44 protein-coding genes, 4 tRNA genes and 1 pseudogene are annotated in these 57671 nt (G+C 61.3%); 31 read left to right on the top strand and 18 right to left on the bottom strand.

The features are described 5' to 3' along the window. Positions 1-86: 86 nt before the first annotated feature. A complete protein-coding gene (locus tag DOM58_RS17035) occupies positions 87-896 on the top strand; it encodes a DUF3298 and DUF4163 domain-containing protein (protein ID WP_110693868.1) in 810 nt (269 codons plus the stop codon). A 127-nt stretch (positions 897-1023) separates the two neighbouring features. On the opposite strand, the gene hisF is transcribed toward DOM58_RS17035, so the two are convergent. The 4 genes from hisF to hisB form a co-directional block, all read right to left on the bottom strand. Then, positions 1024-1797 carry an imidazole glycerol phosphate synthase subunit HisF gene (gene hisF, locus DOM58_RS17030; protein ID WP_075563480.1) on the bottom strand — a complete coding sequence of 258 codons (774 nt, stop codon included), beginning with the start codon at positions 1795-1797 and terminating at the stop codon, positions 1024-1026. Next, on the bottom strand, positions 1794-2579 hold the full coding sequence (gene hisA, locus DOM58_RS17025; RefSeq protein WP_110693867.1) for a 1-(5-phosphoribosyl)-5-[(5-phosphoribosylamino)methylideneamino]imidazole-4-carboxamide isomerase: 786 nt from the start codon (positions 2577-2579) through the stop codon (positions 1794-1796). The genes hisF and hisA overlap by 4 nt, the downstream gene beginning before the upstream one ends. A gap of 71 nt (positions 2580-2650) precedes the next feature. Further along, the gene (gene hisH / locus DOM58_RS17020) at positions 2651-3292 is read right to left on the bottom strand and encodes an imidazole glycerol phosphate synthase subunit HisH (RefSeq protein ID WP_075563478.1); all 642 of its coding nucleotides are present in this window, start codon (positions 3290-3292) and stop codon (positions 2651-2653) included. Between the two features lie 40 nt (positions 3293-3332). Beyond that, positions 3333-3926 carry an imidazoleglycerol-phosphate dehydratase HisB gene (hisB, locus tag DOM58_RS17015; protein WP_110693866.1) on the bottom strand — a complete coding sequence of 198 codons (594 nt, stop codon included), beginning with the start codon at positions 3924-3926 and terminating at the stop codon, positions 3333-3335. A gap of 203 nt (positions 3927-4129) precedes the next feature. On the opposite strand from hisB, the gene DOM58_RS17010 reads away from it, so the two are divergent. The 6 genes from DOM58_RS17010 to DOM58_RS16985 all read left to right on the top strand — a co-directional run bounded on the left by DOM58_RS17010 (position 4130) and on the right by DOM58_RS16985 (position 8393). Further along, a complete protein-coding gene (locus tag DOM58_RS17010; RefSeq protein WP_110693865.1) occupies positions 4130-6565 on the top strand; it encodes an AsmA family protein in 2436 nt (811 codons plus the stop codon). A gap of 111 nt (positions 6566-6676) precedes the next feature. Beyond that, positions 6677-7762, top strand: coding sequence for an A/G-specific adenine glycosylase (mutY, locus tag DOM58_RS17005; RefSeq protein WP_110693864.1), 1086 nt, complete (start codon positions 6677-6679; stop codon positions 7760-7762). A gap of 12 nt (positions 7763-7774) precedes the next feature. Continuing rightward, a complete protein-coding gene (locus DOM58_RS17000; RefSeq protein WP_110693863.1) occupies positions 7775-8047 on the top strand; it encodes an oxidative damage protection protein in 273 nt (90 codons plus the stop codon). Between the two features lie 92 nt (positions 8048-8139). After that, a tRNA-Phe gene (locus DOM58_RS16995) sits at positions 8140-8215 on the top strand. Between the two features lie 7 nt (positions 8216-8222). Next, a tRNA-Gln gene (locus DOM58_RS16990) sits at positions 8223-8297 on the top strand. Between the two features lie 20 nt (positions 8298-8317). Beyond that, positions 8318-8393 (top strand) — tRNA-Thr (locus DOM58_RS16985). Positions 8394-8595: 202 nt separating this feature from the next. On the opposite strand, the gene DOM58_RS16980 is transcribed toward DOM58_RS16985, so the two are convergent. Further along, positions 8596-9522 carry a LysR family transcriptional regulator gene (locus DOM58_RS16980; protein ID WP_075563378.1) on the bottom strand — a complete coding sequence of 309 codons (927 nt, stop codon included), beginning with the start codon at positions 9520-9522 and terminating at the stop codon, positions 8596-8598. A 252-nt stretch (positions 9523-9774) separates the two neighbouring features. On the opposite strand from DOM58_RS16980, the gene DOM58_RS16975 reads away from it, so the two are divergent. The 7 genes from DOM58_RS16975 to DOM58_RS16945 all read left to right on the top strand — a co-directional run bounded on the left by DOM58_RS16975 (position 9775) and on the right by DOM58_RS16945 (position 17247). After that, positions 9775-10854 carry a 4-oxalomesaconate tautomerase gene (locus DOM58_RS16975; RefSeq protein WP_110693862.1) on the top strand — a complete coding sequence of 360 codons (1080 nt, stop codon included), beginning with the start codon at positions 9775-9777 and terminating at the stop codon, positions 10852-10854. Positions 10855-10902: 48 nt separating this feature from the next. After that, entirely contained in the window at positions 10903-12012 is a 1110-nt protein-coding gene (locus DOM58_RS16970; protein ID WP_245392320.1) for a Bug family tripartite tricarboxylate transporter substrate binding protein, read from the top strand. Positions 12013-12051: 39 nt separating this feature from the next. Beyond that, positions 12052-14007, top strand: a complete 1956-nt coding sequence (locus DOM58_RS16965; protein WP_110693861.1) for a tripartite tricarboxylate transporter permease — start codon at positions 12052-12054, stop codon at positions 14005-14007. Between the two features lie 286 nt (positions 14008-14293). Then, positions 14294-14671, top strand: coding sequence for an ArsR/SmtB family transcription factor (locus tag DOM58_RS16960; RefSeq protein ID WP_110693860.1), 378 nt, complete (start codon positions 14294-14296; stop codon positions 14669-14671). Between the two features lie 7 nt (positions 14672-14678). Next, on the top strand, positions 14679-15095 hold the full coding sequence (arsC, locus tag DOM58_RS16955; RefSeq protein WP_110693859.1) for an arsenate reductase (glutaredoxin): 417 nt from the start codon (positions 14679-14681) through the stop codon (positions 15093-15095). A 7-nt stretch (positions 15096-15102) separates the two neighbouring features. Beyond that, entirely contained in the window at positions 15103-15855 is a 753-nt protein-coding gene (gene arsH, locus DOM58_RS16950; RefSeq protein ID WP_245392319.1) for an arsenical resistance protein ArsH, read from the top strand. A gap of 81 nt (positions 15856-15936) precedes the next feature. Beyond that, on the top strand, positions 15937-17247 hold the full coding sequence (locus tag DOM58_RS16945) for an arsenic transporter (protein ID WP_110693857.1): 1311 nt from the start codon (positions 15937-15939) through the stop codon (positions 17245-17247). A 9-nt stretch (positions 17248-17256) separates the two neighbouring features. Here DOM58_RS16945 and DOM58_RS16940 read toward each other — a convergent pair whose 3' ends face one another. The 3 genes from DOM58_RS16940 to DOM58_RS16930 form a co-directional block, all read right to left on the bottom strand. After that, positions 17257-18075: an MBL fold metallo-hydrolase gene (locus tag DOM58_RS16940; protein WP_110693856.1), complete on the bottom strand. Its 819-nt coding sequence runs from the start codon at positions 18073-18075 to the stop codon at positions 17257-17259. A 141-nt stretch (positions 18076-18216) separates the two neighbouring features. After that, a complete protein-coding gene (locus DOM58_RS16935; protein ID WP_110693855.1) occupies positions 18217-18540 on the bottom strand; it encodes a hypothetical protein in 324 nt (107 codons plus the stop codon). 147 nt (positions 18541-18687) lie between these two features. Next, a complete protein-coding gene (locus DOM58_RS16930; protein ID WP_157957578.1) occupies positions 18688-19524 on the bottom strand; it encodes a Crp/Fnr family transcriptional regulator in 837 nt (278 codons plus the stop codon). 988 nt (positions 19525-20512) lie between these two features. Here DOM58_RS16930 and DOM58_RS16925 point away from each other — a divergent pair. The 3 genes from DOM58_RS16925 to DOM58_RS16915 all read left to right on the top strand — a co-directional run bounded on the left by DOM58_RS16925 (position 20513) and on the right by DOM58_RS16915 (position 22428). Next, entirely contained in the window at positions 20513-20779 is a 267-nt protein-coding gene (locus DOM58_RS16925) for a hypothetical protein (RefSeq protein WP_110693853.1), read from the top strand. A 423-nt stretch (positions 20780-21202) separates the two neighbouring features. Next, positions 21203-21682: a DUF2243 domain-containing protein gene (locus DOM58_RS16920; RefSeq protein ID WP_110693852.1), complete on the top strand. Its 480-nt coding sequence runs from the start codon at positions 21203-21205 to the stop codon at positions 21680-21682. Next, complete coding sequence (locus DOM58_RS16915; protein WP_157957577.1) at positions 21679-22428, top strand: cytochrome c oxidase assembly protein; 750 nt, start codon at positions 21679-21681, stop codon at positions 22426-22428. The genes DOM58_RS16920 and DOM58_RS16915 overlap by 4 nt, the downstream gene beginning before the upstream one ends. A 16-nt stretch (positions 22429-22444) precedes the next feature. Here the strand turns inward: DOM58_RS16915 and DOM58_RS16910 are convergent, their stop codons facing one another. The 3 genes from DOM58_RS16910 to DOM58_RS16900 all read right to left on the bottom strand — a co-directional run bounded on the left by DOM58_RS16910 (position 22445) and on the right by DOM58_RS16900 (position 27215). Further along, positions 22445-24868: a phosphoketolase family protein gene (locus DOM58_RS16910; RefSeq protein WP_110693850.1), complete on the bottom strand. Its 2424-nt coding sequence runs from the start codon at positions 24866-24868 to the stop codon at positions 22445-22447. Positions 24869-24964: 96 nt separating this feature from the next. Continuing rightward, complete coding sequence (locus tag DOM58_RS16905) at positions 24965-26197, bottom strand: acetate/propionate family kinase (protein WP_110693849.1); 1233 nt, start codon at positions 26195-26197, stop codon at positions 24965-24967. Positions 26198-26390: 193 nt separating this feature from the next. Beyond that, on the bottom strand, positions 26391-27215 hold the full coding sequence (locus tag DOM58_RS16900; protein WP_110693848.1) for a manganese catalase family protein: 825 nt from the start codon (positions 27213-27215) through the stop codon (positions 26391-26393). A 610-nt stretch (positions 27216-27825) separates the two neighbouring features. Between DOM58_RS16900 and DOM58_RS17545 the strand changes: the two genes are divergently transcribed. From DOM58_RS17545 to DOM58_RS16875, 5 genes are all read left to right on the top strand, one after another. Beyond that, entirely contained in the window at positions 27826-28122 is a 297-nt protein-coding gene (locus DOM58_RS17545) for a hypothetical protein (protein WP_157957576.1), read from the top strand. 76 nt (positions 28123-28198) lie between these two features. After that, a complete protein-coding gene (ligD, locus tag DOM58_RS16890; protein WP_157957575.1) occupies positions 28199-30934 on the top strand; it encodes a DNA ligase D in 2736 nt (911 codons plus the stop codon). A gap of 62 nt (positions 30935-30996) precedes the next feature. Further along, positions 30997-31770, top strand: a complete 774-nt coding sequence (gene ku / locus DOM58_RS16885; protein ID WP_110693845.1) for a non-homologous end joining protein Ku — start codon at positions 30997-30999, stop codon at positions 31768-31770. Beyond that, entirely contained in the window at positions 31763-32932 is a 1170-nt protein-coding gene (gene ku / locus DOM58_RS16880) for a non-homologous end joining protein Ku (RefSeq protein ID WP_110693844.1), read from the top strand. Before ku (DOM58_RS16885) ends, ku (DOM58_RS16880) begins: the two co-directional genes overlap by 8 nt. 457 nt (positions 32933-33389) lie before the next feature. Further along, positions 33390-35084, top strand: a complete 1695-nt coding sequence (locus DOM58_RS16875) for a methyl-accepting chemotaxis protein (protein ID WP_110693843.1) — start codon at positions 33390-33392, stop codon at positions 35082-35084. A 92-nt stretch (positions 35085-35176) separates the two neighbouring features. Here DOM58_RS16875 and DOM58_RS16870 read toward each other — a convergent pair whose 3' ends face one another. From DOM58_RS16870 to DOM58_RS16855, 3 genes are all read right to left on the bottom strand, one after another. Next, a complete protein-coding gene (locus tag DOM58_RS16870) occupies positions 35177-44155 on the bottom strand; it encodes a GH36-type glycosyl hydrolase domain-containing protein (RefSeq protein WP_245392318.1) in 8979 nt (2992 codons plus the stop codon). 620 nt (positions 44156-44775) lie between these two features. Continuing rightward, positions 44776-45252: a hypothetical protein gene (locus tag DOM58_RS16860; RefSeq protein ID WP_110693841.1), complete on the bottom strand. Its 477-nt coding sequence runs from the start codon at positions 45250-45252 to the stop codon at positions 44776-44778. A 345-nt stretch (positions 45253-45597) separates the two neighbouring features. Then, entirely contained in the window at positions 45598-45849 is a 252-nt protein-coding gene (locus tag DOM58_RS16855; RefSeq protein WP_075563238.1) for a hypothetical protein, read from the bottom strand. Positions 45850-46286: 437 nt separating this feature from the next. Here DOM58_RS16855 and DOM58_RS16850 point away from each other — a divergent pair, with 437 nt between their 5' ends. The 3 genes from DOM58_RS16850 (at position 46287) to DOM58_RS16840 (ending at position 49222) form a co-directional block, all read left to right on the top strand. Further along, positions 46287-47405, top strand: a complete 1119-nt coding sequence (locus DOM58_RS16850; protein ID WP_110693840.1) for an AI-2E family transporter — start codon at positions 46287-46289, stop codon at positions 47403-47405. A 66-nt stretch (positions 47406-47471) separates the two neighbouring features. Beyond that, positions 47472-49037, top strand: a complete 1566-nt coding sequence (locus tag DOM58_RS16845; RefSeq protein ID WP_110693839.1) for an efflux transporter outer membrane subunit — start codon at positions 47472-47474, stop codon at positions 49035-49037. 109 nt (positions 49038-49146) lie between these two features. Then, positions 49147-49222, top strand: a tRNA-Thr gene (locus DOM58_RS16840). Positions 49223-49253: 31 nt separating this feature from the next. Here the strand turns inward: DOM58_RS16840 and DOM58_RS17905 are convergent. The 3 genes and pseudogenes from DOM58_RS17905 to DOM58_RS16830 form a co-directional block, all read right to left on the bottom strand. Next, positions 49254-49352: pseudogene (locus DOM58_RS17905) on the bottom strand (transposase); the annotation flags it as partial. Beyond that, entirely contained in the window at positions 49306-49767 is a 462-nt protein-coding gene (locus DOM58_RS16835; RefSeq protein ID WP_223162215.1) for a helix-turn-helix domain-containing protein, read from the bottom strand. The pseudogene DOM58_RS17905 and the gene DOM58_RS16835, both read right to left, overlap by 47 nt. Beyond that, positions 49764-50057, bottom strand: coding sequence for a type II toxin-antitoxin system HigB family toxin (locus DOM58_RS16830; protein WP_110693838.1), 294 nt, complete (start codon positions 50055-50057; stop codon positions 49764-49766). Before DOM58_RS16830 ends, DOM58_RS16835 begins: the two co-directional genes overlap by 4 nt. A 273-nt stretch (positions 50058-50330) precedes the next feature. On the opposite strand from DOM58_RS16830, the gene DOM58_RS16825 reads away from it, so the two are divergent. The 4 genes from DOM58_RS16825 (at position 50331) to DOM58_RS16805 (ending at position 55239) form a co-directional block, all read left to right on the top strand. After that, complete coding sequence (locus DOM58_RS16825) at positions 50331-50894, top strand: DUF4145 domain-containing protein (RefSeq protein ID WP_110693837.1); 564 nt, start codon at positions 50331-50333, stop codon at positions 50892-50894. A gap of 1898 nt (positions 50895-52792) precedes the next feature. Beyond that, positions 52793-54085: an ergothioneine biosynthesis protein EgtB gene (gene egtB, locus DOM58_RS16815; RefSeq protein WP_223162214.1), complete on the top strand. Its 1293-nt coding sequence runs from the start codon at positions 52793-52795 to the stop codon at positions 54083-54085. A gap of 121 nt (positions 54086-54206) precedes the next feature. Continuing rightward, the gene (locus tag DOM58_RS16810; RefSeq protein ID WP_075563244.1) at positions 54207-54743 is read left to right on the top strand and encodes an HPP family protein; all 537 of its coding nucleotides are present in this window, start codon (positions 54207-54209) and stop codon (positions 54741-54743) included. 178 nt (positions 54744-54921) lie between these two features. Beyond that, positions 54922-55239 (top strand): hypothetical protein, encoded by a 318-nt coding sequence (locus DOM58_RS16805; protein ID WP_110693834.1) that lies wholly within the window; start codon positions 54922-54924, stop codon positions 55237-55239. A gap of 78 nt (positions 55240-55317) precedes the next feature. Here the strand turns inward: DOM58_RS16805 and DOM58_RS16800 are convergent, their stop codons facing one another. Next, positions 55318-55524 (bottom strand): hypothetical protein, encoded by a 207-nt coding sequence (locus DOM58_RS16800; RefSeq protein WP_075563246.1) that lies wholly within the window; start codon positions 55522-55524, stop codon positions 55318-55320. Positions 55525-55911: 387 nt separating this feature from the next. Here DOM58_RS16800 and thpD point away from each other — a divergent pair, with 387 nt between their 5' ends. Together thpD and DOM58_RS16790 are read left to right on the top strand one after the other, a co-directional pair. Further along, the gene (thpD, locus tag DOM58_RS16795) at positions 55912-56862 is read left to right on the top strand and encodes an ectoine hydroxylase (RefSeq protein WP_110693833.1); all 951 of its coding nucleotides are present in this window, start codon (positions 55912-55914) and stop codon (positions 56860-56862) included. 170 nt (positions 56863-57032) lie between these two features. Then, the coding region (locus DOM58_RS16790; protein ID WP_110693832.1) for a fumarylacetoacetate hydrolase family protein at positions 57033-57671 on the top strand (639 nt) is incomplete at its 3' end.

Here is a 57671-nt window from a genome sequence, read left to right as displayed (position 1 = left end):
GTGGATAAATTGGCTACGCTGAGGGACGAGAAAGGTCGACTGCGGCACGGAGCGGTGCGCAGGAATAACGTTCAAGGAGGAGCAACATGCAAAGACGCTGGTCGGTGAGTAGCACGATGCGGGGAACCCTGGCGCTGGGAACCCTAGCACTGGGAACTGCAGTGCTGTTGGCGGGTTGTCAGAGCCTGCCGGGCTGGGGGAATGATCCATTGCGCGCCGAGCCGGTAGTGAAAAGCGTGCACGAGCCCGACTGCGAAGGTGCCAACTGCGCCAACGTCAATGCCGCTTATCTGCGTTTCCCCGATTCGCCGCAACTTTCCGCCGAACTCGAGCGACGCCTGTTCGGGCTGGCCAGCGGGCTGAGCGATAGTCCCGATGGCAACGCCATAGGGCAGGCGACTTCGTTCGATGTGTTTGCCGATCAGGTGTTCGCGGCCTCGCGCAGTGCTCGCCGGAGTGTCCCGGAGATGCCCGGCTTCGAAGCCGACCTCAAGGCCGAGGTGGTGGCGGATCACGATGATCTGCTGGTCATCGAGCTCGATGGCTACCTGTATAGCGGTGGCGCTCACGGCATGCCGTTGACCTCCTACATGGTAATCGAGCGCAATACACAGCGAGTCGTGGACCTTGACGACATGCTGTTGCCGGGACAGCGTCCGGCCTATGAGGCCGCTCTCGAGCGCGCCCACCGGCGCTGGCTCCAGACCGATCAGGCATCCGGATTGTCCCAGCTGCAGTGGCCGTTTACGACATCCGATAACGCGGCACCGCTGAACGAAGGTCTGGCGATCAAGTATCAGGTCTATGATCTGGCGCCATACGCCGTGGGCCAGCCGACGTTGATGATTCCCTACGCGGAACTCGAAGGGGTCGTGAAGCCGCAATACTTGCCCTAATGCCCACCTGGCGTGACGTATGACCATCCCCAGGGGGCCAGCACTTTCGGCATTGCCGACTCGTAAACGAGACCGCCGCGCCTTGAACAGGGCGCGGCGGTCTGGTTACGGGCATCCGGATTCGGCTTTATAGCCGCATCTCGATGCCATGTTCGGCCATGTAACGCTTGGCGTCGGGAATCGTGTATTCACCGAAGTGGAAGATGCTGGCGGCGAGGACCGCATCGGCACCGCCTTCCTTGACCCCGGCCACCAGATGATCGAGATTGCCGACGCCGCCGGAAGCGATCACCGGCACCTCGACCGCATCGCTGATCGCGCGGGTCACGCCGAGATCGAACCCCACCTTGGTGCCGTCGCGGTCCATGCTGGTCAGCAGCAGCTCGCCGGCGCCGTACTCGACCATCTTGCGCGCCCAGTCCACCGCATCCAGCCCGGTGGGACGTCGCCCGCCGTGGGTGAAGATCTCCCAGCGCGGCGGTTCGCCCTCGGCGCTGACCTTCTTGGCGTCGATGGCAACGACGATGCACTGGCTGCCGAAGCGCTCGGCGGCTTCGCGCACGAAGTCCGGATTGGTGACGGCGGCGGTATTGATCGAGACCTTGTCCGCCCCGGCATTGAGCATGGTGCGGATATCCTCGCAGCGACGAATGCCGCCGCCCACGGTCAGCGGGATGAACACCTCGCCGGCGATGCGCTCGACCATCTCGACCGTGGTATCGCGGTCTTCGTGGCTGGCGGTAATGTCGAGAAAGGTGATCTCGTCGGCGCCCTGCTGGTTGTAGCGCTTGGCGATCTCGACCGGGTCGCCGGCGTCGCGGATTCCGACGAAATTGACGCCCTTGACCACGCGGCCGGCGTCGACGTCGAGACACGGGATGATGCGTTTGGCCAGTGTCATGAGACATCTCCCTTGGCGGCGCCAATCCGGTCGGCCCGGATCGAATCGCCCCGAATCGAATCGCTTAGCGCCTGAGCCTCGGCCACATCGAGCGAGCCTTCGTAGATGGCACGGCCGGTGATGGCACCGATGATGCCGCTGTCGGCAACTTGGGCCAGCGCGCGGATATCCTCCAGGTCGGTCACGCCGCCGGAGGCGATCACCGGCAGACCGCCGTCACGGGCGAGCTGTGCGGTGGCCTCGACGTTGACGCCCTGCATCATGCCGTCGCGGGCAATGTCGGTGTAGACGATCGAGGAGACGCCATCGTCGGCAAAGCGCCTGGCCAGATCCACGGCCTTGACCGTCGAGACCTCGGCCCAGCCATCGGTAGCGACGAAGCCGTCGCGGGCATCCAGGCCGACGATCACGTGACCGGGAAACCGGCGACACATCTCTCCAACGAAATCCGGCTCCTTGACCGCCTTGGTGCCGATGATCACGTAGCTGACGCCGGCGGCGAGATAGTGCTCGATGGTCTCCGCGCTACGGATACCGCCGCCGATTTGGATCGGCAGATCCGGGAAGGCGCGGGCGATGGCGGTAACGGCTTCGCCATTGACCGGCTTGCCCTCGAAGGCGCCATTGAGATCGACCAGATGCAGCCGACGCGCGCCGGCCTCGACCCAGCGTGCGGCCATCGCCACCGGGTCGTCGCCGTAGGACGTGGCGTCGTCCATGCGGCCCTGCTTGAGGCGCACGCACTGGCCGTCCTTGAGATCGATGGCGGGAATTACCAGCATGGTTTCGAGTCCTTTGAGTCAGTCAGGTGCCGTCTGAAAAGCCGGCGCGGCAGCCACTTTTCGGATGATGCCTAGGGCGCCCAGTTGACGAAATTTTCCAGCAATTGCAGGCCGTCCTTGGCGCTCTTCTCCGGATGGAACTGGACGGCGAAGACGGTACCGCGACCGGTGACCACATGGGCGTCGATGCCGGCGTATTCGGTCGACCCGAAGACATCCTGGTCATTGTCGGCTTCGACGTAGTAGCTGTGCACGAAGTAGAACCGCGCGCCGTCCTCGATACCATTCCAGAGCGGATGTTGGTGATGCTGCGTCACTCGATTCCAGCCCATGTGCGGCACCTTGAGGCGCTCGCCCTCGGGCGTGGTCAGCTTATGCCCGAAACGACGTACCTTGCCGGGGAGAAAGCTCAGGCAGTCGACACCGCCGTTCTCCTCGCTGCGATCGAACAGCATCTGCTGACCGACGCAGATACCCAGCAGCGGCTTGGCCTGCTCTTCGAGCAAATCCTTGACCAGGCCTTCGAGTTCGGTGCGCTGCAATTCGCCCATGCAGTCGCGAATCGCGCCCTGTCCGGGCAGTACCAGGCGCGAGGCACCGCGAATCGAACGCGGATCGCGGGTCACCATGACGTTTTCATGGGTGACGTGCTCGAGCGCCTTGGCCACGGAGTGCAGGTTGCCCATTCCGTAATCGATCACGGCGATCGTCATTGCGGTTCCCTCGCTGATTCGGTGGTATCGATGGACGGTATCACAGACTGCCTTTGGTCGACGGCATCTGGCCGGCCATGCGCGGGTCTTCCTCGACCGCGGCGCGCAGTGCGCGACCGAATGCCTTGAAGATGGTTTCCGCCTGATGGTGAGCGTTGAAGCCCTTGAGGTTGTCGATATGCAGCGTGACCTGGGCGTGGTTGACGAAGCCCTGGAAGAACTCCCAGAACAACTGGGTATCCAGTCGACCGATCGTCGCCCGGGTGAATTCGACATCCATGAACAGGCCGGACCGGCCGGAGAAATCGATCACCACGCGGGACAGCGCTTCGTCGAGCGGCACATAGGCATGGCCGTAACGACGGATACCACGCTTGTCGCCGATCGCCTGGGCGAATGCCTGGCCGAGCGTGATGCCGAGATCCTCGACGGTATGGTGCTCGTCGATCTCGAGATCGCCCTTGGCGTCGATCGTCAGATCGAGCATGCCGTGGCGAGCCACCTGATCCAGCATGTGATCGAGGAAGGGAACGCCGGTCTGGCAATCCAGGCGGCCGCTGCCGTCCAGGTTTACCGTGACCGTGATCTGGGTCTCGTTGGTGTTGCGTGACACCGTGGCAATGCGCTCGGACATGCGGGGGGAGTCTCCCGATACGGTTGGCGAGAATCCGCCATTATAGTGAATCGGGCCCGGCATCCGCTACAATGGCAGCGTTTATCGAGCGGCCATCATCGTATCGCCATCGGGTCCGGTCTAAATGGTCGCTTCAAGATGCTGGCGTGCACCACTTGCCGTCCGCAGGTGGCTGTCGATGGCCGCGCACAGGGAGGATTCGAATGAAGGGGCTGTTCAGAGCGTTGCTGGCGGCAGTCGGGGTGCTGGGGATTCTTGTCGTGGTGGCGGTGGTTTATATCACCACGTTCTTCGACCCGAATGACCTCAAGCCGCGCCTGATCGAGGCGGTTCGCAATCAAAGCGGCCTCGAGCTGCGCCTCGACGGGCCGCTGTCGTGGTCTTTCTATCCGCGCATCGGCGTCAGCGTCAAGGATGCCGAGGCCTGGCTCCCCGCCCAGTCCCCGGACGACGACGCGCCTTTTGTCGGCTTCGACAACGCTGAAGTCAGCGTGGCTTTTACGCCGTTGCTGACTGGAGACGTCTCCATCGACGGCCTGATTCTCGACGGCATGCGTCTCAATCTGGCCCGCGATGCAAAGGGCCAGGGCAACTGGCAAGCGCTGCTGGATCGGCTGGCCGAGAACGACAACGCTGACGGCTCGACCGCCGAAGCGCCGACGGAACAGCCAGCCCAGACGGAAAAGCCGGCGCTGGCGGAGAAATCCGCGCCAGCGAAATCGGAGAAAAAGGGCCCGGGCCTGAAACAGGGCGACGATCAGGCGGTGGCGTTCGACATCGCCAGTATCCAGGTCTCCAACAGCCAGGTGAATTACGTCGACCGCCAGAAGTCGCTGGATATCACCCTGTCCAACCTCGGCCTGCAGAGCCGCAACGTCAGCCCGCAATCGTCGTTCCCGGTGCAGCTCTCGTTCGATGTCGACGGGCGCCAGCCGGACCTCAACGGCAATGTGCAGTTCAAGAGCCAGATGCGCATGGATCTCGGCGCCAAGCGTTACTCCTTCGAGAACGTGACGCTCGATGGCAAGGCTCAGATGCCGGCGCTGGCCGAGCAGGCGCAGACGCTCAACCTGAAGGTCGCCACGCTCGTCGCCGATACCCAGGCGAAGCAGTACCGCGCCGACGGGATCAAGCTCGGTGCTTCGCTCTACCACTCCGCCATGCAGGAAACGCCGCTTTCGCTGGATCTGCAGGGCAATGCCGTGGCCGATCTCGAGGCCCAGACCGCCACGCTCAACGACGTTTCCCTGAGCGGAGACGATGGCCTGGATCTCGACGGCAGCGTGAATATTACGCAGCTGGACGACGCGCCTCGCTATCAGGGACGAATGGAGCTGGCGCCGCTGTCGATTCGAGACTGGCTGACCCGATTCGGCGTCGCCGTGAAAAGCGCCGACGACAAGGTGCTTACCGCATTCTCGATGAGCGGGCCGTTTTCCGGCGACGCGCAGCACATCGATTTCGACGATCTGCAGATGACGCTGGACGACACGCAGCTGCGTGGCTCGCTGGGCGCCGCGTTCGACGGTCAGGCGCTGAATTTCGACCTTGCCGGAGACAAGCTCGATCTGGACCGTTATCTGGCGCCGCGGGCGCAGGATGCCGGCGAGAGTGTGCAGAGTGACGACGCCAAGAACACCGCCTGGCTCTCGACGCTCGGCATCGCGCCGGCACTGGCGGCAGCGGAGGGAGCCGAGCTGCTGCCCGTCGATTGGCTGGCGGGGCTCAAGCAGGAGGGGCACCTGACGCTCGACTCTCTCAAGGTCAAGGGCATCGACCTGAGCGGTGTCGAACTGGCCACCAGCGGCAGCGGCGGGCGCCAGCGCATCGATTCCCTCAGCGCCAGCCTCTACGACGGCTCGCTGCAGGCTTCCAGCGCCCTGGACCTGCGTCAGCCGCCGATCAAGCTCTCCTTCACCGAACGCATGAACAGTGTCGATATCGCGCCACTGTATCAGGGCTTCAGCGGCAAGACGTCGCCGCTGCGCGGCAAGCTCAACCTGCAGGGCGACTTCGATTCCCGCACCAACACTGTCGAAGGGCTCAAACAGAACCTCGACGGTCAGGCCGCGCTGCGGATCGATGACGGCGCGATGCTCGACGTCAATGTGTCGCGTCAGCTGTGCACGGCCGTGGCGACCCTGGAAGGCCGTGAATCGACCCGCGAATGGAGCGAGGACACCGCCTTCGACCGCCTGCAGGCCAGCGTGACGATCGACAACGGCGTGGTACACAACGACGATCTCGACATCGCCATTCCGGGCATCGACGTGACCGGCAAGGGCGACGTCAATCTGGTGACCAATCGTCTCGACTACCGTGCCGCGGCGCGCTTTACCGATACCGCCGACGAGGCGGCCTGCGGGGTCAACCCGCGGCTGGCCAAGGTCGACTTCCCGATCCGCTGTCAGGGCAGTCTGAACGATGCACCGGGCCAGTGGTGCGGATTCGACCGCGAGGCGTTCCAGAGTTCGCTCGGCGAGCTCGCCAAGGATGAGGCCAAGCGCAAGGCCGGTGAACGCGTCGACGAGGAGCTCGACAAGCAGCTCGACGACGAGACCCGCCAGAAGATCGACGACAAGCTGGGAGAGGGCGCTTCCGAAAAGATCGGTAACAAGATTCGCGATCTATTCCAGTAAACCCGGGCAAAGGCCAGTCTCGGCGCCGACGCAATGTCGGCGCCGTTTTATTCGATTCGGTTTCCTCACCCAGATTTTTCGCTGAGTCCCATCATTCACAAGAGGTGTCGTTTGGCAGAAATAGCGCTCTCGGCCGAGGCCTTTCGTCAGCGCGTGTTCGACTGGTTCGACGCTCACGGGCGCAAGTCGTTGCCATGGCAGTACGACAAGACGGCTTATCGGGTCTGGGTGTCGGAGATCATGCTGCAGCAGACCCAGGTCACTACCGTCATCCCCTATTTCGAACGTTTCATGACGCGATTCCCGGATGTTCAAACGCTGGCGGATGCGCCCCAGGATGATGTGCTGCACCTGTGGACCGGGCTCGGTTACTACGCCCGGGCGCGTAACCTGCACAAGGCCGCCAAGGTCGTCGTGGACGAGCACGATGGCGAGTTCCCGACCCACGATCTCGAGGCGATGACCGCCTTGCCGGGGATCGGGCGCTCCACGGCCGGCGCGATCGTCAGCATCAGTACCGGCCAGCGGGCCGCGATTCTCGATGGCAACGTCAAGCGCGTGCTGGCTCGCCTGCATGCGGTGGACGGCTGGCCGGGCAGGAGCGACGTCCTGGCAAGGCTGTGGGAGTTGGCGGAGCGCTATACCCCGGAAGAGCGGCTGCCCGATTACACCCAGGCGATGATGGATCTCGGCGCCATGATCTGCACGCGCGGCAAGCCGAGCTGCCTGCTGTGCCCGTTCGAGGATGTCTGCGTGGCGCACGCCCAGGGCGAGGAGCGCCGCTACCCCGGCTCCAAGCCCAAGCGCGAGTTGCCGACGCGCCAGACTCAGATGTTACTGTTGCGGGACGACGCTGGACGGGTGCTGCTCGAAAGACGCCCGCCCAGCGGCCTGTGGGGCGGCCTGTGGGGCTTTCCGCAGTTCGATGGCGACGATGAGCTGCACGAGTGGCTGGAACGGCACTGTCGGGGCGTCCACCTCGAATCCGCCTGGCGACCGTTCACCCACACATTCACCCATTTCCGGCTGGAGATCACGCCCCGGCCTGCGCGGCTTCCGGATCAGAACGCCGTTACCGCCGTGGCGGAATCGAATCGCCAATGGGTCGACCCCGCCGAGCCCGCCAACGTCGGCCTGGCCGCGCCGGTCAAAACCCTGTTGGCGACACTGGCCCAGACCCACGCACTCAACGCATGACAGGAGGTTTACATGGTGCAGACCGTATTCTGCCGTAAATACCAGCAGGAGCTCGAAGCTCTGGCGTTCCCGCCGCTGCCCGGCCCCAAGGGCCAGGAAATCCAGCAGACCGTCTCCAGGCGCGCCTGGGAGGAGTGGCAGGCCCAACAGACACGGCTGATCAACGAGAAGCATCTCAACATGCTGGACCCGGAATCACGGGCGTATCTGATGGCCCAGATGAACCGTTTTTTCGACAATGAAGAAACCGATCACGCCGAGGGCTACGTACCGCCCAGCCAGTGATTTTTCGATGTCGCGAAAGGAACTCATCTTTTTGAAATAAAAAGGCTTGACCCCCAAACGGCTTGCTGGTTAAATGCGTCCCCGTTGGCGAAGGCCAGATAGCTCAGTCGGTAGAGCAGGGGATTGAAAATCCCCGTGTCGGCGGTTCGATTCCGTCTCTGGCCACCATCAATGCTGGGGCATCGCCAAGTGGTAAGGCACCGCTTTTTGGTAGCGGTATGCGCAGGTTCGAATCCTGCTGCCCCAGCCATCGCTAACGTCTCTATGCTCGCCGACATAGCTCAGTTGGTAGAGCAACTGACTTGTAATCAGTAGGTCCCGGGTTCGACTCCTGGTGTCGGCACCAGAGCTTAGAGATTGATTTGAAAGGCTTTTTTGGCCTTACAAGAGACCGCCAACTTGGCGGTTTTTTTGTGCGTGTCCATTAAGTGTCCATATTGGCCCATGCCCAAGATTTTCTGCCCCGCCTAATAGACGCCGTCGCCATATTATCGCTTGGCGGCGGTCACAGCTTCCAAGCGGACCAGGTCGTGCCGATGCCTGGATCGCTACAAATTGATTGGTCCGGCGCCGCCTTCAGCGCCGCTCTTGTCCCAATGTTTCAGCAGCGTTTCGACGAAGCGTTCCGCGGCCGGTGAGAGGGCGCTATCGCGGCGTCTCACCATGCCCAGAGTTCGTTTTACCAGCGGCTCGACTAGGGGGCGCTGAACCAGCAGCGGGTGTTCCTGATCGGGCATCGATAATCTGGGGACCGCCGCAACGCCCAGTCCGGCTTCGACCATCCCCAGCGAGGTCGACAGATGCTGAACCTCGTAGAACCAGGTCGGTCGCTGGGTCAGCGACGAGAGTTCATGGTCCAGCAGCATCCGGTTGCCGCTCATCTTTCCCACCCCGATCAGCTTATGCGTGCTGAGCTCGCTCCAGGTGACGCTGTCATGCGCCGCCAGCGGATGGTCGTGCCGGCACACCAGCACAAAGGGTTCCACCACCAACGGTGTGAAGATGATATCGGGATGGTGCCCGCTGAGCATGTTGATGCCGAATTCGGCCTCGCCACTGAGCACGGCACCGAGCCCATCGTTCGCGCTCAGGTCGAGAAGGCGAATGCGGATATTGGGATAGCGGGCGTTGTACTCCCGGATGACAGCCGGCAGGAAATAGAACGCGGCGGTGGGGATGCAGGCTAGCGTAATTTGGCCAATCCGGTTTTCGGCCAGCGCGCGGATGTTGAAAAGCGCGTGGTCGAATTCATCCACCAGGCGTTTGGCTTGAGGGAAGAAGTCGCGTCCGACGGTGGTGAGCGAAACGCTGCGGGTCGTGCGTGCCAGCAGCGGCGTTCCCAGAATGGATTCCAGCTTCTTGATGCGGCGACTCAGGGCCGGCTGGGAGAGATTCAGCGACTGCGCTGCCGCCTGAAAACTCTCCAGTTCCGCCACCTTGAGGAACGCCTGAATCTGCTGCAGCTCATAGTTCATGACTTAAAACTCATGGTTCATAGCTCAAAACTTATAGTTCATTGGTCTAATGCCGCCGTGATCGACGCCTCGAGAAAGCTCATCGGCTGACTCCGTTTTTTCATGACTATCAATGGCTTGACTATCTTGAGTCTATTGATGTGTTTGGTGCATTAATCGTCACGATAATTGCATTGGATCGCTCGATACAAGCATGCGAGTTTGCCCTCCACCAGTGGCCGCGGGTTGGCCGAAACATGGAAGGAACGATCTATGCAAGCCATCCCCTGTGTATTGATGCGCGGCGGTACTTCGAAGGGTCCGGTATTTTTGGGTAGCGACCTGCCCCGGGATCCGGCGCAGCGCGACGAGATGTTGCTGGCGCTGATGGGATCGGGCAATGAGCTGGAGGTGGACGGCATTGGCGGCGGTTATCCGCAAACCAGTAAGGTCGCCATCGTATCGCCCTCGTCAGAACCCGGTATCGACGTGGATTATCTGTTCGTCCAGGTCATGGTCGAAGAGCGGCGCGTGGATACCTCTCCTAATTGCGGCAACATGCTGAGCGCTGTCGGCCCCTTCGCCATCGAGCAGGGGCTGGTAGCAGCGCAGGGTAACGTCACGCGGGTCACGATCCATAACGTCAACACCCAGAGCATCATCGACGCCGATATCCAGACGCCGGACGGGCGGGTCACTTACGTCGGCGAGACGCGTATTGACGGCGTCCCCGGCATGGCTGCGCCGGTGTTGCTGGAATTTCGCAACGCCGTGGGAGCGAAGACCGGCGAACTCTATCCCACCGGTCATCCACGAGACGTCATCGACGGCGTCGAGGTGACCTGTATCGACGCCGCCATGCCCATGGTTCTGATGCGGGCAACGGATCTCGGCAAACGGGGTGATGAGTCGCCGGCCGAACTCGATGGAGATCGCGAGCTGATGGCCAGGCTGGAGTCGATCCGGCGACAGGCCGGAGCCGCCATGGGTCTGGGCGATGTCGCCGACAAGGTGATTCCCAAACCTGTCCTGATCAGTGCACCGCAAGCAGGCGGTATTCTGCAGGTGCGCTATTTCATGCCGCATCGTTGTCATCGCGCGCTCGCCATCACCGGCGCCGTGGGTCTCGCCGTGGCATGCGCCGACGCTCGCGGGATTACCGACGGTCTCGCTGGCGTGTCGGACGACAGCGGGCTGCTGGAGCTCGAGCATCCGAGCGGCCGGTTGGGCGTCGTCAGCCATTGGCCCGCTGGGCAGCAATGGCCGCGCTGCTCGTTGGTGCGCACCGCCCGTCGACTGTTCAGTGGTTCGGTGTTCGTCCCGGAAACGCTCGAGCTGGACGCCGCCGGCTGAAGGCGTCAGAAACGCCCATCCAACATAAAACCAAGAGAAGGAGAGGATATGCACGCCAAGCCGAAACTCTCGCGAATGCCTTGCCGGCGCTGGTGGATCGCCTGTGCGCTGGCGCTGTTACCGTTATTTGCCGAAGCCGACGATAGCCAGCCCATGCCCGACACGCTGACCTGGACCGTGCCGTTCGGCGTCGGCGGGGGCACCGATGTCTGGGCACGCTTCATGTCGCACTGGATGGCGCAGTCTCTGCCCCAGCATCCTGCCATCGTCATCGACAACGTTCCCGGGGGCGGTTCGATCACCGGTACCAATCTTTTCTATACCCGCGCTCAGCCCAGTGGCGAGGAGATGCTGGTCACTTCGGCCTCCACGCAGTTCCCGGCCATGCTGCAGGATCCGCGAGTCCGCTTCGACTACGACAAGTGGACGCCGATCATTGCCGCCCCCACCGGCGGCGTGGTCTACGTCCAGCCGCGTTTCGGCAAGGAGACCGGCGAGATCCTCGACAATCTGCGCGAGGAGCCGACGAAGTTCGCGATGCAGACGCCGACCGGGCTCGAGATGCCGGTGATGCTGGCATTCGACATGTTGGGCCTGGCGGTCGAGCCGGTCTTCGGCATGCGCAGTCGTGGCGAAGGGCGCCTGGCGTTCGAGCGCGGAGAGGCCGGGGTCGATTTCCAGACTACCTCGGCCTACTTCAGCAGCGTCACTCCTTTGGTCGAAGCCGGACAAGCCGTGCCGCTTTTTTCGCTGGGCGTGATGAACGAAGAGGGCGCGATCGTGCGTGACCCCGCCTTCCCCGATCTGCCCACGTTCTCGGAACTCTATCTGGCACGGCCCGGCGCCAGCCGAGACGACGTTGCCTACGAGGTCTTCCACAAGTTCTTCGCCTCCGGCTACGCCCTGCAAAAGTTGCTGCTGGCTCCCAAGCAGGTTGATGCCGAGCTGCTGGCGCGCTATCGCGCCAGTGCCAAGGCCCTTACGACGAACGAGGACTTTCTTGCCGCAGCGCGTCAGCAGGTCGGACCGTATGAACCGGTCGTGGGAGAGGTCGCCGCCAAGCAGCTGGCGTCTGCGATGGAACTCAGCGATGCCCGCCGTCAATGGGTCGTCGATTGGCTCAAGGATCGTTACGGCGTGCGGGTCGTGACGCGTTAACTGGATCGTCGTCGCCGAGACGGTAGAGGAGAGAACACAATGATAGATGCCTTGGTCGCAAGTCTGGGCGGGGTCTTCAGTGCCTCGCATCTGATATACATGGGTCTGGGGGTGATGATCGGCTTGCTGGTCGGCATCATTCCCGGATTGGGCGGAATTGCCGGCATGGCGCTGCTGTTGCCGTTTCTCTACGGCATGGAGCCGGGGTTGGCGCTGGGCATGCTGATGGGCATGGTCGCGGTAATCCCCACGGGGGACACGTTCACGTCGGTACTCATGGGGATTCCAGGTTCGAGCGCCTCCCAGGCCACTGTGATGGATGGCTTCCCTTTGGCCAAGAAAGGTCAGGCGGCGCGGGCGCTGGCCAGCGCCTTCCTGTCATCGCTGTGTGGCGGCGTCATCGGCGCCATCGTGCTGACCGGATTCATTCTGGTCGCGCGGCCGCTGGTGCTGGCGTTCTCATCGGCGGAGCTGTTCGTGCTGACTCTGTTGGGTCTCGCCATGGTCGCTGTGCTCTCCGGCGATAGCCTGTTCAAGGGCATGGCCGCCTGCGGTCTGGGGTTGCTGGCCGGGGCGATCGGTACGGCGCCGGCGACCGGCGAGTTTCGTCTGAACCTGGGTGTCGAGTATCTGTTCGACGGTATCCCGCTGATCGTCGTAGGCCTGGCGATCTTCGCGTTGCCGGAGATCGTCGATCTGCTTATTCGACGCGGCAGCATTGCCCGGGAGCAGACTTCGCTGGGACACGGATGGCGTCAGGGCATTCGCGACGTCGTCGACAATCGCGGCCTGGTCGTCAAGTGTGCCGGCATGGGGAGCCTTATCGGCACCATCCCCGGGCTCGCCGGCTCGGTCGTCGACTGGCTCACCTATGCGTTCGCATCGAAGACGACCAAGGGCGAGAAACATTTCGGTCAGGGCGACATTCGCGGCGTCATCGCCCCGGAGTCGGCCAACAATGCCTGTGCCTGCGGGGCCATGGTGCCGACGCTGCTGTTCGGCGTGCCGGGGTCGGGCACGGCGGCGATTTTTCTGGGCGGGCTGCTGCTGCTGGGACTCGAGCCCGGGGTGAGCATGATCACCACTCATCTGGATCTGACTTACACCATTATCTGGTCGCTGGCGCTGGCCAATATCCTCGGTGCCGCGCTGTGCCTGATGCTGGCGCGTCCGGTCTCCCAGATCACGCGCATTCCGTTCGTGCTACTGGCGCCGGTGATCACCACGCTGATTCTGTTCGCCGCCTTTCAGGCCACCCGTTCGCTGGGAGACTGGTACACGCTGGTCGCCGTCGGCGCGATCGGGCTACTGTTCAAGCAGGCCGGCTGGTCCCGTCCCGCTTTCCTGATTGGCTTCGTGCTCGCGCCGGGTGCAGAGACCTACTTCTATCAGAGCGTGCAGTTCCATGGCATGTCGGCGTTTCTTCGCCCCGGTGTCATCATCATCCTGGCATTGACCGCGCTGGCGTTTGCCTTTCCGCTGATCAAGCGGTTGTTTCAGCGACGGCGGCGGCCGCTGGCGGTGGGTGCCGACGTCAATCACCAGGCAGCCGAAACGCCGGCGCCGACCTTCGGCAAGATCGACCTGGTACTGGTCGTGGGCATGCTCGCGCTGGCGGCTGGCGCCTGGTACGACGTCAGCGGCATGTCGATGATCGGCGGCATCTTCCCGATGCTGGCCATCGCGATCATGGCCGTCGGCGCATTGCTGGCTGGCGCCCAGGCGTGGAAGGGGCAGGCGACCTGGGTCAGCCAGCCTATCGGCCAGCCGCTGGTCTGGCTCGGCGGACTGCTGGCCCTGGTCGTTGTGGCATCGCTACTCGGGTTCATCAGCACCGCGTTCCTCATGACGCTGGGTTTCATCCGGTTTGTCGCCAAGGCACGCTGGCCGGCGGCGGCGCTGATCGCCATCGGTATCGGGGCCTTCCTGCTGGGTATGCAGGCGCTGTTGAACCTGCACTATCCCACGGGTTGGCTGGACGCGATGTTGTTCTAGCTTCTCGCATGCTTGGTAAACGGATTGGAAGAATGGATTCGGCATCTGCCTCGGGGCAGGTGCCGTTTTTGGTTGATGATGAGTTACGGGTTAATAAAGGCCTACGCCCTCACGTTCCTGAAGCCATGATGGCCTCGGCAAGCGGTGTAACAGCGATAGCGTATTGGTCCGAGTCTGGCTGGCGGCCCCGACCGTGATCGTTCCGGGATGCGTGAATTCACGGCACACGGACGAATCAGTTCGCGAGGTCTTCCATTGCCAACGATATGTCTATAATGTCGGACGCATGGACATATCTACCGTTACCCAGAGCTTTGCCGCGTTGTCTCAGGAGACTCGTCTCGAGGCCTATCGGCTGCTGGTGCGTCACGAGCCCGAGGGGCTTCCGGCGGGCGAAATCGCGCGTCAGCTATCCGTGCCCCACAACACGATGTCGGCGCATCTTTCGGTGCTGGCACGGGCCGGTTGGGTGGTGTCGCGTCGGCAGAGTCGGTCGATCATCTATCGCGCGGATCTCTCCCACATGAAAGAGACGATCCAGTTTCTGGTACGCGACTGCTGCGCCGGGCATCCGGAGGTCTGTGAACCGTTCCTGTCGGCGCTGGGTGGCTGCGCCGCTGAAGACGAGCAGGGCGGCGAACGGAACCTCGAAAACAAACCGTGAGGGCGTCATGAAACCGTTGATCTATCACAATCCCGCGTGCGGCACGTCGCGCAACACGCTGGCGATGATCGAGGCCTCCGGCGAGACGCCGGAGGTGATCGAGTATCTCGAGACACCGCCCACTCGCGAGCGTCTGCTCGAATTGATCTCGATGATTGGTCTCACCCCGCGCGAACTTTTGCGCCGCAAGGGCACGCCGTTCGACGAGCTTGGCCTCGACGACCCGGCTCTGCGCGATGAGCAGTTGATCGACGCGATGATGGCACATCCGATCCTGATCAATCGGCCGATCGTGGTCACCGACAAGGGGGCCCGGCTGTGCCGACCTTCGGAGCGCGTGCTGGCGCTGCTGGCCAACCCGGTGGCGACCTTCACCAAGGAAGACGGTGAAGTCGTACATGCCGAGGCGTCGGGGCGTGAGTGAAAGGGACATGAGTGACATGAGCACGCGTGAAACGAAGAGTTCGGTCGATGCTGGCGATCTGCCTAATATCGATCTCGACAAGCTGCAGCCGATCGACGTCGAGGCGCTGATCGGTGCCGATGAACCGCGCCATCCGCCGAAAATCCTGGTGCTCTACGGTTCCCTGCGGGAGCGCTCCTTTTCTCGGCTGGCCTCCGAGGAAGCGGGCCGACTGCTGCGCTGGTACGGCTGCGAGGTGCGAACCTTCGATCCTTCCGGTCTGCCGCTGCCGGACGATGCCGAGGCCGAGCACCCCAAGGTGCAGGAACTGCGCGATCTCGCCGAGTGGTCGGATGGCATGCTGTGGGTCAGCCCGGAGCGTCATGGCGCCATGACCGGCGTGATGAAGGCGCAGGTCGACTGGATTCCGCTATCGCTGGGCGGCGTTCGCCCCACCCAGGGCAAGACGCTGGCGGTGATGGAAGTCTCCGGCGGCAGCCAGAGCTTCAATGCGGTCAACCAGCTCCGAATTCTGGGGCGCTGGATGCGGATGATCACGATCCCCAACCAGTCCTCCGTGCCCAAGGCGTTCAACGAGTTCGACGACGCCGGACGCATGAAACCTTCGCCGCTCTACATGCGTATCGTCGATGTCTGCGAGGAGCTCGTTAAGTTCACCTGGCTGACCCGGGGGCGCTCGGCCTATCTCACCGATCGTTACTCCGAACGGGTGGAGAGCGCGGAAGAACTTTCGCGTCGCGTCAATCAAGGCACTCACTAGAAGCACTCACTAGAAGTACGTGCGAGAAGCACGCGCTAACAAAGCACTCATTAAAAGCACTCACTGAGGCACGGTCATACGATGCTGGCACTGGCTATTTTCGTCGTCACCCTGGTTCTGGTGATCTGGCAGCCCAAGGGGCTGGGAATTGGCTGGAGCGCTCTCGGCGGGGCGCTGGTGGCACTGCTGGCGGGCGTGGTGCGGCTGTCCGATGTCGGCGTGGTGTGGGATATCGTCTGGGATGCGACGTTTACCTTCGTCGCCCTGATCGTCATCTCGCTGATTCTCGACGAGGCCGGGTTCTTCGCCTGGGCGGCGCTGCATGTCGCCCGCTGGGGCAATGGCCGCGGGCATCTGCTGTTCCCGCTGGTGGTGGTGCTGGGCGCGGTGATCGCGGCGTTCTTCGCCAATGACGGCGCGGCGCTGCTGCTGACGCCGATCGTGATCGCGATCCTGCTGCGGCTGGACTTCTCGCCGCCGGCGGCGCTGGCGTTCATCATCGCCACCGGCTTCGTCGCCGATACCACCAGCCTGCCGCTGATCATCTCCAACCTGGTCAACATCGTCAGCGCCAACTACTTCGATATCGCCTTCGACCGTTACGCGGCGGTCATGGTGCCGGTCAATCTGGTGTCGCTGGCGGCGACGCTGATCGTGCTCTGGATCGCCTTCGGCCGGCGGATTCCCAAGCGCTATTCGGTGGCGGAGCTCGATGCCCCCCGCTCGGCGATCAAGGATTCGCTGATTTTCCGCGCCGCCTTTCCACTGCTGGCAATTCTGCTCGTCGCCTATTTCGTCACTGCGCCGCTGGGCATTCCCATCGCCTTCGTCACCGGTGCCGCGGCTATCGTGCTGATGGCGATCGCCGGTCGCTGGTGGCGGGGCGGCAAGGGCGCCGCCGTGTCGGTCACCGCGGCGCTCAAGGGCGCGCCGTGGCAGATCGTACTGTTCTCCATCGGCATGTATCTGGTGGTCTACGGGCTGGGCAACGCCGGCCTGACCGATTACGGCGCCCGGGCGCTGCAGTGGCTGGCCGGACAGGGCGACTTCGTCGCTACCATCGGAACCGGGTTTCTCTCCGCCATCGTCGCCTCGATCATGAACAACCTGCCGTCGACGCTGGTGGGGGCACTGGCCATCGACCGGGCCCAGGTGCCGGCGGTGACCCAGGAGCTGATGGTCTATGCCAACGTGATCGGCAACGACCTGGGGCCGAAGTTTACCCCCATCGGCAGCCTGGCGACGCTGCTGTGGCTGCACGTGCTGGCGGGCAAGGGCTACAAGATCGGCTGGGGGCAGTACATGAAAATCGGCCTTTTGATCACCCCGCCGGTACTGCTGGCGACGCTAGTCGCGCTGGCGCTGTGGTTGCCGGCACTGCCACGATCTTAATTGCCACGATTAGCGCTTGGGCATGTGGTCAACGTGGAAGTGATCGATCATATGCGCCAATCCATTGGTTAGCAGGGCGCCACCGATCGGTGGGCCGTGGCCTGCCGTTACTACCGCGGGCTTCAGCGCAGCGAGACGACGGATCGATTCGAGAGCCTGCTCCCAGTCCTGGGTGAAGTATCGCGGCGGGCCGCTGAGCCTGGCGCGCTGAAGGACGACCTGATGAAGCGATTCCTGCTGGACGGTCACGAAGGCATCACCCGCGACCAATGTTCTGTCCTCTTCTCTGAACAATGAAACATGGCCGGGCGTGTGCCCCGGCGTGGGTATCCAGCGCCACGATGCCAGTCCGGGTACCGACCCATCCTCGGGGAGCGGTGACAAGACGTCTTCGAGGTGGAAAGGGCCGCGCGGAAATATCGGGGAGAGTTGCGAAATGGCACCGCCTCCGGCTGACGCATCGGCGGGCGGGTACGGCTTCGCGCCCGTCAGATAAGGGAATTCCAGCGTGTGGGCGTACAACGGCACCTGCCAATGCCGGCTCAATGCCATTGCCGAGCCGACGTGATCGAAGTGGCCATGTGTCAGGATGATGGCCGCCGGGGGCAGGTTGCCGAAGATCCTCTCGGCCCAGGCAACGATCTGGCTTTCCTGCCGGGGGAGGGCGGTATCGATCAGCACCCAGCGTTGCCGGCTGGGCTCGGCGATGAAGCAGACGTTGACGAACTTCAGCGTCAGCTGGGTGACATCAGGCGCTACCGGCAGGGTTTGATTGTGTCTGACCGATGTCAGTCCCGAAGCCAGAGATTGCCGCGTTTCCTCTCTCATGAGTTTTCCTGTGCCAGTCGGACTGGGGGCAAAGACTGATTTGCCAGGGCGGGGATGCCAAGGTGATTCGCGAGGACGTCGCACACGAAAGCGTCAACATCGTCCAGTGAATAACCTTTTATACCGACAGTGCTCGGCGAGTCAGCCGCTGGCCTTGGGGTTCGAATTGTCGGATTCCTTATCGATATTATCCTTGTGAGCCTTTTTCTCCCTGGTCAGCTGCGCCCCGGGAACGGGCGTCTTGTCCATGGCGTTGTTATGGCCAGGCTCTTTCCGCGAATGCATCGATTTCTGGTTGTCCACGTTTTCGTCGGGACGATAAGGCTTCGGCTCTTCGTGGCTTGATTGACCGGGGTTTGGCTGACTACCGGCTTCGCTGGAGGGCGTGTCTTTCTGCATGGCCTGTCTGGCCTTGTCACTCTCCTGGTTTGGCTTCCTGGCGCTTTTTGAAATATCGCTCATCATGTCGTCTCTCGAGTTGGGACTGAATTGAGATTGAAAGCCCGCCAAATGCGGAAGTCAGTTACGTACCGTACTCGGACATAAATTTGACGTTCATATCGTCATGCGCCTGTCATTCGCACGTTCATCGATGAAGCTGGCCACTAACGCTCAATGAGGCGCCGCGACTTGGGAGAGTTTCGGCAGGTGATGCGTATAGGCGGTGTTGAAACGCGCGATATCGACTAGCTTTTTGTAGTCCAATATCTCGAGAATTCGGCTCTCCCTGTGTCGACTGAGCAGACCCATAAGCTCCAGCTGATTCAGGCAGCGGCAGACGTGAACATTGGTCATGCCCAGTAGATCGCCGATGACCTGCTGAGAGAGAGGGAGAAAGACTTCGCGCGCGTCCCGATCTGTCCTATTCAGCCTGGTGTGCAGCTCGAGGATAAAATAGGCGATCCGCGTCGTGGCATCGTGATTGATAAGATTGTTGAGACGATCCGCCATGAGATGGCTCTGGTACATGGCGAGTGACAGAAAAGCACGAGCCAGATTCGAACTACCCTCCATGGCCTCGTCGATCTTGTTTTTAGCGGCGGGAATGATCAAACCTTCGGTCAACATGACGATCTGTTCGACGCCGCCACCCTGGTAATAATCTCTCATGCCGATGATGTCACCGGGCAGATAGAGATCGATGATTTTTCGATCGCCTTCCCGTGTCAAACGAGACGAGTATGCCCAACCATCCTGTATCGCAAGAAGCGAACCTTGATGGCAATTCTCGCTCTTGATGACCCCGCCTCGCTTGACTCTTCTGGGAGTCTGCTGCACCCCACGGAGCGCCTCTCTTTCCGACCGCGTTAAAGGAGCATGTCGAGACAGAATGTCGAAATAGATCGAGTAAACAAACCAGGATTGTCCATTCAGTGAAACGCGGTTCTTATCCTGCAAGCAGTGGCCTTTCTGCAGGTTGATATCCATGCTCATTGAATACGAAGACATGTTTTGCTTCCTTGGGAGAAAACGGCAGAGCATTTCTTGCGCAAGCTCGCACCGACTGATTGACGCCAGATCTTTTTCAGACGATAAAGTGCTAGGCATCTCATTAAAAATATTGAATACAACTAGTCGATTCGCCCTGGTGTGCTTATCTTAACGGTCCCGCAACCAAAAGAATGGGTGAAGGAAAAAGTCGAAGATCGGTATTTAAGTCAACTGGATGCCGTAGCGCCGGAGTGAAATAGGGTGAATAATTTATGCGAAAAGTTCAGTGTGATGTGACATGGGTTTTCACTTCGATGACCCCCCGGGGGGCTTCTGATCGACGGGATCAGCGATTCATTTGTCTTAAAGCTAGTTGCTCGTGGGGAAATGTCTAACGGTTGATGTTACAAAACGTTGTCGAAACTAGCCGTAAATTGCGGCCCGATTTTGAGCTTCCGAGAGCCTCACCATACTTAATTGCAAGCTGCTGTTATTATTGACATCTTTTAAAAATATCGCGTTTTTAGTAAAACTAACCCAGGATATTGGCAAACGATTGAAAAGACCCTTTGGGGTAGCAAGCGCTCTGATTTCTAGAGGGCTTTTCGACTAAAATTAATCTGTGTTGATATTGCATAAATTTACATATTTATTTACGGCTTAGCGGCTTCAGGCGTGATGGAACGTGTGAAACCACCTGCTTCTTAACCTGCTTGAAGTGCTGGGAGTCAAAGCCGGGCGTAAAGTGATTTGGCTCGGTCCCCCCACGAGTCTTGATGAGACATGGCACGGAAAGCCATCGCGGAAGACTCGTAGAGAGTGGGCAGGTGACCGGACTTCGCCATCGGCTCGGTGGAGTAGTAACCCGGAACATCGCCGGCGGAAATTCAGCACAAGGCACGTGTCATGAAAAGACCCCTCAGCTTTTTCGTGCATCATTAGGGCAATGGCCATGCGCGTCGCACCATGGCCATCATTCGGGAGTTTTTTCCCGCCGGTTAGTGTCATGACGGCCGATCCTTCGCTGTTCGACGGCCCCGAGCGGGAAATCGGCATCGTCGCGCTGCCCGACAAGATCGGGGGCGTCAGCGGATTCGTCGTCGACTCCCAGGCAGAGGCGGCGGAAGCCGTGAAGCGCGTGCGGCGGTTGGATCGGAAGCGGGTCCGTGAAGCGTTTCTGGAACGCTTCACTGCCAGGCGCATGGCGCAGGACTGGTGCAGCTCTATCGGCAGTGGGTCGCAATTCGATGACAGATGCGGGTCAATTCAGTGACCGTACGGGGCTAAGGGCGAAACGCGATATCGCTACTTACATCTCGATACATATCTGTTGGGGATACTTAACTTAGATAAGCTTTATCAGCGGCTTTGAGGCGTAGAGTGCTTGTACAGCGTCAGGAAGACGTAGTGCCAAGGAAGGAAATCGCGGGAAGCGATATTCACAGGGATGCATGGCAGGAAGCCATGAAGAGTATGCAAGGAAACGCAACGATCTAAACCCGGCCCACAGGTCGGGTTTTTTTCGTCAGGTTCTTTTCACCGGGCCCTTTTCATCGGGTCCTTTTCGTCGGGTTCGAAGAATAATGGATTCTGGTAAACCGTGGCTAGTAGCGGGCGCTCCCGCTTGCACGAAGTGGGGAATGACGGTTTTACCGATGGTGCATAGAACCGATGGCGCAGGAAAAGGGAGGTCGGCATGAACGGCAGCAATGGAAAGAATCGGGTTCGGACTCGTGTCGGGGCGACGCTGCTGGCGGCGGTTCTCTTGGGGATCGGCGTGATGGCGGCGCTGGACGAGATCATCTTTCACCAACTGTTGGCCTGGCACCATTTCGTCGAGACCGACAGCTCGGCCTTGGCGCTTGCTTCGGACGGGCTGCTGCACACGCTGGAGCTGGTACTGCTGGTCTCCGGCGCGGCGCTGATGCTGCGCCTACACGAGACCGGGCAGCACGCTGCCGGTTACCGCGGGGCCGGTTTCCTGCTGGGCATGGGCGGGTTTCAGCTGTTTGACGGCATCGTCGACCACAAGATCCTGGGGCTGCATCAGGTGCGCTACGTCGACAACCTGCTGATCTACGATATCGGCTGGAACGCCGCCGGCCTGTTGCTGTTGGCCATCGGCTACTGGCTGCTACGTCGCGCCCGACACGGCGAGGCGATGAGTCAGCGGTGAACGGCTTCACGCTGGTCTTCGGGCTGCTGGCCGGGCTCTACGGCTGGGGCTGGTGGCGGCTGAAGACGCGTGGCCGCGCGTGGCCACGCTGGCGCCTGGTGCTCTTCTGCGGCAGCGCGCTCGCGATCGGCATCGTGCTGTCGCCGCCGCTGATGCACTGGGCGCACGGGGATTTTCGCGGCCATATGGTGGTGCATCTTGTTGCCGGGATGATCGCCCCGCTGGGGCTAGTGATGGCGGCGCCGGTCACGCTGGCGTTGAAGAACGTGCCTGCTCGCTGGGGAAGACGCTGGGTCGGGTTCGTGTCGTCACTGCCCATGCGGATATTGAGTCATCCGATCACGGCGGCGGTATTGAACGTCGGTGGCCTGATGGCGCTCTACCTCACGGATCTGTACGCCGTCATGCTCCACTCGCCCGGGTTCGCCCTGTGGCTTCACTGGCATTTCATCATCGCGGGATGCCTGTTCAGCTGGGCGATCGCGGGGCCGGACCCGGCGCCGCAGCGGCCGGCCCTCGAATGGCGCTTCGCGGTACTGGTGGTGTCGATGGCGGCCCACGCCATGCTTTCCAAGTGGATGTTCCAGTTCCACTTTCCGGCCTCGGTTCCTCTGGAGCAGGTGCGCCAGGGCGCCGAACTGATGTTCTATGCCGGCGAGCTGCCGGAAGCGCTGCTCGTCTATGTGCTGGCACGTCAATGGCTGCGTTCCCGCTATCGGGAAACACCGGCATCGATAACTTCCTGAAACGCCCAATAGGGCATCATCGCTCCCAATCGCTCTGATCCAATGGAAGTTCGATCTTGCCGCCCGACCAGACCCACTGGGTAATCTCCGGGATATCGTCGAGATGCTCACGAATATAGCGGTGATGTTTCTGCAGTAACGCCTGCAGATCCTCGATGAGTTCAATGGCGTTCTCCCACTGCTCCGGCAGATAGCGCAGGGCATCCAGCGCCAGATGCATGCGGCTCATGTGATTGAGGACCGTCATGTCGAACGGCGTGGTGGTGGTTCCCTCTTCCTGATAGCCGCGGACGTGGAAACGTTCGGTATCGGGGCGATTGTGAATCAGTTGATGGACCACGCCACGGAAGCCGTGGAAGGCGAAGACCACCGGGCGCTCGGCCGTGAACAGCTCGACGAAATGTTCCTGGCTGATCCCGTGCGGATGGTCCAAGCGTAGCGTCATGATATCGACCACATTGACCACGCGGACTTTCAGCGACGGCAGATAGGTGCGCAGGATGTCCACCGCTGCCAGGGTTTCCTGGGTGGCGGTATCGCCGGCGCACGCCATCACGATATCCGGCTCCGCTTTGCCGCTATTGCTGGCCCACTCCCAGATGCCGAGACCTTCGCGACAGTGTTCGCGGGCTTCATCCATCGTCAGATACTGCAGCTGAGGGTGCTTGTCGATCACGATCGCATTGAGGTGATCGACGCTGTCGAAGCAGTGCTGGGCGGTCGCCAGCAGCGTGTTGGCATCCGGCGGCAGGTAGATCCGTACCACCTGCGGCTGTTTGCTCAGCAAGGTGTCGATGAAGCCCGGCCCCTGATGGCTGAAGCCGTTGTGATCGTTGCGCCAGCAGGTCGAGGTGAGCAGGTAGTTCATCGAGGGTATCGAGACGCGCCAGGAGACCTCGCGGGCGTGCTCCAGCCACTTGGCATGCTGAATCGCCATTGAATCGATGATCGAGACGAAGGCTTCGTAGCTGGCGAACAGACCATGACGGCCGGTCAGCACGTAGCCTTCGAGCCAGCCGTTGCAGTTATGCTCGCTCAGCACCTCGAGCATGCGGCCCTCCATGGAGAGCTGCTCGTCGTTGTCCTCGAATGGTCCCATGAAGCAGCGATCGGTAACCTCCAGCACCGCACCCAGTCGATTGGAGTTGACCTCGTCGGGGCAGAACAGCCGGAAGTTGTGCGGATTGTCGACGTAGATATCACGCATGAACTGGCCAAGGCGCTCGGTGGAGCCGTGAAGCTCGCGACCCCGCTGCGCCTCGTCGAACTCGACGGCGTAGGTCTCGAGTGACCGATATTGGAGCGGCTGGCGCAGCTTGCCGCCGTTGGCATGCGGGTTGGACCCCATGCGCCGTTCACCGACGGGGCAGAGGGCGAGGATGGATTCTCGTGGCGTGCCCTGCTCGTCGAAGAGCTCCTCTGGCTGATAGGACTGCATCCAGTGTTGCAGCTGTTGCAGACGCTCGGGATGCGCCTTCAGGCCACTCATCGGCACCTGATGCGCACGAAACGTGCCTTCCACGGCCACGCCGTCGACGAACTTCGGCCCGGTCCAGCCCTTGGGCGTGCGCAGCACGATCATCGGCCATACCGGCCGGCGCTCGATGCCGTCCTGTCGCGCCTGCTGCTGGATTTCGTGGATCTGGTCGAGCACATCGGTCAGCGCGGCGGCGAAATCGCGATGAACGACTGCCGGATTGTTGCCTTCGACAAAGATCGGCGCATAGCCGTGGCCGCGAAAATAATGATCCAGCTCTTCGTCGCTCTTGCGGGCGAGGACCGTCGGCGAACCGATCTTGTAGCCGTTGAGATGCAGAATCGGCAGCACCGCGCCATCCCGCACCGGGTTGAGATAGTTGACGCCCTTCCATGAGCCTTCCAGCGGACCGGTCTCCGCTTCGCCGTCACCGACGACCGCCGTCGCGATCAGCCTCGGATTGTCGAACACCGCCCCGAAGGCGTGAGTCAACACGTAACCCAGCTCGCCGCCTTCGTGGATCGACCCCGGTGTCGGCACGCTGACGTGGCTGGGCACCCCGCCCGGCGTCGAGAACTGGCGGAACAACTGCTTCATGCCTTCGGCATCGCGGGTCACATGCGAAAAGTGTTCGCTGTAGCTGTTCTCGAGCCAGACGTTGGCGAGCATCGCCGGCCCCCCGTGGCCCGGGCCGGCGAGAAAGATCACGTCGAGATCGCGCCGCCGGATCTGCGCGTTGAGGTGCGCGTAGATCAGATTGAGCCCCGGCACCGTACCCCAGTGGCCGAGCAGACGCGGCTTGATGTGTTCGAGCTGCAGCGGCGTTTCGAGCAGAGGGTTGTCGATGAGATAAATCTGGCCCACTGCCAGATAGTTCGCGGCTCGCCACCAGTGATCGATCCGCTTCAGCGTCTCCTCGTCCTTTTCGACAGGCAGAATCGGCTGGGTCGTGGGTCCGGTCATGAGGGCGCTCCTGAATCGATTGAGTGAGTGAAACGGCGACGGGCCGAGGTAGGATCGGGACGCTCGACTATCGGCGCCTGACGGCAACCGCGGACGTCAGCGCGACTGCCACAGGCGCCAGGTATGGCGAGCGATCATCGCCTCTTCGTCGGTGGCGACGACATGGACGGCGACGGCGCTCTCCGGCGTCGAGATACGTCCCGGCTCGTCGCCACGGTTGGCCGCCTCGTCGAGCGTCACCGGCAAGAGTCCCGCCAGTCGCTCGACCACCGCCTGACGAATCGGCGCGGCGTGCTCACCGATGCCGGCGGTGAACACCAGGCCATCGACTCCGCCCAGGCTGACCGCCATGCGTCCGACTTCCTGGGCCACCCGGTAGACAAAAAAATCGATCGCCAGCCGGGCGCGAGGCGAGTCGCTCTCCAGCAGGGTCTGCATGTCGCTGGAAATACCCGAGATCCCGATCAATCCGGCATCGTGATAGAGCAGCGACTGGAGATCCTCGCTCGAATAACCGAGCTGCTGCTCGAGATAGAGCAGGACGCCCGGGTCGAGCGCCCCCGAGCGCGTACCCATCGGTAGCCCATCGAGCGCGGTGAAGCTCATGGAGGTGTCGATACTGCTGCCCGCCTGCAGTGCACAGAGGCTGGCGCCGTTACCCAGATGCGCGACCACGGTACGGCCCTCGGCCAACCGCGGATCTATCTCCGGCAGCCGGCCGGCGATGTACTCGTACGACAGGCCGTGAAAACCAAAACGGCGAATGCCGCGTTCGAAGAACGCGTAGGGCAGGCCGGTCAATTGCGCGACGCGGGGCATGTCGAGATGGAAGCTGGTATCGAAACAGGCGACCTGCAGCGTCTCAGGGGCGAATCGGCTGACGGCGTCGATGCCTTCCAGATGATGCGGCTGATGCAACGGCGCCATCGGCGATAGCGCCGCGATCTTGTCGCGAACGTCATTGTCGATCGCCACCGGCGCGGGAAAGAGGTCTCCGCCATGGACGATGCGATGGCCCACCGCGACCAGCGCGAGCTCGCCGAACTGCTCGTCGAGCGCCTCGCGCAACCGGGCGTAGGCGTGATCATGATCCGCAATCTCGTCATCGCCGGGCGTTTCGTCGAGAAAGCGGGTGCCGTCGGCGAGCTCGGCGGTGAGATGGGGCGACTCGCCGATCTCCTCGACCTGGGCATGGGCAACCAGCTCGGGTGCGGCGCTTTCGGACTCATCAGGATCAGCATCGCTCCCGGTACTAAGGCGATAGAGCGAAAGCTTGATGCTGGAGGAGCCGGCATTGAGCGCGATGATGTGCGACTGTGACGCTGCCATGAGATCGTCGTCCCTGTTTCATTCTCACAACCCGCCACTGGAAACAGCAGGCGGTAGAATGGCCGAGGTCCTAGCTTCGGCCTGATCATTCAAAGCGTGGTCCACCTTGGGCCACCCTTCAAACGAGAACGGGCCTCGATATCTCGAGACCCGTCGTTATCGCTACTGGCTCGCAGCGGTCGGTAGCCTCGGCTTACATCTGCTCTTTCTGAGCGCCGGAGCCTTCGCGAGCCTTGCCCAGAGAGGGTTCCTGGCCTTCGGGTTCCGGCTTCTGCCGCGTCGAGTACTCGCCTCTGCCATCCAGCGACGGACCCTGATTCCAGCGTCCCACCGGGGCTTCCTTATCGGTCAGCGTGTTGAGGTAGTAGTAGGAATGCTCCATCGCCTCGTGAGCTTCAGGCGTGGAGTTGGGGATCGGCAGATTCTTCTCGAGACCGCCCAGTTCCTCGATGACCGCCAACCACTGCTGCTGGTGGTAGGTATCGCGCGCGATCAAGAACGAAAGAAAGTCTTTCATGCCCTTGTCGCTGGTCCAGTTATATAGACGCGAGGCCAGTACGCGCCCCCCGGACTCCGCGGCGACGTTGGCCATCATGTCCGCGGCGATATTGCCGGTTGCATAGACGTGGCTCATGTCGAACGGCACGCCGTTGGCATTGACCGGCATGGCGGAAAGGCCGGAAGAGAGCAGGTGACGCGGGTTGGCGCCGCCGAGAATCGCGTTGATGATCGGATCCTTGGCCGACTCTTCCTGATAGGAGACCGGCGCCCCCTCAAGATTCAAGGCGACGGCGTGGCCGAGCATCTCGATATGAGAAAGCTCCTCGGTGGCCGTGGACATCAGCAGGTCGCGAATGCGGTCATCGCCACGCGCGCCCATCGCCTGGAAGAAGTACTGCATGGCAACGCGGATTTCGCCTTCGACCCCACCGATCGCCTGCTGCAGCAGCATGGCGAACTGCGGATCGGGCTTGTCTACCTTGACCGGATACTGAAGCTTCGATGAATGTTGAAACATGGGTGTCTCCCTACCTGATTGAAGAAGTGGCTCCGTGCTCACTGAAGCTAGTTCGCTTTGGAAAAGGCGCTACTGATTCAGATTAAACAGGGCGACTATTTTGGTATTTATTTGTATCGAAGAAGGCGATCCAGGGGCGGTAATCAACATTCGTTATAGGGAAGCTCACAACGGTAATATATAAAAATTCTATCATCTGATCGTTTTCGGGCTGAGTTTTTTACACGATCAATACTGGCGCTGTCATCAGGAGAAAGTGAAATCGTTAACCCAGGATAACGTTTCTGATTTCCCTCGCTTGACGGGATCTATCTATGCCTTTCGGGTTAGTAGAAGTCGACGCTGGACGCGAGGGAGTCTGAAGATCATGGGCAGCGGAACCCGCCAATCATGAAACGGTAACCAATAATGGCCAGGCGATTACGGCAATGGCCAGCTTCAGTACGCTCCTAGTATTGCTGTTTTACGCTCAGATATTCTTCCTCAATTTCCGAAAGTGGCGTCAGCCCAAGATCATCGTAAACCGTGGCGGCGGGAAGGCATTTTAGGCGCATTGCGTCATTAGCAACATGAGCCAGGAAGCGATTTTTTTATCGAGCATGTCATCGCTATGCTGCACCCTGAAAAGGGGCATTATACCGCCAGCCTCATTGATATCGAAGAGGTTAAATGTATGGAATCTTTCCGATTGGTGGAAACCACTCGGCAGGGACTGATGGCGCCGGGAAGTTTCAACCCTGCCGGGATTTTCGAAGAGATTGTCGAAAGCGTTTTGCACTCCCAAGGCATCCCCCCGAAGAATTCCAATCTGGCAGATGACATCGATCTCGAGGCGATTGAGCTTCGTCTCGTCGCCGTCTATGGCAGTGAGGATGCGCCGGTTTGTCGACTCCGTCGCAAGTCGTGAAAGAGCGTCTGGCGCGGGGTGGGGCATTGGCTACGCTGAAGACTATCGATTCGCAGGATCATCGTGGGAGCAACGGATGGCTGACCTCGAAACCTACCGCCGCAAGCGTGACTTTTCGCGCTCGCCGGAACCTCGCGGCAAACGCGGCAGGAAGCGTTCGCAGTCGAGCTTCGTGATCCACAAACATGACGCCAGTCATCTGCACTACGACCTGAGGTTGGAAGAGGATGGCGTGCTACGGAGTTGGGCCTTGCCCAAGGGGCCCAGTCTCGAGCCCGGCGAGAAACACCTGGCGGTTCAGGTCGAAGATCACCCGCTCGACTACGGTGACTTCGAAGGTGTAATCCCCGATGGCTACGGTGCCGGTACGGTGATGATCTGGGATCGTGGCGAATGGCGGGTGACCGGCAAGCACGACGACGGCCAGATCGATTTCGCGCTCGACGGCGCCAAGCTCAAGGGCGCCTGGACGCTCAAGCGCATGAGTGGCCGAGGAAGCGGCGGAAAACGAGAGGACGGTAAACAGTGGCTGATGATCAAGCGCCACGACGACGCCGACGCCGACGCCCATGTTCCCGACAGTCTGGATGACGTCAGCGTGGCTTCGAATCGGCGCATGACGGAGATCGCCGAAGGGAAGTCCCCATCCTCTTCATCGACAGGCTCTTCATCAAAAGACTCGGCGCCGAAGTCTTCTTCAAAGAGCTCGTCGTCAACGAAGTCCCCATCTTCCCGATCCTCATCGTCAAAAACCTCAGCGAAAGCCGGGGGCGAGCGCTCGACCGGGGGTAAGCGTTCGAGTTCGAGTAGTAGCCGCACGGCGCGGGCCGTCAAGATCGATCCCGCTCAGCTCGAGGGCGCGCGCAAGGCGAGCCTCCCGGCCCGGCCTTCAGCGCAGCTGGCCACGCTGGTCGACGAGGCGCCGGCCGATGATGACTGGTTCCACGAGATCAAGTTCGACGGCTATCGCATTCTGGCGCGGCTCGACCGCGGCAAGGTGAGCCTGCTGACGCGCAACGGTCACGACTGGCGGGACCGCTTTCCGGAGATCGCCGAGGCGATCGAAGCGCTGCCAGTGGAAAAGGCGCTGTTCGACGGCGAGGTCGTCGCGCTGAGACGCGACGGTATTAGCGACTTCCGGCGCCTGCAGGGGGCGCTGAGCGAAGAGAAGACCGCCGGGCTGGTGTATCAGATCTTCGATCTGCGCTATCTCGACGGCCTCGGGTTCGAGGGTATGGCGCTCGACGACGTCGCGCTGCGCGATCGCAAGGCGCTGTTGGCGCAGACCTGTGACGCGGTGAAGATCGGCAATCGTGGCCAGCTGCGCTATACCGATCATATCGAGGGCGAGGGCGGCGCATTCTTCGAACACGCGAGCCGCCAGGGCCTGGAAGGAATCGTTTCCAAGCGCGCCGATTCCCTCTATCGCGGACGCCGCAATCGGGACTGGCTCAAGACCAAGACCGAGAGTCAGGCCGAGTTCGTGGTCGGCGGTTATACCGATCCGCAAGGCTCGCGCTATGGCTTCGGTTCGCTGCTCATCGGCGCCTACGACGACGACGGCAAGCTGCGCTACTGCGGCCGGGTCGGCGCCGGATTCTCCCACGCTCAGCTCGCCGAGTGGCAGCGGGAACTGGCGCGGGCGCCGCGCAAGACTTCGCCTTTCATCGAGCGGGATATTCCCGATCTGGCCAGCAGCCACTGGGTCACGCCCAAGCGTGTGATCGACGTCAATTTCAGCGAATGGACCAATGATTGGCGCCTGCGCCATCCGCGCTTTCGCGGCCTGCGCGAGGATCGCGATCCCCAGGATATTCGGCTGAGCCAGCAACGAGCGACGGAGCCGTCCATGAGCGAGAAAGCGAGTGAATCTTCCGCCCCAAAGCGTTCGAACCGGACGCAATCCAGCGGCGGCGATGTCGAGATCGAGGGCATTCGGCTGACGCATCCCGATCGGGTGCTGTTCGAGGACGAAGGCATCACCAAGCGGGCGCTGGCCGAATTCTATGCCGAGCAAGCCGAGTGGATACTGCCCGGGCTCGCCAAGCGACCGTTGACGCTGCTGCGTTGCCCTGGCGGTATCGGCAAGGAGTGTTTCGTCCAGAAGCATCCCAGCGACACCATGCCGGACGATCTGCCGAGCGTGGCGATCGCTGAAAAATCCGGCAAGCACGACTATCTCTATGCGCGCAGTGCCGCCGATCTGGTGGCGCTGGTGCAGATGGGAACCGTCGAATTTCACCTCTGGAACAGCCGTGTCGACGATCTCGAGCGGCCCGATCAGTTGGTGTTCGATCTCGACCCGGCACCGGACTGCAAGTGGCAGGCGGTCATCGACGTCGCCCGCGAGCTGCGCCAGACGCTTTTCGAACTCGAACTCACCGCGTTTCTGCGCACCACCGGCGGCAAGGGTCTGCACCTGGTTGTCCCGCTCAAACCGCATGCCGACTGGGAGACCGCCAAGGGCTTCGCCGAAGCCGTGTGCGAACGCTGCGCCGAGCGTCATCCCGATCAGCTGACGCTCAACATGTCCAAGCAGGCTCGCCGCGGCAAGGTGTTTCTCGACTACCTGCGCAACGGCCGCGGCGCCACGGCGGTGGCTTCCTACTCGGTCCGTGCCAGACCCGGTGCGCCGGTGGCGACGCCCATTCGCTGGGAGGATCTGGGGCCGAAGCTGAGCGCCGATCAGTACACGTTGACCAACCTGCCCCGCCGGCTGTCGTCACTGAAACAGGATCCGTGGGCGGGCTTCGACGACGCCCGCCAGCGACTGACCAAGAAGCGCTGCCGCGATGCCGGAATGGAAATCTGAAGGGCTGAGGGGATGTTGATCAGAATGTTCGAGTGGGAGAGAGCGGTGAGGAGAACAGAAAAATGAGCGCTCGCGCGGTCTGGAAAGGTGTCATCGGTTTTGGCGAAGAGCGAGTGCCGGTCAAGCTCTACACGGCGGTCAGCGACCGCAACGTCCATTTTCGCCTGCTCGACCGGCGCCGGCAGCGCCCCGTGCATCAGGCGATGATCGAGCCCCAGAGCGGTAAGACCGTATCGCTCGACGACCGGCACAAGGCCGTCATCGACAAGCAGGATCGCATCCTGTTCGACACCGAGGAGCTCGACGAACTGGCGCCGGCCCCCTCGCGGGATATCGAGGTGATGCACTTTCTACCGGCAGGCGCGATCGATAACCAGTGGTATCAGCGCCCCTACTTTCTCGGGCCGGATGGCGACGACGACACGTTCGACGCTTTCGCCGCCGCGCTCGCCAGCAGCGGGCGGGAAGGCCTGGTCCACTGGGTGATGCGCCACAAGGCCTATGTCGGTGCGCTACGTGACTACGACGGCCATCCGGTGCTGATCACCTTGCGCCATCTCGACGAGGTCGTCGATGCCGATGCCCTCGACCCGCCCGGCGGTGACAAGCTGAACGCCGGCGAAGTGAAGATGGCGACCGATCTGGTCGAGATGTACGCCGCCGAATTCGAGCCGGAAACCTATCAGGACGAATATCGTCAGCGGCTGGAAGCGCTGGTGGAGGCCAAACGCAACGGCAAGCGAGTCAAGGTCAAGCGTCGCCGTCGGCAGGAGCCGTCCGACGATATCGCCTCGTCGCTCAAGGCCAGCCTGGCCCAGGAGCGCAAACGTGCCTAAGTCGAAGACGACAAAGTCGAAAACATCGAAGCCGGAAACCTCGGCGCCGGACAAGCAGCACCATCACGACAGCGGCTTCCGCGGGCCGCGCCCATTCTGGTCCGGCACCATCGCCTTCGGGCTGGTCAGTCTCCCGGTGGGGCTTTACCCCGCCCAACACGCGCGAGACATCACGCTGAAAGAGGTCGACGACCAGGGCAGGCCGCTGTCCCGACGCTTCTTCAGCGAGACCGGGCGCAAGCCGCTCAAGTCGAGCGAGCTGGCACGGGGCATCGAGGTCGAAGAGGACCGCTACGTGGTCGTCGAGGACCAGGAGATCGAGGACGCCACGCTCGAACATCGGCGCGAGATCGAGCTGAGCCGGTTCGTCGCGCTGGACGAGCTCGACCCGCTCTATTTTCGACGCGCCTACTTTCTGGTGCCGGATTCCCGTTCGAATCGCGGCAGCGGCGCACTCAAGCCTTATCGGCTGCTGGCGGCGGCGATGGAAAATGCCGGGCGGGCGGGTATCGCCACGCTGGTGATGCGCGGGCGCGAGGTGCTGGTGGCGATCATCGCCGAAAACGGCATCCTGCGTGCCGAGGCGCTGCGCTTCCACGACGAGCTGCGCACGCCGCAGAGCATCGGACTGAAAGCGCCGGGTGAACCGGATGCCAAACGTGAGCGGCAGATTCATCAGGCGATGGACAAGCTCAACGCCAAGCATTTCGACCCCGACGAGTTGATCGACCCGCACATCGAAGCGCTCAAGAAACGCGTACGCCAGAAGCGTCGGCGTCGTCAGGACATCGCGCCGATCGAATCGACTCGCGCCCAGGCAGGGAACGAGGGCGACGAAAACGAAGAGGGCGCCGAAGTCATCGATCTGATGCAGGTGCTCAAGCGCAGCCTCAAGCGGGGTCGGATCGAACCGGCGGGGAAGAAAACCGACGAGGGAAAAGGCGGTAAAGCCGCTGCCAAGTCCGCCGGATCTAAAACGTCTGACAAGTCCGGGACGACTGCCAAATCCGTCAAGGCGACGAAGTCAGCCAAGGCCCGCAAATCCGATCTTTCCCGGCTTTCCCGTGAGGCGCTCTACGAGCTGGCGCAGCAGCGCAAGATTGAAGGGCGCAGCGGCATGAACAAGAGGCAGCTGATCGAGGCGTTAGGCCACCGCAGCTGAAACTCGGAGCACAGTGGCCTCATCCGGCGCTTGGGGCTCTTTACGGCAGCCCCGCAACTGCCTCTACGGCTTTGCCGAGAGCATTCGGGGCTGTCGAAATCTTGTACGTCATGGTTTTTTTGTAGGATAAAAGTACGAGTAAATTCATACCGTCCTCGATTTGAAAACCGCAGTTCTGTAGAGATTTTTCCTGACGGAACGGGAGGCGAGTTATTTGGTAACCATCTGATATATAATATTTTTAATAACGAATTTCTAGTGGGGGATATGAGGAGTTACTGTACCCATAGGAAAAGTTTTACGCCAAGATAGCTAAATAAAATTAAGCTTTGTTGTACGCCTGCCGATAGAGCGTCTCGCGGCATGAAGTGAATTTCCCCCCGGAGAACTTCCGGCCTGCCGAGACCAGTTCCATTCGCCTGAGGCTTGAGCCAAGGGCACCTATCGGGGCTTTGCCATGCTGTTACTGAATCGAAGCGTGAAACTCCGCCTGGCCGCGAGCCTGGGCGCCTGTATTGTCATGCTGTTCCTTGTCGGAGTCGTCGGGCTGTATTGCCTAAGCGACACCAAAACCGCCCTTGAAAGAACCTATGAAGGGAACGTGCTGACCCTGGAGGATCTCAGCCACATCGATCGCGCTCTGCTCAGCAACCGGGTCAAGATCACCGCGGAGCAGCGGGATCGCAATCCCGAGTCCGCACGGACGACGCAGCAGGAGATCGCGGAGAACGACGCCATCATCGATGCGGCCTGGAGCGACTATTACCCGCAACGCATCGGCGGCCCCCAGGAGCGCCAGATGGCGGACGCCTTCATCACGGCGCTGGCCGACTTGCGAGTGACCATCGCCGAGCTTAACGCGGCGATGATCGGCAATGACTTCGACCGAGCCCGAGTCATCGCGACGACCACGCTGCGCGCGCAATATCCCGAGACGCTCGGCGCCATTCAAACCCTGATCGAACGCAACGGTGCCCAGGCTGGCGAGGCGTTCGCGGGCGCTGTCAGCGAATACGAATGGAGTCGCAATGCCATTGTCGGGATCATGCTCGTATCGCTGGTCATAGGAACGTTGATAGCGCTATGGCTGATCCGCGGCATCATGACGCCGCTGGGGAAAGCCCAGGCGTTCGCCAACGCCATGGCCGCCGGGAAGCTCAACACTCCGATCAATATCACCTGTAAGGATGAGTTCGGTGCGATGCTGCGCTCGCTTCAGGCCATGGAAGTCCAGGTTTCCCGCGTCGTCATGAGCGTGCGTGACAATGCCGAATCGGTCAGCATCGCCGCGGACGAAATTGCCCAGGGCACCGACGATCTCAGTCGTCGAACCCAGGAGCAGGCCGCCAGCCTCGAACAGACGGCGGCCTCGATGGACGAAATCACCTCGACCGTGCGCCAGAACGCGGAAAACGCCGCCGAAGCCGATAAGCTCGTCCACGATGTCAGCCAACGGGCCAGCGCCGGAGGCGAAGTGGCGGGGCAGGCGGTCAAGGCGATGGAAGGCATCAACACGTCGAGTCGCAAGATCGCCGGCATCGTCGGATTGATCGACCAGATCGCCTTCCAGACCAACCTGCTGGCGCTGAACGCCTCGGTGGAAGCGGCCCGCGCCGGTGAGCAGGGTCGCGGGTTTGCCGTGGTGGCCAACGAAGTACGCAATCTCGCCGGACGCAGCGCCGATGCCGCCAAGGAGATCAAACACCTGGTGGAGGAGAGTATCGGTCAGGTGGGTTCCGGCACCGAACTGGTCAACCGAGCGGGTCAAGCGCTGGAAGAGATCGTCGACGGTGTCGAGCGGGTGACGATTCTGGTGGGCGAAATCGCGGTCGCCAGCCGCGAGCAGTCTCAGGGTATCGATCAGGTCAACACTGCGGTATCCCAGATGGATGGCGTGACCCAGCAGAACGCCAGCCTGGTGGAAGAATCCAGCGCCGCCGGCCGGTCACTGCAAGGCCAGGCCGCCAGCCTGCTGAAAGAGGTCTCGTTCTTCAAAGGCGCCGCCTCTGGTGCCGACGCCGCCCGGCCCGCTCCGGCTGCAGCCACGCCAACGGCGGCCAGTCGAGACACGCCCCGGCCAACATCGCTGAAACGGCCTGCCCTCAAGTCGCCGGCCCGTGAGGAAGCGGCGGAGGAGTGGAGTTCGTTCTGATGGCTCGGGGTATCGGCCAGCAAGCCGGGGTCGAATACCGCTAGCCTCACGCCTTTGAGGTTCGACACGCGCCCGCTACAGGGCGCGTTTTGTCAGGTCGATTCCCGTTGGGCGAGATGGATGACCAGCACGTGCGGCTGGCCGTCCAGCGTCAGCCGCGCCTCGGTGGCGCTGTCCTCCAGCGGTTCGTCATCGAGCGTCGCCCCGGCCGGTTGCCCCTCCAAGACGCGTTCGACCCGGATCAGGCAGGTGCTGCCCTCGAGATTGACGGTGGCCGAGAAGCCCGGCCAGGTATCGGGAATGCAGGGTGCGACGATCAGTTGAAGCCCTTCGCGACGAATCCCCAGGATGCCGCCCACCCCGGCCTGATACATCCAGCCGGCAGAGCCGGTGTACCAGGTCCAGCCGCCGCGTCCGACGTGAGGCGCCTCGGAGTAGACATCCGCGGCGATCACGTAAGGCTCGACGCGGTAGCGCTCGACGGCTTCCGGCGTCAGGGCGTGGTTGATCGGATTGAGCAGCGAGAACAGCGCGTAGGCTTTGTCCGCTTGCCCCAGCTTGGCGAAGGCGAGGATCGACCACATCGCGGCGTGGGTATACTGCCCGCCGTTCTCGCGCAGCCCCGGCGGATACCCCTTGATGTAACCGGGCTCCAGCGCGGTCTTGTCGAACGCCGGGGTGAACAATAGCGCCAGCCGTTTCTCGGGCAGGATCAGATGGCGTTCCACCGACGCCATGGCCTGCGCGGCGCGGTTGGGATCGGCACCTTCCGAGAGCACGGCCCAGGACTGGGCGATGGCATCGATGCGGCAGGCGTCGTTGTCGTGGGTGCCCAGCCACTGGCCATCGTCGAAGGTGGCGCGACGATACCACTCGCCGTCCCAGGCCTCGTTTTCCAGCGCCAGCCGTAGCGTTTCGGCGCGTTCCCGCCAGCGTGCGGCGCGGGCCCGGTCTTCCGGGGCAACGCGAGCCTCGGCCAGCGGCGCGAACAGCGCAAGCGTACGTAGCAACAGCCAGCCCAGCCACACGCTCTCGCCGCGACCCGCCTCGCCGACGCGATTGAAGCCGTCGTTCCAGTCGCCGGTGCCGATCAGTGGCAGGCCATGCTCGCCGAACTGTTCGAGGGCCTGATCCAGGGCGCGGGCGCAGTGCTCGAATAGCGACGCCGCCTCGTCGGCCACCAGCGGCTGGGCGAAATCGTCGTGCGCCTCGGGGGCGAGCGGGGCACCCTCCAGAAAGCCGACGCTTTCGTCGAGAACGGCTGAGTCGTTTGTCGACTGAAGGTAAGTCGCGGCAGCGAACGCGAGCCACACCCGATCGTCGGAAATGTGGGTGCGAACGCCCTGACCGGAATGCGGTAGCCACCAGTGCTGCACGTCGCCCTCGACGAACTGGCGCCCGGCGGCGCGCAGCAGGTGGTGGCGAGCCAGCCCCGGCATGGCGAAGGTGAGCGCCATGCCATCCTGCAACTGATCGCGAAAACCGTAGGCGCCGCTGGCCTGGTAGAACGCTGAGCGTGCCACGACTCGGCAGGCCAGCGTCTGATACAGCAGCCAGCCGTTGAGCATCAGATCCATGGCCGGGTCCGGCGTGCTGACCTGGAGCGTGCCATGCAGGGCCTGCCAGTAGGCTTCGACCTCGTCCAGCTTGGCGTCGAGATCGCTGTGCCGATAGCGTTCGATCAGCTCGCGTGCCGCTTCGTCACTGTCGGCCTGGCCCATGAACGCCACGACTTCGACCGACTCGCCGGGGGCGAGGGTCAGCGTGCACTGCTGTACCGTGCACGGGTCGTATCCGGCACCGACGCTGGCCGCCAGCGGTCGCTGCTCGGTCAGCGCTTCGGGGTCGGCCAGCGAACCCTCACCCAGGAATTCGCGACGATCGGCGGTCCAACCGCTCTGGTGCCCGTCCAGGTCGACGAATCCGACACGTCCGGGGAAGGCCTGGTTCCAGGGGTTGCGCATCAACAGTGCCCCAGTGGCGGTATCGTGTTCCGACACCAGGAAGGGCGCGGTCCGGGCCCGCGACGTGCCCATCACCCAGGCGGTGTAGGCGGTCACGATCAGTCGGCGTGACCTGCCGGTGCGGTTTTCCAGTGTCAGCCGCGAGATCTTGATCGGATCGTTCAGCGGGACATACTGCAACAGCGCCATCGAGAGCTCGACGGTGTCGTGCTCGAAGCGGGTATAGCCGAAACCGTGGCGCGCGACGTGACGGACCGGATGCCCGGCCTCGCGCCGATGGGAACCGTTGGAGTCAAAGTCGGAGTCGGAACCGGAGCTAGAGCCGGGGTTGGCGGTGACGGTGGTGAGCTCGCCGCTGTCGGCGTCCTGCACGTAGATCACTTCGCCGGGTAGATCGCTGACCGGATCGTTGGACCACGGGGTCAACTGGTTCTCGCGGCTGTTGTCGGCCCAGGTGTAGCCGCCGCCTTCCGCCGAGACCTGGAACCCGAATCCGGCATTGGCGATCACGTTGATCCACGGCTGCGGCGTGGTCGCGCCGTCGTCCAGCACGCAGACATATTCGCGGCCGTCATGGTCGAAGCCGCCGGAGCCATTGAAGAACGTCAGATCTCCCAGCGGTGGGCGCGAAGAGGGGGCCACTGCCGGGCGTTGATAAGTCGCCTGCGCCTCGCTCTTGCCCTGTTGGCTGGCGCGATCATGTTCGGTGGTGCCCGATCGAGCCCGGGGGCCGACACTGGCGTCGTGCCGAATGGTCGGCGCCGCCAGCAGCGCATCGAGCTGGGCGGGAAGCGCACCCTTGCGGGCCGTCAGCACGACCCGGGCCACGGCCAGCAGCAGTTCGTGGCTGGCCAGACTCAACTGGTTGGCGCGCAAGGTATAGACCGAGCCCAGCGCCAGATCGCCCTCGATATGCGTGGGCGGACGGTTGGAGCGAACGGCCGTTTCGATCGCATCCTGCAGCTCCTGCAGATAGGAGTGGGCGCGATCGTTGATGATCACCAGATCGACGCCCAGGCCTTTGGCACGCCAGTACTCGTGAGCGCGCAGCAGCCGCTTGAGCCAGGCGATATCCTCGAGGTCGCCGAGGCGCAGCAGCACGATCGGCAGGTCGCCGGAGATGCCCATCGGCCACAGGTTGGACTGTATCGACAGGCCACGCTTCAGCGTCTGGGACGGCGGGCGGAAGCGGGCATCGCTGTACAGGATCGGCGCCGCCAGACGCTGGAAATCCGCGGCTTCTTCCAGGTCGATGTCGAGATGGCGCAACTGCACCTGGGCCTGGGTCCAGGCCAGGGTCCGAGCGCGCTCGAAGGCGCTGATGTCGTGATGCTTGTCGATCAGGGCCAGCAGCGTGTCGCGACTCTCGGCGACCACCGTCCAGAAATCGATGTGGCCGGCGTGACCCGGGGCGATCTTCAGGGTGTAACGCAGCGAGAACACCGGATCCAGTACCACGCCGGTGGTATTCGACAGCGGCTGGTGACCGAGCGCTCTGGCATTGCCGAGTTGACGCCCCCGGCCCAGAAAGCGGGCCCGGTCCGTCTCGTACTGCGGCTCACCCACGCAGTCACCCTTGATCACCGCGAAATGGGCCGCCCAGATTGGCGCTTCCTGGGCCGCGCGCCGACGCCGTGTCGCGGTCAATGCGGTGTACTCGGGGATGAAATCCGTCTCGACGAACAGTTTGGCGAACGCCGGGTGGGCATCGTCGGTGGGCGGCTGGGTGAGCACGACCTCGGCGTAGGACATCACGTCGATCGCGATGGCATGGCGGCCGCCGTTGGTCACCGAGACGCGACGCACTTCGCCATCGTCCTCGCCGGAGACCAGCACCTCGAGCACGGTGGTGAGATCACCGTCGCGGCGAGTAAAGCGCGCATGATCCTCGGCGAATACTACCTCCCGGTAATCGGCCGGGCCCTTGATCGGATGCGCGCCGGCGGACCAGCAGGCGTCGCTATCGTGCTCGCGGAGCAGGATGAAGCTCCCCCATTCATCGCAGGTGGCGTCTTCACGCCAGCGCGTTATCGCCTGCTGCTGCCAGCGGCTGTAACCGGCGCCGGCAGCGGTCAGCATCACGCTGTAGCGGCCGTTGGACAACAGGTGCGTGACCGGCTGCGAGGTCGGCTCTCCTTCGAGTCGACGTACGGCCGCCGCCGGTGCGACGGTGCTCGAGGGCGCGGCATGATCGGCGTCGTTGGGCGAGGGCAGCGTTGCCACTTCCCGCGGCAGGCGCTCCTGCAGCAGGAGCTCGCTGGCCTGAATCATCGGTTCGCTGTGGAAGTGGCTGCGCAGCCGTCCTTCCAGCAGGGCATTGGCGATGGCCGCGATCGTCATCCCCTGATGGTGAGCCATGACGTTGCGGACGATGACGAAGCTCTTGTCGACGGGCAGGCGCGTGAGGGTGAAGTCGATCGCTTCGAAGAACCCGAAGTGGCTTTCGGCTTCCATCGCCCTGAGCCGAGCGAAGTTATCCAGCGCGGCCTGGGGCGCGACCATGGTGGCCAGCGCCGTGGCGTAGGGTGCGATGACGAGGTTGTCGCCCAGGCCACGCTTGAGCCCGAGTTCCGGCACGCCGAAGTTGGAATACTGATAGGTGAAGTCGATATCCCGCGCGTTGTAGGCGGATTCCGAGACGCCCCAGGGAATATCGTGGGGCTTGGCGTACTGGCGCTGGCTGGCCACGACCAGGCGGTTGGTCTGCTCGAGCAGACTGCCCAGTGGCGCACGCATCACCAGCGATGGCATCAGATATTCGAACATCGATCCCGACCACGAGATCAGCGCGACGCCTTCCTTCAACGGCGTCACCGCGCGGCCCAGGCGGAACCAGTGGCGGGTGGGCAGGTCGCCTTTGGCAATCGCCACCAGACTCGCCAGACGTGCCTCGGAGGCGAGCAGGTCGTAGCAGCCGTCGTCCAGCCGATCCTCTCGCGGCGCGTAGCCGATCGACATCAGCTTGCGTTCGGTCACCAGCAGAAAGCGAAAATCCATCGCCAGGGCCAGTTGGCGCGACTGGTCGGCCAGCGCGCGAAGCCGTTGGCGCAGGCTCCCGGGAGGCGCCGAGCCGCCTGACGTCGGATGATCGCCGGTTTCCAGCGGCGTGCGAGACAGCGCCGCTTCAAAAGGCGCCGTTCGAGAAACCGGCTCGGTATCCTCGGCGTCGCGGCGGTGCTCGTCGAGACACTGCTGCAGAATCAGCAGCCAGCGCTGCGGCGACACTTCTCCGGTCGCCGCATCGACGGCCGCTGGATCGACGTCAAAGGTGGCGGGTGTCTGGGCAGCGAGCAGACCCTGGCAGGTGTCGATCGACTGACGCAGCAAGTCGCAGTACTCGATACCGTAGGCGGTCGCTTCGAGACGGGTCGCGAGCGTTTCCAGCTCGTTCAGCAGCGCCGTTCGTGTCTCCTCGTCCAGCCGTTGGGTGGCGGCGATATCCTCGCGGCACAGCAGCAGGGTGTCGCTCAGCCCCTCGCGGGGATCGACGACATGGGGATGCGCGATCCACGCTTCACAGGCGCTGGCCAGGGTGATCAGGTGGCCTGCCAGATTGCCGCTGTCCACCGTGGAGACGTAGAGCGGCTCGAGCGGCTCGAGAGACCGGGTGTCGTACCAGTTGTAGAAATGGCCCTTGCAGCGCTCCATCGCGTGGAGCGTTGCCAGAGTCTCTTCCAGGCGTTCGACCGCGCGATGGGTGCCGATCCAGGCGAAATCCCGCGCCGCGATGCACGCCAGTAAATAGAGCCCGATATTGGTCGGCGAGGTACGCTCGGCGATGACCGGCTTGGGATCCAGTTGGAAGTTGTCCGGCGGCAGCGCGTGAGAGGCGGGCGTCACGAACGTATCGAAGAACTGCCAGGTACGCCGGGCGATGCGGCGTAGTGCCTGAGCCTGGGGCGGTGCCAGGCTTAGATTGTCGGTGGTATCGGTTGGGGCCCGGCTGGTCCACAGCGCGATCAGCGGTGCCACCAGCCACAGCACCAGCAGGGGCAGGACAAGGGCCCACGCCGGTGGCTCGATGACCGCCAGGATCAGCGCCAGGGCCAGGGCCAGCAGGGTGCCGCCGGCCATCTCGCGACCGAAACCGGCAACCCCCAGACGTTCGCCTCCGGCCAGCTGGGAGGCCGTGGTCCACTCCAGCAGATGGCGGTGGGAAACGTAGACGCGATACAAGGTGCGGACGATGGCATCGCTCATCTGCCAGGCTTGATCCGCCAGCAGGGTCAGGCTCAGCAGGCAGCGGCCCATCTCGGTACGCAGATCCCGGCCCAGCGTTCGCCAGTGGTGGCGCCAGTTGCCGTCGCGGCGATGGGGTTTGAGTGCAAATACGATCGGGATCAGCGCCGGAATGATCAGGCACGCCAGAGTCAGACCCATGGCGGTAAGCGCGGCGGTCAGCGGGAGCCAGGCGCAGATCATGAGCGCCCCGAACAGGCTCGGTGCCAGCAGCGAGCGGCGCAGGTTATCGGCGATCTTCCAGCAGCCCACCGCGGTCAGTGCCTGTCGGTCGGCGCGCCGCCCCCAGAACCAGGGCAGCAGCTGCCAGTCGCCACGCGTCCAGCGATGCTGGCGTCTGGCCGCCACATCGTAACGTTCGGGGTACGCTTCGACGACCTCGACGTCGGAAGCCAGCCCGGCGCGCGCGAAGATGCCCTCCAGCAGGTCGTGGCTGAGCAGACTGTTCTCTGGGATACGACCGCAGAGCGCTCGCTCGTAGGCATCCACGGCGTAGATGCCTTTACCCGCGAACGAACCCTCGCCGAATAGATCCTGGTAGAGATCCGATACCGCGGCGGTGTAGACATCCATGCCGCCCGGTGCCGAAAACAGACGCTGATAGCGCGAGCCTTGGCGGCCGATGGGCAATGAGGGCGTCACCCGAGGCTGGAGAATGGCATGGCCACGAACGACCCTGTCGCTGTTACCGAACACCGGCTGGTTGAGCGGATGCGCCATCTTGCCGACCAGCCGGGCGATCGTGTCTCGTGGCAGCTGTGTATCGCTGTCCAGCGTGACCACGTAGCGCACCTCGGAGGGCACCCAGGGCGCGTAACCATCCACGGACACATAGGAGGTGTCGTCGGCACCGCGCAGCAGACGGTTGAGCTCGGTCAGCTTGCCGCGCTTGCGCTCCCAGCCCATCCAGCAGCCTTCGCTGGCATTGTAGAGTCTGCGTCGATAGAGCAGCAGAAATCGTGGGCCGGTAGGGGCGGGGCCGTGGCGCTGATTGAGCTGCGCCATGGCTTCGACGGCGATACTCAGCAAGGTATCGTCACCTGGCAGTTCGGCGGTGTCGGCGTCGCGACCGTCCAGCAGCAGGGCAAAAGTCAGATCGCCCCCGTTACCGGAGAGGTAGTGCACCTCCAGGCGCTCGACCAGCTCGCGCAGGGCAACCGCCTCGGTCAGCATGGCGGGTATCGCGACCAACGTTCTCAGCGTGGGCGGAACGCCTTCCTCGAGCGCCAGCCCGGGTAGCGCCTCGCCGCCGACACCTTCGCCCAACGCGCGATTGGCCAGCGCCGTTGCCACTTCGTAGGCGGGCAGGAAGATCAGCAGTAACCAGGGCAGTTGCCAGACGAACGGCAGGTCGACCACATTCAAGGTCCAGACTGCCAACCCCATCAACAGCACCGTGATCAGCCCGGTGGCGCAGGCATAACCGGCCAGACCCAGTTTCAGCACGCCACGACGAACCTGCAGCGCCAGGGGCGGGCGGAAGCCGAGCGATCGTTCCAGTTCGCGGCGGCCATCGGCAATCAGGTAATAGCCTGGATCGGCGAGCCGCTCTGCTTCGGCCGGCTGGCAGCCCGCGGGCGGGGCAGCTCGTGCCGCGGAAAGTGCCTGTTCGGTCACGTAAAGCTCGTCCCGGTGCGAGCCCCGCGCCAGCTGTTCGATGGCGTTGCGGTAGCGGTCCCGGGTGGCGAAATCCATCTCCGCGAAGCGACTGTTCGCGCGTAGCTGCTGGTCGACCAGGCTGACCTGTTCGACCTGGGTCGCCCAGTCGAAATCGGCGATATGCCGCAGACTGGTGATGACGTTGCGCACGCTGACGTTGGAGGCGCCCTGGCGTTGATGGGCGTTTTGCACCACCGCAGCGATCGATACCTCCTGGCGGCTGAATTGCTGCTCCAGCCACGCCAGCGCCGGCGTCTTGCCGGGGTCCTGATCGCGGAGGCGCTTGGCCATCTGGGCGTAGAAATGGGCGGCAAAGGGATCGTCGATGTCCAGATCGGCGTAGGCCCGCAGCGGTTCGCTGCCGGCGCCAGGGAGCAGCAGGCGTTCGCACAGAACATCGGCCTCGGCACGAGCATCCCGAGCATGCATGATCTGGTCGGAGAGCCGGCGCAGGTTTTCCACCAGCACCAGCCGCAGACTGATCGCGATCGCCCACAGCTCGCCAATGGTCAACGGTTCGACGCGCTGGTAGGCGGTGATGAATCGGGTCAACGTGATCGGGTCGAAGTGGCTGTCGGTATGCGCGACGTAGGCCCAGGTCAGCCCGAAGACGCGGGGGTAACCGGCAAAAGGGCCATCGGCGAGTTTCGGCAGCTGACGGTAATATCCGGGCGGTAGATCTTCGACGATGTCGCTGACATGTTTTTCGACATGATGATAGTGATCGAGCAACCACTCCGCGGCGGGCACGATGCTGTGGCGATTGGCGACTTCGTCGACGATGCTGCGATAAGCGATCCGCAGCGCCACCGTGTTCTCCTGCAGGCGCTGATTCAGCGGTTTGACTCTGGGGGGATGCAGCGTGATGGGCTGCGCCAGAGCCAGGCTCTGGGCGTGCTGCTCGAGCCGTTCGGGGCCGAACAGCTCTTCGCGCACGGGCGCTCGAGTGTTCCACGGCGGCGTGACTTCTTCGTGGCCGCTGCGCCACCGCCACCGGGCGTTCACTTGACACCCCCAGAGGAGCAGCGATATCGGATGATCGGTGACCTGACGCGTCGATGCATTGGTAATCTCCAGCCGCCGGGCGAGTAAAATCACTGCTCGCGCCGAAGCGTTGAACTCCATGCCATGGTCGAAAACGAAACACGCCCGCTGGCGATAGGCGGTGCCACTCGAAAATTCGTCGAGTGTCGAGGTGGTAAGCGCCATGAACGTCCGTCACGGCGTGCTACGAAATGGGGGGCGTCGCGGGATGTGTTGACCGGATCATGATGACCGGTGCGCGTCTGGCGAGGTCCGTGCGAATCGTCGATCGGGTTGCTGACCTGATTCGTCAACCTGCTTCGTTAATCTGGTTCGACAAACTGATTCGACCACCTGGTCAGACAGCCATGATCGTCAACTCGATAGTTAACCCGAGTATGAGCGCAGGCCGGCAAATTAGCGAATGCTCGACGATACCGGAATCGGGTCGGAGACAGGGCTGGGAATCGGGTGAGGGACAGGGCTGGGAGTCGGGACGGGGATCGATCCGGGAATCGAGTAGGCGATCGCGCTGGGCGACGTCTTCAGGCCTGGCGGCGAAGCGAGGGGAAAGGCGACGACCGCGGCAAGAATTGCAGGCGAAAAACATCCCTTGTCAAGGCATTGCCGCCCGCCGTTCCCGATAGACTGCCCGCAGTTTCGTTTCCTGCGGAACGCACTTGGCCCCGACACTGTCGGGGCCTTTTTTTGGGAAGCTGGAAATTGAAGCGGAGAATCCAAAGCCGGGAGGCGCCAGTCGGAAGTCGAAGCGCGGGAGACTCTCGCCATGCCGGGCCGAGATCCGCTCAGGAGCGGAGCCACGCGTAGAGCAATTTGTAGAAAGTGGTCTCGTCGAGCTCGGTGTATTTCGACAGGTCGCGTTTCTGCCCGAACTGCAGGTCGGTGAAGTAGTACTTGTTCTCGGACTCGATGATCTCCTTGATGTCATCTTCGTCCGAGGAGGCGTACAACAGGATCCGATTGCCATGGAGGTACTGCTCCTCCGGCTCGACGTGCAGCTTGCAGCTACCGAACGTGATCGTCAGTACCTGAAGCGTGATCTCGAACGTCTCGTCATACTTCTCGAGCGAATGATGGGCTTCGCCACGATGGATCTCGATGTCGTCGAGATCGAGATCCTCGACCCACGCTTCCACGCGGCTCTGCAATTCGCGCAGGTTGGCCTCGCTCGCGTGCAGGGCCTTTTTGAAGTCGGCCAGACGCTCCTGACACGCGTGGGCTTCGTCCCTGATGTACTCTTTCAACTGCGCGATCTCAACCATATAGCTCTCCTTGCTCGCCGTAGCCCCGTGTTCATGGCCGCTCCATGTACCTGATGGCTTCCCGCACTGATCCAGCCGGTTCCCGCTAAGCGTAGTTGTTGATCAATAAAAAACCGCCCATTGTCGGGCGGTTTACAAGGTTGGGGGTAATGGATCAGGCGGCTGCAGGATTGACGCTGGACAGTGGCCGGTGAACGGCACTCAGCGCTTTTTCCAGGTCCAGCGTCCTGCATTTGAAGGCGCTGCAATTGGCACATCTCACGTTTTGACCTTCACCGTCGTTCATCGGCAGATAGAACTGTTGATGACTACAGACTGAACAGGTGAGGTCCAACGTTACCTTGATCACGCGCTCGCTCTCCAGGTGGAGGTTTGATCGTTGAGCGGTTGATTCTCACGTGCCATCTTGAGCGTCAGGCCACGACACTGATTGAGAATCTGGATCGAGTAGTTGGGTGAATGGGAATCCGCCCAGTGCCCGATGGTATCGAGAAACTCGCCGCACTCGGTGCAGCTGATCTCGTCCCATTCCAGATGGGCTTCCGTCGAGATGGATTGAGCGTTACCGCAACGGGTGCATGAAATAGAATCTTTCACAGACAGCCCTCCTTGGCTGAAGACCGGCCATTCGACCGATCGTGGTGATGGCATTCCTTGCCGCGTCCTGCTGGGCATCCTTGCCCGATCTTGCCCGGCGTCCTTGCCGGCTCCTGCTGACCTGACGTTCCTTGTCGGCCCGTACAATCTTCTTCGTCCCGCAATCGTATGCTGGCACAGCATCCAGTGCTGTACAAGGGTTGTACGGTGTCGAGTTTTTCGTCCAGTTATCCCATGTTAAGTCTTGTGTAGTAAGTGGCTGAATCGGCTGGGCGGCAATGGGGGGAATTTTTTTCAGAATCTCGCCAAATCATCCTGAAACCCGCCTTGTAGACTCTTTTTCAGCCGCTTATCGACATGACATGCATTCTCTAGTGAACGTCCACGCCTGCAGACCGCTATGCTAGGGGCCAAGACAATTTGACTTCGGAATCTTCATGAACTCTCTGAGCCAGCACAAGGCGTTCATCTTACTGCTGACGCTAGTTTCCATCGCTTTCGTATGGCTGCTGTTACCGTTCTACGGCGCCGTCCTGTGGGCCGTGATTCTGGCGATCCTGTTCCAGCCCATGCAGCGTCGACTGGAACGTCGACTCCACGGGCGTCGCAATTGGGCCGCACTCATTAGCGTGGCGGCGTGCGTGTTCATCGTCATCCTGCCGATAACGCTGATCTTCGGGGCCATGGTGCGCGAGGGCGCTAGCGTCTATCAGCGGGTGGGAAGCGGTGATATCGATTTCAATCAATACGTCCAGCAGTTTCAAGGCTCGTTGCCGGTTTCGGTTCAGGATTGGCTGGGTGATGCCGGTTTCGGGAGCTTGTCCGATATCAGCAACCGCCTGGCCTCTGCGCTCGAGCAGGGGAGCCGGTTGATCGCGACGCACATGTTGAGCATCGGCCAGAACACCCTGCAGTTTTTGGTCAGCACCGGGATCATGCTCTATCTGCTGTTTTTCCTGTTCCGGGACGGGCGCTCGCTTGGCCAAATGATCCGAATCACCATTCCGCTGAGCGACGAGTACACCTACAAACTGATCGACAAGTTCACCGCCGTGGTGCGCGCCACCGTGAAGGGCAACGTGATCATCGCCATCGTCCAAGGGGTGATCGGGGGTGTCGCGTTCTGGGCGCTGGGGATCGAAGCCGCGCTGCTATGGGGCGTGATGATGGCGTTCCTGTCGCTACTGCCGGCGATTGGTTCGGCCATCGTCTGGGTGCCGGTGGCGGCGTATCTGTTGATTACCGGGGCCTACGTCAAGGGCGCGATACTGATTTTCGTCGGCGTCGTGGTCATCGGGCTGGTCGACAACTTCCTGCGTCCGCCGCTGGTCGGCAAGGAGACCAAGCTGCCGGATTACGTGGTGCTGATCTCCACAGTCGGCGGGATGACCCTGATGGGCATCAACGGTTTCGTGCTCGGTCCTTTGATCGCGGCGCTGTTCATCGTGGCCTGGTCGCTGTATCGCCAGGAACAGGCGGAAGAGGCCGAGAGTCTGGAAGACGCCCCGCCGTCGGTCGAGGCGCCCGCCCAACCTCAGGATCACCAGCCCGGGTAGATGGCATGTCGTTTGAATTGTTATACTGCTAATTAATTATCCCGGATTTGACTGATCAGGAGACGGATGTCTGATTTCCTTTCGCCTTTGCATGGAGCGTCGCCTTTGCATGGCGCGTCGCTTACTTATGGCGCGTCATCGGTACGTGGCGCGACCGGCTGGGTCGGCGCCATCGCGCTTGCTGGCTTCACGCTTTCGGGGTGTGCCAACTATGCCGGGCTCGAACCGCAGCAGACGCTGACGCCCATCAGCCAGCTGAGCGTGACCGAGGTTCTCGGGCGGACCCCGGTGTCGCCGGCGGCGTGGCCCGAGATCGACTGGTGGAAGCGGTTGGGCGACCCCGAACTCGACACCCTGATTCAGGAAGCGCTGAGCGATTCGCCGGACATCGCCGTGGCCCAGGCGCGGCTGCATTCGGCCAACGCCGCCATCGCCTCGGCCAGAGCCGGGGCGCTGCCCAGCGTCGATGCTTCCGCCGAAGTCTCGCGGTCGCGGGTCTCGAAGGTGGAAGATCCGCAAGGGCAGGGCAACTTCTACTCTACCTCGCGGTCGCTGCTGGTCTCGTTCGACTATGATCTCGATCTCTGGGGCGGTAGCCGCGCCGCCTGGGAGGCCGCGCTGGGCGAAGCGCGTGCCCAGCAGATCGAATACCGCGCGGCGGGGTTGACGCTATCGGTCAACGTGGCGCGGGCCTATGTCAGCCTGGCCACCGCCTACGCCATGCGCGACGTGGCTCAACGCCAGCTGGACCGGGCGCAGCGCATCAACGATATCAACGACGAGCTGCTGCGGGCCGGCATCCGTAACGAATCCCAGAGTCTGCAGTCGCAGGTGACGGCCGCCAACGCCCGCCAATCGCTGGAATCGGCGCAGCAATCGATCCGCAGCGAGCGAATCTCGCTGGCCATTCTGCTCGGCAAGGGGCCGGACCGCGGCGAGTCGATTCCCCGGCCCACGGCGCTTTCGCCGGCCATCGCCGCGTTGCCCAGCGTGATCCCCGCCGAACTGATCGGCCATCGGCCGGATGTCGTCGCCGCGCGCTGGCGGGTCGAGGCCGCCTCCCAGAGCATCAAGGCCGCCAAGGCGCAGTTCTACCCCAACATCAACCTCTCGGCGATGGCGGGCTTCCGTTCGGCCCTGGGTGACTACTTCTTCAGCGAAGCGGCGAAATCCGGCAGCGTTACGCCGGCGATCTCGTTGCCGATCTTCGAAGGCGGCCGGCTACGCGCCAACCTCGACAGCACCGATGCCGACTACGACCTGAGCGTGGCGCAATACAACCGGACCATTATTTCCGCACTGGGGGAAGTGGCGGACGACATCACCACCCTGGAATCTCTGGATCGCCAGCGCGAGAGCCAGCAGGAGGCGCTGGAGAGCGCGCGTTCCGCCTACGGTCTGGTGGAGGAGCGCTACCGCGCCGGGCTGGTCGACTATCTGGACGTGCTGAGCAGCGAGCAGCAACTGATATCGACCGAACAGAGCCTGACCCAGGTCGACTCGCAGCGTCTCGACCGCTCGGTGCAGCTCGTCCAGGCGCTGGGCGGCGGCCTCGCGCTGGACGCCGCCGTGCCGCACCACAGTGGCGGGTTCGTCTCCGCCCCGGATCCCAACGCGACCTCCACGAAATGATCGCGATCGTCGTCTGGGCATCAACGCCAACCGCCTGTTTTACGACGATTTGCGGATAGCGTTTTCAGTTGTCCGTCTCGGCGTTGATGATTATCATAGGCGCCGCCTGGCCGGTATAGCTCAGCTGGCAGAGCAACGCATTCGTAATGCGTAGGTCGGTGGTTCGAGTCCACTTACCGGCACCAGGCGTATCAAGGGTTTACGCCCGATCCCGCCCCGTGACGCTTTTTTCAGCCAATCGAGTTCCATCTTTAGATACCCGATCTCGCTATAGAGTTGCTCCAGGGCGACCGGCTGCGGGCCTCGTTTGCCCTCGAGTTGTCTGTGGCCCCCTGAAGGCATCAGTCGGCACGCCGAATCGATCCGAGAGTTCGCATATCTGTCGCCAGTTCAAGGAGCGCTTACCAGCCAGGACGGCTGAAACCACCGGTTGCGCTCCAATTTCGGGTAGCCCGCTTTGGGATACGCCATGCTCTTTCATCAGATAGCGCAACACGTCGATATCAGAAGCGTCGGGCAACGGACGATGTGTTTCATCATAGGCCTCGATGAGATCGCCCAGGCGTTCGGCCAGGCCAGCCAGAGGATGATTCTCGTCATCACCGATGGTATCGAGCAGTTCATCCAGCGCTTCTACCTTGGCGTCGTACTCGTCGTCGCCGGTCGGCTCGGAGAGCAGAGGGGCGATGTGAGCCCAATGCACGGCAGCTTGATCAAGGATGGCGTTCATGTGTCACTCCTCCATTTGCCCTTGTCGTACTCTTTGTGGTCCAGGATGTCGCGGATATACACCCGTTTGGCCCGGTAATGGACGATGGCGATCAGCCTGATCTTATTGCCGCCTATATCGAATATGTGGTGGCGGCCGACCTTATCGATTGCAGGGAAGATAGCTTTCATCGCTGCGAAGTCTTTCGGTTCGCTGACCTTCATGATTCGAAACCACGACTCTAGCGCGGTCGAGGACTGTGGCCATGTCCCCATGGCTTCCCAGATGCGCTTTTGGGTGATGATGTGCATGCGACCTTCCCTGTAGCGTTGAGAGCAGGGTATAGCAATCTGATATGCATAGCAATCTGCTATAATCCGCTGTGCGGGATCAGGATGGCCATGGCGTTTCGCTTGCGTCCATTGTCGTAAGCTCGATTTTCCCAGAGCTATGGTAGGCTTCCTGAAACGTATCAAAAAGTTACTGAGGCCGGCTCAAGCCGATCGGAACGGAGACAGGATCGCAAAGCGAGTAGCGGACCAGGGAACAGGGAATTAGTGCTGGGCGGGGAAAGGGAGAGTGAAATGAATCATTGGGAAGATTTATCGAATATTGGCAGCAAAGAACTTGTTTGCGGGTATTGTGGGGTGTTTGTCGCTTCAGTAACTGGGTTTTACAGGAACGGTATTCATCCTAACGTTTGCAGTTTGAGAATCTGTCCTAATTGTCAGAAGCCAACTTTCTTTAATGGCTATGAGCAGGTTCCTGGGATAGCACCTGGGAATAGCGTTGAAAGCGTGCCCAATGAGGTGAGTAAGCTTTATAATGAGTCTAGAAGATGTATTTCGATAAATGCATTCACTGCGTCTGTACTTACCTCAAGAAAGCTTTTAATGAACCTTGCTGTGTCGGAAAAGGCTGAGACAGGAAAATCATTTATATTCTACGTGAATTTTCTTGCTGAAAATGGATATGTGCCTCCAAATGGGAAAGGCTGGGTTGATCACATCAGAAAGAAAGGGAACGAAGCTACTCACGAGATAGTGGATATGACGCGCGAGGATGCGGTAGAGCTTGTCTCTTTTGCAGAAATGCTGCTTAAATTTATTTATGAATTTCCGGCGAGGATTCCTCCCTCTGACAGTTAAAAAGTCAGGCTTTGTTGGCGTGTCAATTTCGAGTGTAAAGAGTTGTTTTTTAGCCGGTAATAAGTTTCGAAGTTGAAGCTGGAAACAGAAATGATATTTGATCGAGGTATAGAGATGCAGTCTATGTCTCGGTCAAGTTCAATGTCAAAATCATACCTGGTGGTGAACACTAAATTTTGCTTTTCATCTCGGAAACCAGAAATGATAGGCAAAAAGGATATCGAGTTTGAAGAAATGCTTTCTTCGTCAGGTATAGGAATGATTTTCGGGCAGCCAATGTAGAATTTTCCATTGTCTAAAGTTATCAGAGCATACGAAAACTTGTCAGGATCTCTAAGCTCCACTTCTTCTAAGATGTCATTGAACTCAGGGTCTGATTTTTTTATGATGTCTTTTTCAATCATGGCAAGCACCATGTTTCTTAGATTTGACATTCTTTGATTGTATAAAATGTCTTGCGATAGTTTTTCGGCAATAATTAGCAAAGAATACTCGATTGGCGATTTTTGTTGGACAAGTTTGTTGACTATGGTTTGCTGGTTCTTGCGATAAACTCTGGGGAATAGAAGCGCTAATACCTTTAGTGTTATGGATAAAAACGCGGTACTACAAATAGAGATGGTTGAAAGTGAAATTATCTGTAGCGTGAGAATAGATTTAGCGTCTATATTGAATGTCAGATTCGAGTTTTTCAATATGTACGACGCAAGGAGGTTGACAGCGCTTTGAGAAGGTATTTTTCTGAATATTTCAATTTCGGGGTATTTTAATGGCAGGGAAGGGAGGGTTATACAAAATATAAAAAATACAGTCGCGACTATGAGTGTTCCATACGTTGCGGCTCGTAGATAGAGAGACCAACCCTGATAAAGACTGATCCTTATTCTTTCTTTTGGTAAGGTCGTAATTGTGATGTAGCCACAAATTAGAATAGGTACTACGAGAAGGCCGATCAATCTGTTTGCCTTATGCTAGCTTGTTTCTCTTAAAGAAGCGTTCAATAGAAGAACTTTGCTTTTTAGAGGAACTGAATTTGCCTGAGGTAGAGTCTTTGCCGTAGCTCACAACAATAGTAGAGCCACCTATTACTTTGGCAGACGATCGAGATTCTTTCTGGATTGATTTTTTACTCGACTTAATCTCTTTGAGAGTCATTGGGCGTTCAATTGTGTCGATTGACATTTGGAAACCCTCATTGCTGAATTTGATAGTCTTTAACTATATTTTTCAGTAATTCAATTGCTCTTGACTATCGTGTTGCTGTGTTATCGCAGCCTTTCATTGACTATATGGTTTTAGCTACGTTAAGTCCAATAGGATACTAGAGCGCGTTGCTTTCAAGGCCTGTACAGCTAGACTAGATCTTAGCTAGGTAGGAAAAAAAGTTAAGTTAGACTGCCTGTGTCAACCAGTTTTCAACCGCGTTGACGCTCAGAGACGTGCGTTGACAGCTTATGCTTCCATAACTGGTTGTTTTTACATTAAAAGACGGCGACTGACCAGTTTCAGGGCGAATTAGTAATGCGTAGATTGTTGGTTAGCCCGCTTCCCGCCACCGAGCCATCGGTGATGATTCCTGAGTGAATGACGATGCTCTAAAACCGCCAAATCCGACGGTTTTTTGTGGCTGAGACCCTGAATTGGCATAGCGCTGTGGTCTTCGATGCTTAGAGGAAACGCCTCGACCGGCGTTCGCTGAAACCCTCGATACCCCCTGCCGTCATTTTGACTTACGCATCGTTGCCTTGGTGACAATGACGTCCTCCAATTCCGGGGCTATCGTTAAGGAGCTGTTGGGCGAGCGGACGAGGGCCGTGATAGTCGTTGCCGAGCGTTCGCCCGATAGAAATCCATGGAGCCGTTTGGGAGGGAATCCGGTGCCACAGAGCCAGGAAATGATGAGGGAGACGTCCGACACGTTCCATGCCAAGGAATGGTTGCGTCGTTATCAGCGTGTTCGAGCCGCCACCGAAGCGATCTGCGCGCCGCTGCACAAGGAAGACTACATCGTGCAGAGCATGCCGGACGTCAGCCCGCCCAAGTGGCATCTCGCCCATGTCAGCTGGTTCTTCGAAGCCTTTATCCTCAAGCCTTTTCACCCCGCTTATCAGACCCTCGATCCCGCCTACGACTACCTGTTCAACTCTTATTACGAGACGCATGGCGTACCGTTTCCGCGCTCCGACCGCGGCATGATTTCTAGGCCGACCGTCGACGACGTCTATCGCTACCGGGCTCATATCGACCGGGCGATGCAGGAACTTCTCGAGGAACCCCCGCAAGCCCATGTCGAGGAGATCCTCCGCCGTGTCGAATTGGGGCTACCTCACGAGCAGCAGCATCAGGAGCTGCTGTTCATGGATATCAAGCATATTCTGGCTCAGAACCCGCTCGGCGCCGTTTACCGAGACGACCTGGCGCCGGCGCCCGCACACGAGTCCGGCGAACTCCGGTGGCATGGCTATCCCGCCGGGATTCGGCTGATTGGCCATGACGAAACCGAGGAGGGTTTTGCCTACGACAACGAGATGGGCCGGCACCGTCAGTTCGTCGAAGCTTTCCAGATCGCCGACCGTCCGGTGACTAATGGCGAGTTTCTCGAGTTCATGCAGGCGGGAGGATACGACAAGCCCGATGCCTGGCTGGCGGACGGCTGGGCCACGGTCAAGGCCGAAGGCTGGAAGTCACCGCTCTATTGGGTCGAACGCGATGGCGCCTGGCATCACTTTACCCTCGGCGGCCTGGTGCCGGTCGATCTGAATGCGCCGGTCTGTCACGTCAGTTTCTTCGAGGCCGACGCCTATGCCCAGTGGGCCGGCGCCCGGCTGCCGACCGAAGCCGAGTGGGAAACGGTCGCGCGAGAGGTCCCCATGCTGGGTAATTTCATCGAGCGGGACCATTTGCAGCCGGTTGCTGCTGCGGCGCCCAGGGACGTGCCGGGGCAGATGTTCGGCGATGTCTGGGAATGGACCGGCAGTGCCTATCGGCCTTATCCAGGGTTCAAGAAGTTGCCGGGGAGCCTTGGCGAGTACAACGGCAAGTTCATGTCCGGGCAGATGATTCTCCGTGGCGGCTGTTGCGTAACGCCGGAAGATCATATCCGTCCCACTTATCGAAACTTCTTCCCCCCGCATGCCCGTTGGGCTTTTTCCGGTTTCCGCCTGGCCAGGGATCTCCCGACGTCAGAATAGCGGCGGGATTAGCACAGAGGCGTTGTCAGAATTCGCGGTCGGTAGACGTTAGACGCCATTTGGCGGAACCGGTGACGAGTGGCACTATAGCGCTCCTTTTTTTACTGGTCCCAGCGTCACGATGGTCAAACGATATCTCGGCAAGATGAAGGGCTCGCCACCGAACCGGAAGGCACCGGATTGGCGCGATGCCATCTGGTCGTGGCTGGGGGCGTTTCTGGGCATGGCAGGCGTCGGTTGGGTGAGCGCTCAGTCGCTTCAAACCCATTCGCTTCTGATGGTCGGCTCTTTCGGGGCGACCTCAGTGCTGCTGTATGCCGCGCCGGAAAGCCCGCTGGCCCAGCCGCGTAACGTGCTGTTCGGCAATGTGCTCTCGGCGCTGTGCGGCGTGCTGGTCTGGAAGCTGCTCGGTGATAGCTGGGTCGCGGCGGCGGTGGCAGTGTCGACCTCGATCCTGCTCATGCAGCTGACCCATACGCTGCATCCGCCGGGTGGGGCGACGGCGCTGATCGCGGTGATCGGTTCCGGGGAACTCCATACGCTGGGCTGGTCCTACGCGTTCTTTCCGGTCGCGACCGGCTGTCTGCTGATGCTGCTGATTGCGGTGCTGATCAATAATCTGGCACGGCATCGCCGCTATCCGCTGCACTGGTGGTAGGGCGCGCGGTTCGCGCAATTGCCGCAGCGGCGGCTTCGATTTCTCACCCTTCTCGCGTTCCGGGTACTACACCTTTCAGGCGGCAGCGGCCGCTGGCTCTCCCTACACTCGGGGTTTTCGTCGTGCTTCCGGCAAGACTGGCGAATCCACGTCGGCGGATCAACGGGATGGGGATGCCATGAAAACCCTCGGATGTTGCCTGATCGTGGGCTGGATGATGAGCGGGGGCACGGGCTGGGGAATTGCCTGGGCTAGCGAGACGGGCGCCGAGTCGACCACGGGTTGCGCCAATTTCCGCTGCGAGTTCGGCGATGTACCGAAAGCGCATTCACCGCTGATCAATGAGCCCTTCGTCTCTTTCTATCGCGACTCGGTGGTCAAGCCGATGCGGCCCTACCGCGATTGGGAACCCACGGCCCGGCAAATGCCGGGATCCCGCCAGCCCCGAGACGACACTTCCGGTGAAGCGGGGCACCGGTCCTCGGCTCGGGATTGATCGCCGTGCGGTGAACCGCCTCGGCCTGTCTTGGGTGTCACCCGCCTGAACTTGACCCTCAAACCGTCGCGCGGGCCATCACGCGGCGTTGGCGTGCCCGTGTCCGCAACGACGTTTCCGGTCGCGAGACAGGGCGATCATCGCTTTTTCCAGATCCGCGGAATAGCACTTGAATGCGGCACAGTTGGCGCATCGCACCTGTTGTCTCTCCTCGGCGCGTATCGGGAGAAAGAACTGGTCGTGGTCGCAGATCGAGCAGGTGAGATCGAGCGTGACGCGAATCATGACGCACCTCTGGAGAGGGTGAAGGTTTTGAGCATCGTCGTTTCGTGGGCGGTAGTCTGGCGCGACCGTATGACGTGGTGATGAACGGACGATGGCGTTCGCGTGTCCTGATCTGAGCCGATCTGACGCTCATTTGGCCGGAATTGACATAAGTTATCGTGACTGCGAACGCCGGCTGGCACCGTGGATGCACTAGACGAGAGCCATCGGCTCCGACTGTCGGAGTATTGAAATTCCCGTACTCTTTTCTAGGATGAGTATCCCACTGAAAAACAGCTGAGGATTTATTGACCCTTTCCTAATCAAGTTTAGCGCCTAGCGTTATCCCATGGTGCACCGCACCTAGGACTGGATCTGAAACCTGATCACAAACTCGGAGGTGATTGGATGTCAGTACAGACCGCATCCCCCAAAACCCAGAATTCCACGTGGACGGAGCAGGATCGCTACCCGACTCGTTTGCGCCAGCCGCAGGACGCGCTCTGGCAACAACGGCAGGAGGACGTCGTCAAGGGCCGCCATCTCGATGGCCCGCTGAACGACGAGCAACTGAATCGTTTCGAACGCGATGGATTTCTTTTCGAACCCAACTTCCTGGGTCAGGCAGAACTCGACGAGCTGTGCGCCGAACTGGCCGTCATGCTCGACCGGGACGACTTTCGTGATCGCGATTTCTCGATCACCGAACCGCGCAGCCATGAAATCCGTTCGCTGTTCGCCATTCATCATCTGTCGCAGCGCTTCGCCGAGCTGGCGAACGATGCGCGAATGGTCGGCCGTGCTCGCCAGATCGTCGGTGGCGATGTCTACGTGCATCAGTCGCGGATCAACTACAAGCCCGGCTTCCACGGCAAGGGCTTCAACTGGCACTCGGACTTCGAAACCTGGCACGCCGAAGATGGCATGCCGGGGATGCACGCCGTCAGCGCTTCCATCGTGTTGACGGACAACCATCATTTCAACGGTCCGCTGATGCTGATCCCCGGTTCGCACAAGGTATTCGTGCACTGCCTGGGCGAAACGCCGGACGACAACCACAAGCAGTCGTTGAAGCAGCAGGAACTCGGCGTGCCGAGCAACGACGCGCTACGTGAGTTGATCGAGCAGCGCGGTATCGAAGCGCCCACTGGCGCCGCTGGCGGGCTGTTGATGTTCGACTGCAACACGCTGCATGGTTCCAACGCCAACATGTCGCCGGATCCGCGCAGCAACGCGTTTTTCGTCTACAACCGTCGCGATAACGCCTGCGTGCAGCCGTTCGGCGCCAAGAAGGAGCGGCCTTCGTTCCTGGCTCACCAGCCGGACGAAGTGTGGACGCCGCAGCAGGACACGCACTAAGACAGCAGTGCGAGGGCTACAGTGATCTCGCCGCGAACCGCTTTCGAGAGGTAATGATTCGCGGCAGCTCGGGCTGATGCCATAAGCCGCCGTTGGAGGTAGACTCGCTGAGTCGCCGCCAGCGGCGGCTTCTTTCGTTTACGGTCATCGCCTTTGCCCTGGAGCTCGCCATGCCATTCATCACCCGATTTACCGACGGTCTCGAGACCGGCCTGCCGCTGGGCAAGATTCTCTGCGTGGGGCGTAACTACGCCGAACACGCCAAGGAACTCAACAATCCGGTGCCGACGTCGCCGATCCTGTTCATCAAGCCGTCGACCAGCGCCGTCGAGCTCGAAGACCCGATCGAACGCCAATTCAGCCATGGCGACGTGCACTTCGAGACCGAACTGGCGCTGTTGATCGGCAAGCGCATGAGCCAGGTCAGCGCGGAAGATGCGATGAGCGGCGTGATCGGCGCGGGATTGGCGCTGGATCTGACCCTGCGCGACGTGCAGTCCGCGCTCAAGGAGAAAGGCCATCCGTGGGAGCGGGCCAAGGCCTTCGACGGCGCCTGCCCGCTGTCACGCTTCGTGCCGGTGGAAGGCGAGGTCGACTGGGAAGCGGTGACTTTCCATCTCGATATCAACGGCCAGCGCCAGCAGAGCGGCAAGACCAGCGACATGCTGTTCGGCCTGCCGGCGCTGCTCGAGGAGATGACCCGCACCTTCACCCTCGAACCGGGTGACGTGATTTTGACCGGCACGCCTTCCGGCGTCGGCCAGCTTCCCCGCGACGCCGTTCTCGGGCTGTCGCTGTCGCTGGGGCTG

Source organism: Salinicola halophyticus, from assembly GCF_003206695.1.
Classification (GTDB): domain Bacteria; phylum Pseudomonadota; class Gammaproteobacteria; order Pseudomonadales; family Halomonadaceae; genus Salinicola; species Salinicola halophyticus.
The sequence above is the reverse complement of the archived record's forward strand: the minus strand, read 5'-3'. Positions and strand labels throughout refer to the sequence as shown.

Bases quoted from the DNA above. Each gene is read 5' to 3' on its own strand.
- DOM58_RS17035 (WP_110693868.1), top strand. From the start codon at position 87: ATGCAAAGACGCTGGTCGGTGAGTAGCACGATGCGGGGAACCCTGGCG.
- hisF (WP_075563480.1), bottom strand. From the start codon at position 1,797: ATGACACTGGCCAAACGCATCATCCCGTGTCTCGACGTCGACGCCGGC.
- hisA (WP_110693867.1), bottom strand. From the start codon at position 2,579: ATGCTGGTAATTCCCGCCATCGATCTCAAGGACGGCCAGTGCGTGCGC.
- hisH (WP_075563478.1), bottom strand. From the start codon at position 3,292: ATGACGATCGCCGTGATCGATTACGGAATGGGCAACCTGCACTCCGTG.
- hisB (WP_110693866.1), bottom strand. From the start codon at position 3,926: ATGTCCGAGCGCATTGCCACGGTGTCACGCAACACCAACGAGACCCAG.
- DOM58_RS17010 (WP_110693865.1), top strand. From the start codon at position 4,130: ATGAAGGGGCTGTTCAGAGCGTTGCTGGCGGCAGTCGGGGTGCTGGGG.
- DOM58_RS17000 (WP_110693863.1), top strand. From the start codon at position 7,775: ATGGTGCAGACCGTATTCTGCCGTAAATACCAGCAGGAGCTCGAAGCT.
- DOM58_RS16980 (WP_075563378.1), bottom strand. From the start codon at position 9,522: ATGAACTATGAGCTGCAGCAGATTCAGGCGTTCCTCAAGGTGGCGGAA.
- DOM58_RS16975 (WP_110693862.1), top strand. From the start codon at position 9,775: ATGCAAGCCATCCCCTGTGTATTGATGCGCGGCGGTACTTCGAAGGGT.
- DOM58_RS16970 (WP_245392320.1), top strand. From the start codon at position 10,903: ATGCACGCCAAGCCGAAACTCTCGCGAATGCCTTGCCGGCGCTGGTGG.
- DOM58_RS16965 (WP_110693861.1), top strand. From the start codon at position 12,052: ATGATAGATGCCTTGGTCGCAAGTCTGGGCGGGGTCTTCAGTGCCTCG.
- DOM58_RS16960 (WP_110693860.1), top strand. From the start codon at position 14,294: ATGGACATATCTACCGTTACCCAGAGCTTTGCCGCGTTGTCTCAGGAG.
- arsC (WP_110693859.1), top strand. From the start codon at position 14,679: ATGAAACCGTTGATCTATCACAATCCCGCGTGCGGCACGTCGCGCAAC.
- arsH (WP_245392319.1), top strand. From the start codon at position 15,103: ATGAGTGACATGAGCACGCGTGAAACGAAGAGTTCGGTCGATGCTGGC.
- DOM58_RS16945 (WP_110693857.1), top strand. From the start codon at position 15,937: ATGCTGGCACTGGCTATTTTCGTCGTCACCCTGGTTCTGGTGATCTGG.
- DOM58_RS16940 (WP_110693856.1), bottom strand. From the start codon at position 18,075: ATGAGAGAGGAAACGCGGCAATCTCTGGCTTCGGGACTGACATCGGTC.
- DOM58_RS16935 (WP_110693855.1), bottom strand. From the start codon at position 18,540: ATGATGAGCGATATTTCAAAAAGCGCCAGGAAGCCAAACCAGGAGAGT.
- DOM58_RS16930 (WP_157957578.1), bottom strand. From the start codon at position 19,524: ATGTCTTCGTATTCAATGAGCATGGATATCAACCTGCAGAAAGGCCAC.
- DOM58_RS16925 (WP_110693853.1), top strand. From the start codon at position 20,513: ATGACGGCCGATCCTTCGCTGTTCGACGGCCCCGAGCGGGAAATCGGC.
- DOM58_RS16920 (WP_110693852.1), top strand. From the start codon at position 21,203: ATGAACGGCAGCAATGGAAAGAATCGGGTTCGGACTCGTGTCGGGGCG.
- DOM58_RS16910 (WP_110693850.1), bottom strand. From the start codon at position 24,868: ATGACCGGACCCACGACCCAGCCGATTCTGCCTGTCGAAAAGGACGAG.
- DOM58_RS16905 (WP_110693849.1), bottom strand. From the start codon at position 26,197: ATGGCAGCGTCACAGTCGCACATCATCGCGCTCAATGCCGGCTCCTCC.
- DOM58_RS16900 (WP_110693848.1), bottom strand. From the start codon at position 27,215: ATGTTTCAACATTCATCGAAGCTTCAGTATCCGGTCAAGGTAGACAAG.
- DOM58_RS17545 (WP_157957576.1), top strand. From the start codon at position 27,826: ATGCTGCACCCTGAAAAGGGGCATTATACCGCCAGCCTCATTGATATC.
- ligD (WP_157957575.1), top strand. From the start codon at position 28,199: ATGGCTGACCTCGAAACCTACCGCCGCAAGCGTGACTTTTCGCGCTCG.
- ku (WP_110693845.1), top strand. From the start codon at position 30,997: ATGAGCGCTCGCGCGGTCTGGAAAGGTGTCATCGGTTTTGGCGAAGAG.
- DOM58_RS16875 (WP_110693843.1), top strand. From the start codon at position 33,390: ATGCTGTTACTGAATCGAAGCGTGAAACTCCGCCTGGCCGCGAGCCTG.
- DOM58_RS16870 (WP_245392318.1), bottom strand. From the start codon at position 44,155: ATGGCGCTTACCACCTCGACACTCGACGAATTTTCGAGTGGCACCGCC.
- DOM58_RS16860 (WP_110693841.1), bottom strand. From the start codon at position 45,252: ATGGTTGAGATCGCGCAGTTGAAAGAGTACATCAGGGACGAAGCCCAC.
- DOM58_RS16850 (WP_110693840.1), top strand. From the start codon at position 46,287: ATGAACTCTCTGAGCCAGCACAAGGCGTTCATCTTACTGCTGACGCTA.
- DOM58_RS16845 (WP_110693839.1), top strand. From the start codon at position 47,472: ATGTCTGATTTCCTTTCGCCTTTGCATGGAGCGTCGCCTTTGCATGGC.
- DOM58_RS16835 (WP_223162215.1), bottom strand. From the start codon at position 49,767: ATGAACGCCATCCTTGATCAAGCTGCCGTGCATTGGGCTCACATCGCC.
- DOM58_RS16830 (WP_110693838.1), bottom strand. From the start codon at position 50,057: ATGCACATCATCACCCAAAAGCGCATCTGGGAAGCCATGGGGACATGG.
- DOM58_RS16825 (WP_110693837.1), top strand. From the start codon at position 50,331: ATGAATCATTGGGAAGATTTATCGAATATTGGCAGCAAAGAACTTGTT.
- egtB (WP_223162214.1), top strand. From the start codon at position 52,793: ATGAGGGAGACGTCCGACACGTTCCATGCCAAGGAATGGTTGCGTCGT.
- DOM58_RS16810 (WP_075563244.1), top strand. From the start codon at position 54,207: ATGGTCAAACGATATCTCGGCAAGATGAAGGGCTCGCCACCGAACCGG.
- DOM58_RS16805 (WP_110693834.1), top strand. From the start codon at position 54,922: ATGAAAACCCTCGGATGTTGCCTGATCGTGGGCTGGATGATGAGCGGG.
- DOM58_RS16800 (WP_075563246.1), bottom strand. From the start codon at position 55,524: ATGATTCGCGTCACGCTCGATCTCACCTGCTCGATCTGCGACCACGAC.
- thpD (WP_110693833.1), top strand. From the start codon at position 55,912: ATGTCAGTACAGACCGCATCCCCCAAAACCCAGAATTCCACGTGGACG.